General features: G+C 72.4%; 50 protein-coding genes (2 of these 50 running past the window's edge). 15 read left to right on the top strand and 35 right to left on the bottom strand.

What is annotated here, in order from left to right; all coding sequences use genetic code 11:
* Positions 1-130 carry the final stretch of a carbohydrate ABC transporter permease gene (locus E1269_RS00775; RefSeq protein ID WP_131889987.1) on the top strand. It extends 710 nt beyond the left edge of the window, so the window shows 130 of its 840 coding nt (coding positions 711-840); the start codon falls outside the window, past its left edge; its stop codon occupies positions 128-130.
* A gap of 19 nt (positions 131-149) precedes the next feature.
* Here E1269_RS00775 and E1269_RS00770 read toward each other — a convergent pair whose 3' ends face one another.
* The 17 genes from E1269_RS00770 to E1269_RS00690 form a co-directional block, all read right to left on the bottom strand.
* Complete coding sequence (locus tag E1269_RS00770; RefSeq protein WP_131889985.1) at positions 150-929, bottom strand: sulfite exporter TauE/SafE family protein; 780 nt, start codon at positions 927-929, stop codon at positions 150-152.
* Positions 930-1006: 77 nt separating this feature from the next.
* Positions 1007-1714, bottom strand: a complete 708-nt coding sequence (locus E1269_RS00765) for a GntR family transcriptional regulator (RefSeq protein ID WP_131889983.1) — start codon at positions 1712-1714, stop codon at positions 1007-1009.
* Positions 1701-2195 (bottom strand): PTS sugar transporter subunit IIB, encoded by a 495-nt coding sequence (locus E1269_RS00760; protein WP_131889981.1) that lies wholly within the window; start codon positions 2193-2195, stop codon positions 1701-1703. Before E1269_RS00760 ends, E1269_RS00765 begins: the two co-directional genes overlap by 14 nt.
* A 12-nt stretch (positions 2196-2207) precedes the next feature.
* Positions 2208-3374 carry an N-acetylglucosamine-6-phosphate deacetylase gene (gene nagA, locus E1269_RS00755; protein ID WP_131889979.1) on the bottom strand — a complete coding sequence of 389 codons (1167 nt, stop codon included), beginning with the start codon at positions 3372-3374 and terminating at the stop codon, positions 2208-2210.
* Between the two features lie 8 nt (positions 3375-3382).
* Positions 3383-4225, bottom strand: a complete 843-nt coding sequence (locus E1269_RS00750) for a PTS system mannose/fructose/sorbose family transporter subunit IID (RefSeq protein WP_131889977.1) — start codon at positions 4223-4225, stop codon at positions 3383-3385.
* Between the two features lie 19 nt (positions 4226-4244).
* Positions 4245-5009: a PTS mannose/fructose/sorbose/N-acetylgalactosamine transporter subunit IIC gene (locus E1269_RS00745; RefSeq protein ID WP_131889975.1), complete on the bottom strand. Its 765-nt coding sequence runs from the start codon at positions 5007-5009 to the stop codon at positions 4245-4247.
* On the bottom strand, positions 5006-5428 hold the full coding sequence (locus E1269_RS00740; protein WP_131889973.1) for a PTS sugar transporter subunit IIA: 423 nt from the start codon (positions 5426-5428) through the stop codon (positions 5006-5008). The genes E1269_RS00745 and E1269_RS00740 overlap by 4 nt, the downstream gene beginning before the upstream one ends.
* A 165-nt stretch (positions 5429-5593) precedes the next feature.
* Positions 5594-7234: an amidohydrolase gene (locus E1269_RS00735; protein WP_131889971.1), complete on the bottom strand. Its 1641-nt coding sequence runs from the start codon at positions 7232-7234 to the stop codon at positions 5594-5596.
* 87 nt (positions 7235-7321) lie between these two features.
* Positions 7322-8797: an aldehyde dehydrogenase family protein gene (locus tag E1269_RS00730; RefSeq protein WP_131889969.1), complete on the bottom strand. Its 1476-nt coding sequence runs from the start codon at positions 8795-8797 to the stop codon at positions 7322-7324.
* An 11-nt stretch (positions 8798-8808) separates the two neighbouring features.
* Positions 8809-9627 carry an ABC transporter permease gene (locus E1269_RS00725; RefSeq protein ID WP_131889967.1) on the bottom strand — a complete coding sequence of 273 codons (819 nt, stop codon included), beginning with the start codon at positions 9625-9627 and terminating at the stop codon, positions 8809-8811.
* A complete protein-coding gene (locus E1269_RS00720; RefSeq protein ID WP_131889965.1) occupies positions 9624-10481 on the bottom strand; it encodes an ABC transporter permease in 858 nt (285 codons plus the stop codon). Before E1269_RS00720 ends, E1269_RS00725 begins: the two co-directional genes overlap by 4 nt.
* Positions 10482-10489: 8 nt before the next feature.
* Entirely contained in the window at positions 10490-11557 is a 1068-nt protein-coding gene (locus tag E1269_RS00715) for an ABC transporter ATP-binding protein (protein WP_131889963.1), read from the bottom strand.
* 42 nt (positions 11558-11599) lie between these two features.
* Positions 11600-12766: an extracellular solute-binding protein gene (locus E1269_RS00710; RefSeq protein ID WP_131889961.1), complete on the bottom strand. Its 1167-nt coding sequence runs from the start codon at positions 12764-12766 to the stop codon at positions 11600-11602.
* Positions 12767-12858: 92 nt separating this feature from the next.
* Positions 12859-13242: a cupin domain-containing protein gene (locus E1269_RS00705; RefSeq protein WP_131889959.1), complete on the bottom strand. Its 384-nt coding sequence runs from the start codon at positions 13240-13242 to the stop codon at positions 12859-12861.
* Positions 13243-13283: 41 nt separating this feature from the next.
* Positions 13284-14927, bottom strand: coding sequence for a phytoene desaturase family protein (locus tag E1269_RS00700; RefSeq protein WP_131889957.1), 1644 nt, complete (start codon positions 14925-14927; stop codon positions 13284-13286).
* A gap of 46 nt (positions 14928-14973) precedes the next feature.
* Positions 14974-15345, bottom strand: coding sequence for a nuclear transport factor 2 family protein (locus tag E1269_RS00695; protein WP_131889955.1), 372 nt, complete (start codon positions 15343-15345; stop codon positions 14974-14976).
* A 50-nt stretch (positions 15346-15395) separates the two neighbouring features.
* A complete protein-coding gene (locus E1269_RS00690; RefSeq protein WP_162606157.1) occupies positions 15396-16169 on the bottom strand; it encodes an IclR family transcriptional regulator in 774 nt (257 codons plus the stop codon).
* Between the two features lie 110 nt (positions 16170-16279).
* Here E1269_RS00690 and E1269_RS00685 point away from each other — a divergent pair, with 110 nt between their 5' ends.
* On the top strand, positions 16280-17374 hold the full coding sequence (locus E1269_RS00685; RefSeq protein WP_131889951.1) for a PLP-dependent cysteine synthase family protein: 1095 nt from the start codon (positions 16280-16282) through the stop codon (positions 17372-17374).
* Here E1269_RS00685 and E1269_RS00680 read toward each other — a convergent pair whose 3' ends face one another.
* Positions 17375-18721 (bottom strand): NAD(P)/FAD-dependent oxidoreductase, encoded by a 1347-nt coding sequence (locus E1269_RS00680; RefSeq protein WP_131889949.1) that lies wholly within the window; start codon positions 18719-18721, stop codon positions 17375-17377.
* A gap of 199 nt (positions 18722-18920) precedes the next feature.
* On the opposite strand from E1269_RS00680, the gene E1269_RS00675 reads away from it, so the two are divergent.
* From E1269_RS00675 to E1269_RS00665, 3 genes are read left to right on the top strand one after another with little or no spacing between them, the layout of a single operon-like run.
* Positions 18921-19178, top strand: a complete 258-nt coding sequence (locus tag E1269_RS00675; RefSeq protein WP_131889947.1) for a GlsB/YeaQ/YmgE family stress response membrane protein — start codon at positions 18921-18923, stop codon at positions 19176-19178.
* A 58-nt stretch (positions 19179-19236) separates the two neighbouring features.
* Complete coding sequence (locus tag E1269_RS00670; protein WP_203432660.1) at positions 19237-20100, top strand: hydroxypyruvate isomerase family protein; 864 nt, start codon at positions 19237-19239, stop codon at positions 20098-20100.
* Positions 20097-20987 (top strand): 2-hydroxy-3-oxopropionate reductase, encoded by an 891-nt coding sequence (locus tag E1269_RS00665; RefSeq protein ID WP_203432748.1) that lies wholly within the window; start codon positions 20097-20099, stop codon positions 20985-20987. The genes E1269_RS00670 and E1269_RS00665 overlap by 4 nt, the downstream gene beginning before the upstream one ends.
* A 44-nt stretch (positions 20988-21031) precedes the next feature.
* Here E1269_RS00665 and E1269_RS00660 read toward each other — a convergent pair whose 3' ends face one another.
* Positions 21032-21592 (bottom strand): TetR/AcrR family transcriptional regulator, encoded by a 561-nt coding sequence (locus tag E1269_RS00660; protein ID WP_131889943.1) that lies wholly within the window; start codon positions 21590-21592, stop codon positions 21032-21034.
* Positions 21593-21677: 85 nt separating this feature from the next.
* Between E1269_RS00660 and E1269_RS00655 the strand changes: the two genes are divergently transcribed.
* Positions 21678-22646, top strand: a complete 969-nt coding sequence (locus tag E1269_RS00655; protein ID WP_131889941.1) for an aldo/keto reductase — start codon at positions 21678-21680, stop codon at positions 22644-22646.
* On the opposite strand, the gene E1269_RS00650 is transcribed toward E1269_RS00655, so the two are convergent.
* The 6 genes from E1269_RS00650 to E1269_RS00625 all read right to left on the bottom strand — a co-directional run bounded on the left by E1269_RS00650 (position 22639) and on the right by E1269_RS00625 (position 32119).
* Positions 22639-23556, bottom strand: a complete 918-nt coding sequence (locus E1269_RS00650) for a UbiA family prenyltransferase (protein ID WP_203432658.1) — start codon at positions 23554-23556, stop codon at positions 22639-22641. The genes E1269_RS00655 and E1269_RS00650 overlap by 8 nt on opposite strands.
* A gap of 91 nt (positions 23557-23647) precedes the next feature.
* Entirely contained in the window at positions 23648-25378 is a 1731-nt protein-coding gene (locus E1269_RS00645) for a glycoside hydrolase family 127 protein (RefSeq protein WP_131889939.1), read from the bottom strand.
* Complete coding sequence (locus tag E1269_RS00640) at positions 25375-26145, bottom strand: carbohydrate ABC transporter permease (RefSeq protein ID WP_131889937.1); 771 nt, start codon at positions 26143-26145, stop codon at positions 25375-25377. The genes E1269_RS00645 and E1269_RS00640 overlap by 4 nt, the downstream gene beginning before the upstream one ends.
* The gene (locus E1269_RS00635; RefSeq protein ID WP_131889935.1) at positions 26142-27053 is read right to left on the bottom strand and encodes a carbohydrate ABC transporter permease; all 912 of its coding nucleotides are present in this window, start codon (positions 27051-27053) and stop codon (positions 26142-26144) included. Before E1269_RS00635 ends, E1269_RS00640 begins: the two co-directional genes overlap by 4 nt.
* The gene (locus E1269_RS00630; protein ID WP_131889933.1) at positions 27034-28335 is read right to left on the bottom strand and encodes an ABC transporter substrate-binding protein; all 1302 of its coding nucleotides are present in this window, start codon (positions 28333-28335) and stop codon (positions 27034-27036) included. Before E1269_RS00630 ends, E1269_RS00635 begins: the two co-directional genes overlap by 20 nt.
* A gap of 25 nt (positions 28336-28360) precedes the next feature.
* Positions 28361-32119, bottom strand: a complete 3759-nt coding sequence (locus tag E1269_RS00625) for a DUF4082 domain-containing protein (protein ID WP_131889932.1) — start codon at positions 32117-32119, stop codon at positions 28361-28363.
* Between the two features lie 221 nt (positions 32120-32340).
* Here E1269_RS00625 and E1269_RS00620 point away from each other — a divergent pair, with 221 nt between their 5' ends.
* The gene (locus E1269_RS00620; protein WP_131889930.1) at positions 32341-33363 is read left to right on the top strand and encodes a LacI family DNA-binding transcriptional regulator; all 1023 of its coding nucleotides are present in this window, start codon (positions 32341-32343) and stop codon (positions 33361-33363) included.
* Here the strand turns inward: E1269_RS00620 and E1269_RS00615 are convergent.
* From E1269_RS00615 to E1269_RS00595, 5 genes are all read right to left on the bottom strand, one after another.
* A complete protein-coding gene (locus tag E1269_RS00615) occupies positions 33352-34863 on the bottom strand; it encodes a glycoside hydrolase family 3 protein (protein WP_131889928.1) in 1512 nt (503 codons plus the stop codon). The genes E1269_RS00620 and E1269_RS00615 overlap by 12 nt on opposite strands.
* A 1-nt stretch (position 34864) precedes the next feature.
* A complete protein-coding gene (locus E1269_RS00610) occupies positions 34865-35779 on the bottom strand; it encodes a carbohydrate ABC transporter permease (RefSeq protein WP_203432656.1) in 915 nt (304 codons plus the stop codon).
* Positions 35776-36768: a carbohydrate ABC transporter permease gene (locus E1269_RS00605; RefSeq protein WP_131889926.1), complete on the bottom strand. Its 993-nt coding sequence runs from the start codon at positions 36766-36768 to the stop codon at positions 35776-35778. Before E1269_RS00605 ends, E1269_RS00610 begins: the two co-directional genes overlap by 4 nt.
* A complete protein-coding gene (locus E1269_RS00600) occupies positions 36740-38023 on the bottom strand; it encodes an extracellular solute-binding protein (RefSeq protein ID WP_131889924.1) in 1284 nt (427 codons plus the stop codon). Before E1269_RS00600 ends, E1269_RS00605 begins: the two co-directional genes overlap by 29 nt.
* 437 nt (positions 38024-38460) lie before the next feature.
* Positions 38461-39627, bottom strand: coding sequence for an ROK family transcriptional regulator (locus E1269_RS00595; protein ID WP_131889922.1), 1167 nt, complete (start codon positions 39625-39627; stop codon positions 38461-38463).
* 216 nt (positions 39628-39843) lie between these two features.
* On the opposite strand from E1269_RS00595, the gene E1269_RS00590 reads away from it, so the two are divergent.
* From E1269_RS00590 to E1269_RS34075, 6 genes are all read left to right on the top strand, one after another.
* Entirely contained in the window at positions 39844-40746 is a 903-nt protein-coding gene (locus E1269_RS00590; RefSeq protein WP_131889920.1) for an SMP-30/gluconolactonase/LRE family protein, read from the top strand.
* Between the two features lie 23 nt (positions 40747-40769).
* Positions 40770-41486, top strand: a complete 717-nt coding sequence (locus E1269_RS00585; protein WP_131889918.1) for an SDR family oxidoreductase — start codon at positions 40770-40772, stop codon at positions 41484-41486.
* Between the two features lie 53 nt (positions 41487-41539).
* Complete coding sequence (locus E1269_RS00580) at positions 41540-42763, top strand: hypothetical protein (protein ID WP_131889916.1); 1224 nt, start codon at positions 41540-41542, stop codon at positions 42761-42763.
* 1 nt (position 42764) lies between these two features.
* The gene (locus tag E1269_RS00575) at positions 42765-43364 is read left to right on the top strand and encodes a hypothetical protein (RefSeq protein ID WP_203432654.1); all 600 of its coding nucleotides are present in this window, start codon (positions 42765-42767) and stop codon (positions 43362-43364) included.
* Positions 43361-44035: a hypothetical protein gene (locus tag E1269_RS00570; RefSeq protein WP_131889914.1), complete on the top strand. Its 675-nt coding sequence runs from the start codon at positions 43361-43363 to the stop codon at positions 44033-44035. Before E1269_RS00575 ends, E1269_RS00570 begins: the two co-directional genes overlap by 4 nt.
* A 3135-nt stretch (positions 44036-47170) precedes the next feature.
* On the top strand, positions 47171-47602 hold the full coding sequence (locus tag E1269_RS34075) for a CoA-binding protein (RefSeq protein ID WP_131890425.1): 432 nt from the start codon (positions 47171-47173) through the stop codon (positions 47600-47602).
* Between the two features lie 28 nt (positions 47603-47630).
* On the opposite strand, the gene E1269_RS00555 is transcribed toward E1269_RS34075, so the two are convergent.
* Positions 47631-48428, bottom strand: a complete 798-nt coding sequence (locus tag E1269_RS00555) for a TrmB family transcriptional regulator (protein ID WP_239000735.1) — start codon at positions 48426-48428, stop codon at positions 47631-47633.
* 250 nt (positions 48429-48678) lie between these two features.
* On the opposite strand from E1269_RS00555, the gene E1269_RS00550 reads away from it, so the two are divergent.
* Positions 48679-53121, top strand: a complete 4443-nt coding sequence (locus tag E1269_RS00550) for a S8 family serine peptidase (RefSeq protein ID WP_131889910.1) — start codon at positions 48679-48681, stop codon at positions 53119-53121.
* 64 nt (positions 53122-53185) lie between these two features.
* On the opposite strand, the gene E1269_RS00545 is transcribed toward E1269_RS00550, so the two are convergent.
* From E1269_RS00545 to E1269_RS00530, 4 genes are all read right to left on the bottom strand, one after another.
* Positions 53186-54157, bottom strand: coding sequence for a serine protein kinase RIO (locus E1269_RS00545; RefSeq protein WP_203432652.1), 972 nt, complete (start codon positions 54155-54157; stop codon positions 53186-53188).
* Positions 54158-54410: 253 nt separating this feature from the next.
* On the bottom strand, positions 54411-55403 hold the full coding sequence (locus tag E1269_RS00540; protein WP_162606155.1) for a type IV toxin-antitoxin system AbiEi family antitoxin domain-containing protein: 993 nt from the start codon (positions 55401-55403) through the stop codon (positions 54411-54413).
* Positions 55404-55558: 155 nt separating this feature from the next.
* Positions 55559-56092 (bottom strand): 5-(carboxyamino)imidazole ribonucleotide mutase, encoded by a 534-nt coding sequence (purE, locus tag E1269_RS00535; RefSeq protein WP_131889906.1) that lies wholly within the window; start codon positions 56090-56092, stop codon positions 55559-55561.
* A complete protein-coding gene (locus E1269_RS00530) occupies positions 56085-57278 on the bottom strand; it encodes a 5-(carboxyamino)imidazole ribonucleotide synthase (protein ID WP_131889904.1) in 1194 nt (397 codons plus the stop codon). The genes purE and E1269_RS00530 overlap by 8 nt, the downstream gene beginning before the upstream one ends.
* 73 nt (positions 57279-57351) lie before the next feature.
* Between E1269_RS00530 and E1269_RS00525 the strand changes: the two genes are divergently transcribed.
* Positions 57352-57671, top strand: the 5' portion of a protein-coding gene (locus E1269_RS00525) for a GtrA family protein (protein WP_203432650.1). 190 nt of this gene lie beyond the right edge of the window; the window shows 320 of its 510 coding nt (coding positions 1-320); it begins with the start codon at positions 57352-57354; its stop codon lies beyond the right edge, outside the window.

Raw genomic sequence — 57671 nt, 5'->3', positions numbered from 1 at the left:
CAACGAGTATTTCGTCGACTGGGGCGGTGTCATGGCGGCGTCGACGTTGTTCTCGATCCCCATCCTCGTCTTCTTCGGCCTGGTCCAGCGGCGGCTGGCACAGGGCTTCGGCGGCGCGGTGAAGGGCTGACCGCGTCCGGGCCAAGACCTCAGCCGATGAGTTCGTGGGCCAACGAGACGACGGCGATGACGATGATGAGGGCGCGCAGCGCCCAGTCCGGTACGGCCTTCGCGAGCCGGCCCCCGGTGTAGCCGCCGATCGTCGCGCCGACGGCCATGACGGCGACGGCGAGCCACTCGACGTCGGCGTGGCCGGTGAAGTAGGCGATCGTGAAGCCGGTTGCGGCGGTGACGTTCACGGTCAAAGTCAGGAGGTTCTTGATGCCGTTGGTCGTGCGCAGGGGCCGGCCGCTGAAGGCGCCCAGCGCGCCGAGCAGCAGGATGCCCTGGGCGGCGGCGAAGTAGCCGCCGTAGACGGAGCAGCCGAGGATCGAGAGGCGCAGGCCGTTGCTGCCGAACGGGTTGTCGCCCGCCCGCCGCCCGGCTCGTGACCGTGCCAGGTCCGCCAACCGCGGTTGGACGATCACCAGGACGAGGGCGAACCCGATGAGGATCGGCACGATCACGTCGAGTGCGTCGGCGCTGGTGGTGAGCAGGAGAACGGAGCCGATGACGCCGCCGGCGACGGAGATGTAACGCAAGCCGCGGATGTGCTCGCGGTCCTCCCGCAGCTCCTTGCGGTAGGCCAGGGTGCCGCCGAGCGCCGACGTGACCATGGCGATCGTGTTGGTGGTCACGGCCGCCGCCGGGTCCAGGCCGAAGGCCAGGAGGACCGGAAGGGTGACCAGCGAACCGGAGCCGACAGCCCCGTTGATAGATCCGGCCGCCAGGGCGGCGAGCAACAACAGGCCGAGCTCAACTGCGGACATGACACTCTTTCTCAGCCGGCGACGAGGCCAGGCTGTCCAGCTCCGCCGGGGTGCTCAGCGACCCCGGGCGGGAGCGGCTACTGACCGGTGAACTCCAGCAGGTCCCTGGAGTGGTCGATGTGGTTCAGCATGAGATCGCGGGCGCGGTCGGCATCGCGAGCGACCACGGCGTCGAGGATCTCGCGATGTTCGGCCCAGGAGGACGGTGCCCGGTTGGTGATGATGGTCGCCAGGTACCAGCCCGCACGTCGTTCGAGGTCGGCGACGAGGGCGATCGATACGCGGTTGCCGCCGATCTCGGTCATCGTCCGGTGGAAGGTGCGGTTCAGCTCGATCAGCCGGCGGGGGTCGTCGTGGCGCTGGGACGCCTCGTGCCCTTCGGCGTAGATGACCTCCAGCCGCCGCGCGCCGTCGTCGTCGATGTTCTGGGCGGCCAGCCGGCAGCTGTCCGACTCCAGCAGCGCTCGGACGTGGAAGACCTCCCGCGCCTCGCGGGCCGTCGGCTCGTGGACGAACGCACCACGCCCGGCTCGCAGGTCGACGAAGCCGGCGGCGGACAGCGACTGGAGTGCCTCCCTGACCGGCTGCCGGCTCACCCCCAGCAACTCCGCCAGGGACTCCTCGGCGAGGTGCTCGCCGGGGGCGAGCCGGCCGAAGACGATGAACTCCTCGAGCGCCTGGCGGACCTGCTCACGCAGGCTCGCCCGCTGCAGGACCGGGACGTCACCTCGGGCGAGCTGCCTCGTGGCACCGGCCCGGGCGTCGAGGGAGTCAGGCGTGGTCATGGCTCAGTCCGGCGACGAGCTTGCCCAGGTCGGTCCGCGCCGTGCCGGGCAACCACTGGGCTTCCAAACGGACGCCTTGGTCGGACAGCTCCCGCCAGATGGCGATCTCGTCGTCGCTGGCGTGCACTTCCTTGGTCAGTCGCTTGCGCCCCGGCCCGGTGTGGACGTTGCCGACGTTGACCTCGGTCATCTTCATGCCGGCATCGTGCAGTGCCTTGAGCTCCCTCGGGCCTTTGACGATGACGATCGTCTTGACGTCGGAGCCGGACTGTTCGACGATCCGCGCGGAGTCCGCGATGGACAGGATGTCGGCCCGCACGCCGGCCGGCACCGCGAGGAGCATCAGGTTCTTCTGCGTCGGGTTCGCCGCGGTGGCGTCGTCGGCCACGAGGATCTGCTGGATACCCAGCGCCTGGGTCCATCCCATGACGACCTGGCCGTGGATCAGCCGGTCGTCGACGCGGATCAGGGCGATGTCCATCTCGTTCCCTCTCTATGGCCTTTCCCATTGTCCATGCATGATCGTGTGCGCGATCGTCGCGTCGTCGTCGACGACGATCAGGTCGGCGCGGTGGCCGACGGCGACGGCTCCCCGGTCGGCGAGACCGAGCGAGCGCGCCGGGTTGCGGGCCGCCGCGGTCAGCGCGATCTCCAGCGGCACGCCGGCCGTGAGCAGTACGCGGACACCGTCGATAAGCGTCGATGTGCTGCCCGCGATGCCGCCGGCCCGGGTGAAGGCGCGGCCACCGCTGACCTGGACCTCGGTGCCGTCCCAGCGACGGTGCTCGCCGTCGGGCAGGCCGGAGACGTCGGTGCCGTCGCTCACCAGCATCAGGCGGTCCCGCACGCCCGGCATGGCGGCGAGCGCGCCGATCAGCTCCGGCGCGACGTGCAGACCGTCGGCGACGATCTCGAGGTAGACCGCCTCGTCGGCGAGCAGCGCCGGCACCGGCCCCGGGTTGCGGTGGTGGATGGACGGCATCGCGTTGAACAGGTGCGTGGCCCGCCGGGCTCCCCAGCCGACGGCCGCCCTGGCCTGCTCGAACGTCGCCGCCGTGTGGCCGACGGAGACCCGCACGCCGGCCTCGGTGAGGGTGCGGACGGCGGACTCCGCGTGCGGCAGCTCGGGCGCGACAGTGCAGATGCGCAACGCCCCACCGGCCGCGGCGAGCAGTTCGGCGATCCGCGCCGGCTCCGGCTCGATCAGGTTCTCCCGCCGGTGCACACCGCGGAAGTCCGGGCTCAGGAACGGTCCCTCCAGATGAATCCCCAGCAGGTCCGCCCCGTCCGCCTCCGTCGGACCGGTCAGCGCGGCCAGGCCACGCACCGACCGGAGGATCTGCTCGAACGGGACCGATGCGGTGGTGGCGACGAACGACGTCACGCCGGCCGCACGCAGCCGCCGCCCGATCGCCCGCACTACGTCCCCGTCGGCGCTCATGACGTTGAACCCGAGGCCACCGTGCACGTGCGTGTCGATCAGGCCGGGCGCCACGATGCGCCCGTCCAGGTCGATCCGCTGCACGTCGCGTCCGGCGCCGTGCGCCGCAAGCACCCCGGCGATGACACCGGCCCGCACGTGGACGGAACCCGGTTCGAGCCGGCCGTCGGGGAGCAGCACCCGCGCGCGGGTCAGCACGTACTCGTCGGTCTCGGACATGGCGCGGATCAGGCCAGGATGCCGAAGTAGCCGAGCACCAGACCGACCACCAGCGTGCCGAGCAGCACCCAGACCGGCGACACCCGGCGCCGGATCAGTACGTAGACGCCCAGCGTCGCGATCAGCGGCAGCAACGCCGGCAGCACGAGGTCGAGCTGGTCCTGCAGGGCGATGGTCTGCTCACCGCTGGTGTAGGACCACGGCGTGGTGACGTCGAGCAGGGTCGCCACGAGCGCACCGGTGACCGCGAGTCCGACGATGGTCGCGCCCTGCTTGATCTGGTCGATCTGCGCGGGCGAGAGCTTCTCGAAGAACTGCATGCCGGTCCTGTAGCCGCTCGCCGTGCCGCCGATCCGCATGAGCACCTGGACGGCCAGCAGCACGAGGAAGAAGATGATCGGCCCGGCGATGTTGCCGTCGATGGCCATCCCGGCGCAGACCGCCGCCAGGATGGGCCGGATGGTCCCGAAGATCAGGGAGTCACCGATACCGGCCAGCGGCGCCATCAGCCCGACCTTGACGGAGTTGATCGCCTCGTCGTTGAGCTCCGTGGCGCCCTTGGCGCGCTGCTCCTCCATGGAGGCGGTGACACCGGCGATCGGGCCGACCACCCACGGGTTGGTGTTGAAGTAGACCAGGTGCCGCTGGTACGCGGCCGCCCGGTCGACCGGGTCGGGGTAGAGCCGGTCCAGCGTGGGGCGCATCACCCACCAGAATCCGAGGTTCTGGAACCGCTCGTAGTTGAATCCGCCCTGCAGGAGCAGGCCGCGCACCGTCAGCCGCCGGATCTCCCGGCTCTGCTCGTCCGGCCGCTCCAGTACCTCGGTGGCCGTGCTGGCGTTCTCTGTCATGGTGTCTTCTCTCTCCCGCTCAGAGCAGCGCCGACGACTGGGGCGTGGACGGTGCCTGCGGGGTGCGGTTGCGCATGATCACGATCACGATCGCGGTGGCGATGACGGCGACGCCGATCACCGTGAAGTCGGTGAAGGCGGCCAGGGCGAACCCGGCGAAGAACAGTGGGAAGAGCGCCTTGTTGTACAGCACCGACAGCAGGATTCCGAAGCCCACCGCCGGTAGCAGCGCCGCGGAGGTGTTCAGGGCGTTCTGGACGTCGTCGCTCAGCGCGGAGAGCACCCCTTCCAGCGCGTTGGCGCCGAACTGCAGCACCAGGAAGGTCGGCACGAAGTAGGCGAGGAAGTGGATCGCGTTGCCGATCCAGATGATGCCGGTGATGGTCCGTCCTCGTGCTTGCGCGGCGGCCGCGTCGGCGCGGTGCACCAGGAAGGAGCAGACGGTCTTGGCGAACAGCTCGCAGAAGGTGCCGAGCACGGCCGCCGGCACCGCCGCCACCAGCGCCGTCTCGACGCCCTGACCCGCGGAGATGGACAGCGCCGTGCCGACGGCCGCGCCGATGGCCACGTTCGGCGGGGCGGTGCCGCCGAACGTCGCGGCGCCGATGAAGATCAGCTCCAGGGAGCCGCCCACGATCAGGCCGGTCTCGAGGTCGCCCATGATGAGGCCGACGACGGGGCCGAGGATGATCGGGCGCTCGATCTGTGGATCGCCGAGGATGCGTCGCGCCAGGTAGGCCAGGGCGACCACCAGCGCGATGAGGAACGCTTGCCAGAGCGTCACGACACTCCTCCTTCCGGGCGGACGAGCGACCCGGCGGCACGGATCCCGTCCTGTCCCGCGGTGACGGCCCGGGCGGCGAGCTCGGACGCGGTCGAGGTTCCGGCGCTCAGCGCCAGGTCGATGAGCATGGGGAGATTGACGCCGGTGACGACGTTCGCGCGTCCGGCTGCGGCCTGGGTGAGCGCGACGCGGGCGGGCGATCCGCCGAGGACGTCGGCCAGGATCAGGACCCGGCCCGGCTCACCGTCGGGGTTCAGCCGGTCGATCAGCGAACCCACGCGGTCGGTCAGCTCGTCGACACCGGCACCGACCGGGAAGTCGACGGCGTGCACGTTCTCCGTCGAGCCGACGATCATCTGCGCCGTCTCGAGCAACGAGGCGGCGAACGAACCGTGGCCCGTCACGACGATACTTGTCATCCATACTGCATACAGTATGGAGAAAGATCCCTGCAACCCGGGACGCGAGGAGCGAGATGCCGGCCGACCGGTCCATCACCCTGACCGGAGGAGGAGCAGGCCGCCGCGACCAGGCGCTCGGCGACATCACCAGGAGACGCGGACAGCGCTTCGAACAGACGCCCGTCAATGACGGAGGCGGTAGACCTCGCGGCCGTCCACCCAGGTGGAGCGGACGGTGACCTCGCCCAGCGCGTCCGGCGACACCGCCAGCGGGTCGGCGTCGAGCAGCACGAAGTCTGCCCGCTTGCCGACCTCGAGGGAGCCGATCAGGTCCTCCCATCCCAGCGAGTACGCCGCCCACCGGGTGTACATGGCCAGCGCCTCCGCGACCGTGACCGCCTCGTGGCCGTCGATGACCTCGCCGCTGGCGGTGCGCCGGGTGACCGCGGCCTGCATCGCGGGAAAGGGGTGGTGCTGGTCGGCGGTGATGCCGATGGCGTCGGAGTTGCCGGGGATCGCCAGGCCAGCGTCGATGAGGGTGCGGAACGGCATCAGCGTGCCGATCCGGTCGTGCCCGAGGTGGCCGGCATAGCCCGGCGCCGTCGTCAGCAGGAACGCCGGCTGCGGCACCGGCACGATCCCGAGGTCGAGCATCCGCTTGATCCGCTCATCGGTCATGAACATGTTCCCGGCATGCTCGATGCGGTGCCGGATGACCGCGCGCCGGTCCGGCGGCAGGGCGGCGACGGCGTCGATGGCCTGATCCAGCGCGCGGTCGCCGATGGCGTGGATCGCGATCTGCAGCCCCGCGTCGTCGGCCAGCCGCACCAGCTCGGCGACCTGGTCGTCGGTGTATGCCAGCTCGCCGCGGTAGCCCGGCTGCCCCGGATAGTCGTCGTGCAGGGCGGCGGCGCCGGCGGTCAGCCCGCCGTCGAGGAACACCTTGATGCCACCGAGGGCGAGCCTCTCACCGTCGACGACGGAGAACCTGCCGGCCAGCGCCGCGGAGCGGACGTCGGCGGCGGCGACGACGCTGGGCAGCTTCGGGTAGGCCACGGTGCGCAGCACCAGCTCCTCACGTGTGGCCAGGTCCACCAGGGCGTCGAGGGCGTGCGAGTGCAGCAGGATGTCGCCGAGCGCGGTGATGCCGACGCTGAGGTAGCGCTGCTGCACCGCCTTCATGGCGTCGGCGAGCACGGCGACGGGCGCCTGCGGTCCGCCGAGCGGCGCGAACATGTCGAACGTACGGCCGGTGGCGATGCCGGTGGCGGGGTCCCGTTCGATCCGGCCGCCGGGCGCGTCGGGGGTGTCGTCGTCGACTCCGAGCAGGTCCAGGGCCAGCGAGTTGAAGACGTTGAGGTGGTAGCTGGCGCGATAGATCACCGGGTGGGTGGTGCTGACGCGGTCCAGGTCGTGCCGGTCGGGGTAGCGGCCCTCGGCCAGCTTGGTGTGCTGGTAGTGCTCGCCCTGGCCGAGGATCCACTCGCCGGCACGTACGGCGGCGGCACGCTCGGCCAGGGCGGCGACGATGTCCTCGATCGAGGAGGCCCGGGTGGAGCGGCAGTCGACGGCCACCTCCCAGGCGTAGGCGAGCATCTCCAGGTGGGAGTGGGCGTCGATGAGGCCGGGCAGCACGGTCGCTCCTGCGGCGTCGACGACGCGCGGCCCGCCCTCAGCGCCGGAGGCCGCTCCGGCCAGCACCGACGACCGGCTGCCGACGGCGACGATGCGGCCGTCGCGGAAGCGGAACGCCTCGGCCACCGAGCCGGCGGTGTCCATGGTCCTCACGGTGGCGTTGACGATGCACACGTCGTTGCCGGTCATATACGTAGCTCCCTCATGCTCTGTCCGGGGCGCCGGCCGGAGTCCGGCGCCGCGGGTCGTCGTCGTGCGAACGCGTTGCGGCGCGGGTCATCGGCCCAGCTGCACCGTCTTGGTCTCCAGGAACTCCTCCACGCCGGCCCGGCCCCTCTCGCGCCCGAGACCGCTGGCGCGGACCCCGCCGAACGGCAGCTGCGGTTCGCTGACCAGCGCGCAGTTGACGCCGACGGAGCCGACGCGAAGCCGGCGGGCGATCTCCATCCCGCGGGCCGCGGAGCCGGCGAAGACGTAGCCGGCCAGGCCGTAGTCGGTGGCGTTGGCCAGCTGGACCGCCTCGTCGGCGTCGCGGCAGCGGACCACGGCCAGCAGCGGGCCGAACAGCTCCTCGGCGAAGACGCCCGGCTGCCGGTCACCGTCGGCGGACACGATGGCCGGCGAGACGTACGCGCTGACGTCGTTGGACCGCAGCCGGTCGCCGCCGGTCACCAGCGAGCCGCCGTCGCCGACGGCGGCGGCGAGCTGCGCCTCGATGCGTTCGACGGCGGCGAGGTCGATCATGGGCCCGAGGTCGGAGGTGCTCTCCAGCGGGTCGCCGACGCGCAGCCCACGCACCGCCTCGGTCAGCGCCGCCACGAAGTCCGCCGCCACCGACTCCACCACGTACACCCGGTTGGCCGCCACGCACGCCTGGCCGGCGTTGAGGTAGCGCGCCCGCACCAGCTGCGCGACGGCGAGGTCGAGGTCGGCGTCGTCGAGCACGACCACCGGCGCGTTCCCGCCCAGCTCGAGCAGCACCCGCTTGACGGTCGCGGCGGCCTCGCGCATCAGCAGCTCACCGACCCGGCGGGACCCGGTGAAGCTGACGCAGGCCACGTCGGGATGGGCGAGCAGGACCTCGCCGACCCGCGCCGGGTGTGACGTCGGCAGGACGTTGAGCACGCCCGGCGGCAGGCCCGCGGTCTGGAACGCCTTCGCGATGGCCAGCGCTGTCAGCGGCGTCTGCTCGGCGGGCTTGAGCACGACGGGGCAGCCGGCGGCGAGCGCGGCGCCGACCTTGCACGCGACCATGAACCCGGGGAAGTTCCACGGCGTGATCGCGGCGACGACGCCCACCGGTTCCTGGAGGACGACGGCGTCCCGCCCGGCCGCGACGTCGGACCAGGCCTGTCCGGGCAGCCGCATCGTCTCGTGCCCGAACCACTCGAAGAACCGGACGGTGTTGCGCGCCTCGGCCCGCGCCTCCGCCAGCGGCTTGCCGGTCTCGGCGCAGATGAGGACGGCGAGGTCGTCCTGGTTCTTGCGCATCGCCTCGACGGCGCCGCGCAGCACCTCGTAGCGCTCCCACCCGGGTGTGGCCGCCCAGCCCGGCAGCGCCGCCGCGGCGGCGGTGACCGCGGCGGCGGCGTCGTCGGCGCCGGCATCGGCGACGGTGGCCAGCACCCGCCCGCTCGCCGGGTCGAACACCTCGAACGTCTCCCCCGTGGCGCCGGGAGTCCAGGCGCCGTCGACGAACAGCCCAGGCTCGGTGCCGGCGAGGAACTCGACGGCGGTGTGGCTGGTGGTCATCTTGGGACTCCTCACCTGCTCAGGACGGTACGCAGACCGACGACGCGTTGGACGACGAGTGCCAGCGCCATGGCGACGACGGCACCCAGGCTCGACGCCGCGTACAGGCTGGGGGTGTTCGACACCTGGGCGCTGCCGAACAGGTACACCGGGAACGTCGTGGTGTCGGCGCCGACCAGGAACAGCGTCACGGCCACGTCCTCGAAGGACATGACGAACGCCATGAACATGCCGGCCAGGATGCTGGGCCGCAGCAGCGGCAGCACGACGCGAACCTGCGTCATCAGCGTTCCCGCGCCGAGCCCCGCCGCCGCCTCCTCCAGCCGCGGGTCGAGCGTCGACAGCCGGGCGATCACCGCGACCAGGACGTACGGCGACACGATCAGGACGTGGGCGACCAGCAGTCCCCAGAACGTGCCGAGCGCCTTGATCTCGGTCAGGTTCTGCCAGTACAGGAAGTACTGCAGGAACGCGATGCCCAGCACGATCGGCGGCAGTTGTAGCGGGCTGCGGAACACCGTCTCGATGGCGCTGCGGCCCGGCAGCCGCCCACGCACCAGCGCCATCGCCGCCGGCACGCACAGCACCACCGAGACGACGGCGCTGGCCAGGCCGAGCAGCAGGCTGGTGCTGAAGGTGCGGAACGCCTGGTCGGGGATCGTGGTGTACGCCGCCAGCGACCAGTCCGACGGCGGGAAGGCCACGGCCCGGGCGTTGAACGACGTCGCGAACACGACGACCAGCGGCGCCAGCAGGAACAGCGCGACCAGGACGGCCAGCGCGCGCGACAGCCCGCCGAGGATCGCGTCGGTGACGATGAGCCGCCTCATGCGTGCCCCCTCTCCCGGATGGTGCGCCGCCACCGGGTGAACACCAGGACGACGCAGGCGATCGCGACGATGACGATGCTGAGGATCGCTGCCAGCGTCGCCGCGGTCGCGTAGTCGAACAGCACCTGCGCCGCCTGCTGGATGAGGATCGGCAGCACCAGCACCCGGCCGCCGCCGAGCAGCGCCGGGGTGGTGAAGTACGCCGCGGTCGCCATAACCGCGATGAGGCCGATCGGCACCGCGTTCATCCAGGTCAGCGGGAGGTGCACGCGCAGGAACGTGCGCCAGCGCGACTCGCCCAGCCCGTACGCGGCGCGCTCCATCTCCCGTGGCACCGCCTCGATGACGGGGATCAGCGCGAGCATGATGATCGGCACCTGGACGTGCACCATGCCGACGGTGACCGCGATGGTGTTGTTGATCAGGCGCACCGGTTCGTCGACGACGCCCAGCGCCAGCAGCAGGTCGTTGAGCGGCCCGGAGTCGGCCAGCAGCACCCGCCAGCCCAGCGCGCGGGCGATCGCGCTGGCGAACAGCGAGCTCAGCGCGGCCACCATGATCAGCCGCGACAGCCAGGCCGGCCCGCGGACCACGTGGTACGCGATGAGGTACGCAAGCAGCAGCGACACGACCGCGGTCACCAGGGCGATGCCGAGCGTCGTCGCGAGCGAGTCCAGCACCGACTCGCTGCCCAGGGCGCGGCGGTAGTTGGTCAGCGAGGCGCCGTCGTCGGTGGACTCCGACGAGTCGTACAGGCTGGACCGAAGGAACTGCAGCGCCGGCAGCAGGAAGAAGAAGACGTAGAACAGCGCGAGCGGCAGGACGCCGATGCGCAGCACGCGCCGGCTCGTCATGGCGCCTCTCATGGCGCGTCACCGGCCACGAGTCGGGCCCGGGCGGCGTCCCAGGAGACGAACACCTCCGCTCCCTCGCTCAGGGACTGGCCGCGGTGCTGCAGCGCGAGCACGGTTTGGTCACCAACGCGCACCTGGACGAACGTGTTCACGCCGCGGAACGTGCGGGCCATGACCTTGCCGGTGAGCGCGCCGTCGACCGGCTGTGTCGTGCAGTGGATGTCCTCCGGCCGCAACGACACGAACGTGGGCTCGCCGCCGGCGGGGTCCGCCGACCCGGTGGCGTCGAACTCGTGCGCGGTGCCGGCCAGCCGCACCCGGGCGCCGTCCCCCGCCGGCCGCACGACGTCGACCGGCAGCAGTGACGTCAGGCCCATGAACTCCGCGGTGAAGCGATCTCGCGGCTCGCGGTACAGGCCCTCCGGGCCGCCCTGGTCGGCGATGCGACCGTCGCGCATGACCACGACCCGGTCAGACATCGCCATGGCTTCCTGCTGGTCATGCGTGACGAAGATCGTCGTGACGCCCGTGGCGTGCTGCAGTGCCCGGATCTCCACCTGCATCTGCAGCCGCAGCCGGGCGTCCAGCGCGCCCAGCGGCTCGTCCATGAGCAGCAGTGACGGCCGGACGACCAGCGCCCGGGCCAGTGCGACCCGCTGCTGCTGACCACCGCTGAGCTGGAACGGCAGCCGCTCGCTCAGGTGGGCGATCTGCATCATCTCCAGCGTCTCCATGGCCCGGCGCCGCCGCTCCGGCTGGCGGACCTTGCGGGTGCGCAGCCCGAACTCGACGTTGCGCAGCACGCTCATGTGCGGGAACAGGACCAGGCTTTGGAAGACCATCCCGACGTCGCGGCCCTGCGGCGGGACGTCCGTGACGTCCCGGCCGGCGATCGCGATGCTGCCCTCACTCGGCGCCTGGTAGCCGCCGATGGCGCGCAGCACCGACGTCTTGCCCGAGCCGGACGGGCCGAGCAAGCTGACGAACTCGCCGGACTCGACCCGCAGGTCCAGGCCGTGGACGACGACGTTGCGCCCGTACTCGATCTCCAGTCCCTCGATGACGAGCTCGCTCATGGGAACGACGCTCCTTCCCTCACCGGCGCGCGGCCGGTCCGGTCACGACAGCAGCCCGTTCCAGGCGGTGTTCCAGTCCGCGAGGCTGGGCAGGAACGCCTGGTAGTCCGGGGTGAACAGCGCCGACGGGTCGGCGATCAGCCAGTCGGCGGCGGCCGGGTCGGCGCTGAGTTCATCCAGCGCCGCCTCGGTGGGCGGGGTGCCGGCGATGAACTGCCACAGCGGCACGGTTGCCGCGGCGGCCTCGGCCGACAGGTACTCGTTCATGAACAGCGCGGCGACCTCGGCCTTCTCGGTGCCGTTGACCAGGACGATGTTGTCGGGGTTGAGCAGGTCGGTGTACTGCTGCCCGTCGACGTCCATCTCCCAGCCGGCGTACTCGACCGGCACGCCCTGCTGCTTCAGCGCCAGGCAGCGGCCCTGGACGTTGCCGAGGGTGAGCCACACGTCGCCGGCGGTCATCGCGGAGTCGACGTCACCGGAGGCGTTGAAGAACCCGTACGGGTCCAGCTCGGCCAGCCTGTCGGCGGTGCCCTCGGCGTCGTCCACGGCGAAGCCGAGCGACTGGGCGAACGCCGGCGCGGTGATGAGCCACTGTGACGCGGTGCTGCCGGGCAGCATGACGTGCCCGGCCAGCCGCGGGTCGAACCACGAGTCCGGGGTGGTCGGCGCGGCCAGCCCGAGGTCGGTGAACGTGTCTGCGCGGTAGCAGCTGCCGTAGCGGTACAGCATCGTGGGGATGCCCTGGTCGATGCGCAGGGCATCCGGCACGTCGTCGAGGTTCGGGACGAGGCCGGTGTCGACCTCGGCGACGGCGTCCGCCTGGACCGCCTGCGCCAGGTTGGCGGTGTCCAGCAGCATCATGTCGATGTCCGGCGAGCCGCCGGCGGCCCGGATGCGTGAGATGGCCTGCTGCGGACTCGACTCCAGCCACTCGACCGTGACGCCGGTGCGCTCCTCGAAGTAGGCGCCGAAGCTCTCCGCCCACACGTCGTTGAACGTGCTGGAGTAGCCGGCGACGGTCAGGGTCTCGCCGTCGAAGCGACGGACGTCGGTCGGGTCGCCGCCCGACGACGCGGTGTCGTCACCGGAGTCGCCGGAGCAGGCGGTCGTGAGCAGGGCGATCAGAGCCGCGAACCCGGCGGCGGCACGCCCGGCGGCGCGCCTGGCCGGCGGGCGGCCGAGGTGGTGTGTCGAAGCTGCGTTCATGGGCCGGTACGGGCATCGGGTGCCCGGCCTCCTTCCAAGCGGGTCGGTGATCGGGGTCCGGCGGCGGGCGTCGGATCGGCGGAGCCGCCGACTCACTCCGTCGTCGGGTAGTCCTCCTCGGTGACCTCGTCGCCCCAGTCGACATCCCCGAAGTGGACGGCGAGCTGCGTGACCAGGCCGGTGTCGGTGGCGCCGTGCCAGTGCTCGACGCCGGGCTCGGTCCAGACGACGTCGCCGGGGCCGACGGTGACGAGCTCGCCGCCGCGCTCCTGGATCCATCCCTCGCCCGCGACGGTGTAGATCAGTTGGCCGCCGGGGTGGCTGTGCCAGCGAGTGCGCGACCCGGGCGCGAAGAAGATGGTGATGGCGCGGGTGCCCTCGGCGTCGAGGACGATGTCGGACCACACCTGGCCGGTGGTGGTCGACGAGCGCAGGCCCGACGGCTGGCCGTCGCGCCGTCCTCGTCCGACGTGCATGAAGATCTCCTCTGGTCAGCGGGTGGGATGGACGGCGGCGGTCACGTGATCGAGTCCTCCACCGCTGCCATCGGGTCGGTGTCCGGCCGCGGCAGTCGGGCGTCGGACAGCATGCGGTGGCTGGCGTTGTAGCCGGTGACACCACTCATGAAGTTGCCCGGCCAGGTGCCCACGCCGCACAGGTAGAGGCCCTCCACCGGGGTCCGGTGGTCGGCGCAGCCGGGCATCGGCCGGGAGTCGAAGATCTGGCCGGGGACGATGTCGCCGTGCGCGCCGTTGCCCTCGAGCAGCGCGAACTCGCGCTCCAGGTCCAGTGGTGTGTAGATGTGGTAGTCGTCCAGCACGTCGAGCAGGTTCGGGACGTGCTCCTCCAGGGTGGTGACGACTGCCTTGGCCAGCGCGTCGCCGTGCTCGTCCCAGGTGCCCTCGGCCAGGTGGTACGGGACGCCGCGCACGCTGAGGCTGACGAAGTGGGCGCCCGGCGGCGTCAGCGACGGGTCGATGGCCGAGGAGATGATGCCCGAGATCGTCGGGCGTTCGCTCCAGCGGCCCATGATGGCCTCGTTGTAGGCCTCCTGCAGCACGTCGATGCTCGGCGCGATCCGGAAGTTCGTGGCGAGGAAGAGCTCGTTCTCCTTGTCCGAGCGGGCACAGGCGAACCGCGGCGTGCCGTTCAGCGCCAGGTGCACCTTGGCCGACGACCCCTTCATCGGGATGTCCTCGGCCAGGGCGTACCAGTCGCGGCCGAGCTCGTCGGCGGTGAGCAGCCTGGTCAGGGTCAGCTTCGGGTTCGCATTCGACAGCACCCGCGGTGCCCGGAACTCCCGCCCGTCGGCCAGCGCCACCCCGGTGACCCGGCCGTCGGTGCAGAGGATGCGGACGACCTCCGCGTTCGTCTCGATGCGCACGCCGGCGGCACGGCCGGCCGCGGCCATCGCCTCCGTGATGGCGCCTATCCCGCCCATCGGGGCGGCGTTGCGCATCATGAGGTCGTTCTCGTCGTGGGTGCCGACGCTCTTCATCGACTCCTCCCACAGCGGCCGCTGCAGCAGCAGGTAGCCGCTGCCCGGCGTGCGCGGGCCGACGAAGTTGGTGGCGACGGCGGTGCCGGCGAAGAACGCCTGCAGCTCCGGCGACTCCAGGTGCTCCTCGATGATGTCCGCGACGCTGCCGAACATCACCTTCTGGAACGCCCGCTGCTGTGCCGGGGTCTGGAACCGCTCGGCGACGGCGGCCAGGCTCGGCGCCGGGTCGTAGAACGACACCTGCATCCGCATGGCTACCGACCGGTAGAAGTCCAGCAGCGCGTGGTAGCCGTCCAGGTCGGACTGGCCGTGCGCGAACCGGGCCAGCTCGGCGCGCCGCTTCTCCCGGTCCGGCCACGGCACCAGGGCGCGGCCGTCGGTGAACAGCGTCAGCGACCCGAGCTCGGGGTGGGCGAAGCGCAGCCCGAACCTGTCCAGTCGCATGTCGCCGACGATGCGCGGGTCGAGGCTGTGACTGGAGTTGGCCACGCTGCTGCCGCGGTAGCCGGGGAAGATCTCCTCCGTCACACAGGTGCCGCCGACGATGTCGCGGCGCTCCAGCATGAGCACCGACCAGCCGGCCTGGGCCAGGTACCACGCACCGACGAGACCGCTGTGGCCGGTGCCGATGACGATGGCGTCGTAGCTGTGGTCGTCCATGCTCTCCTGCTTATGGCTCGTCGGTGGGTGGGGCGCGTGCGGTGGCTCAGCCCAGCGGACGGATGTGGCGGGACGCGATGCGCCAGCCGGTGGCCTCCTTGCGAACGGTGTCGGTGTACTCCGCGGCGGTGAGCACGCCGCCGGAGCGCAGCGCCAGGGCCTTCATCCGGCAGGTCGCGGTGGTGGCGTCGACCGGGGTGACGACGACGTTTGTGACGTGGTGGCTGATCGCGGGGTCGGCGATGCCCTTGAACGCCTCGATCAGCGCCGGCAGCCCGTCGGCGACCAGCCGGCCTGGGTTCTCGAAGTGGACGTCGGCGGCGAACACCTCGCCGAGCCGGTCGTACTCGTGCGAGTCCAGCACGTACGCGACGGCCGACATCAGGTCGCGGACGTCGGCGTGGTCGTCGGTCGTCATGGCTTCTCGGGTCACGGTGGTCCTCGCGGTGGTGGGGATGAAGGACGGGGTCAGCGAACGGCCGCGGCGGCGTCGACGGTGGCCGCCACCACCCGGGCGACGTAGTCGTCGCCGTCGCGGGTGGCCGGGACGACGGCGGTGAGCACGCCGATCACCGTGCCGCCGGAACGGACCGGCGCGGCGACGGCCCACGACTCGAGCGTCGACTCGTGGCTGCTGAACGACCACCCGCGGGCGGCGATCTCGGTCAGCTCGCTGCGCAGCTCCGCGACGGTGCGGACGGCCCCGGTGGCGGTGGTGAACGTCTCGTCGGACTCGCGCAGCCCGAACCCGGCCGGCGGTGTCGCCGAGAACGTCAGCAGTGCCTTGCCGGCCGCGCCGAGGTAGACCGGACGCCGCTCTCCGGGCGGGCAGACCCGCCGGACCAGCCGGGTGGACTCCGAGGACTCGATGCACAGGCAGTCGTTCCCGGTGAGCACGAAGAACGCCGCGGTCTCGTCCAGCTGGTCGCGCAGTGTGCGGGTGGCTCTGGCGGCGACGGAGCGGATGCCGGCCCACGGGTCGGTGGCGTAGAGCAGCGACGTCAGCTCCCGGCCCGGCACGTAGGCGCCGTCCTCGCGCTGGGCGACGAAGTCCGCCATCCGCAGCGTGCCCAGCAGGCGGGAGGCGGTGCTGAGGCTGATGCCGGCCGCGGAGGCGAGCTCGGTGAGCGTGCGGCCGTCGCTGCCGAGCGCCGACAGCAGGGACAGGGCGCGGCGCACCGAGCGCACTCCGCCATCCTGCGTCGCCTCTTCGGCTTCCACCTGATGGGAGTCGACTTCCATGTCTTGGGACTGTGCCAGAATGCCGGCGGCGGGGTCAAGGCCCCGGGCAGCACGAAATCGGAACGTCATGTTCATGGAGCGGCTGACGCCGACCGGTTGGAAGGAGGCTCGTGCCGAAGACCACGAGTGAAGATCGCGCCTGGATCGCCGAGGCCGTCCGGCGGGTGGAGGCCGACGCCAACCGCAGCGCCGACACGCACCTGCACACCATCGGCCTGCCCGGCGACCCCGGCGTGGACCTCTACCTCAAGGACGAGTCGGTGCATCCGACCGGCAGCCTCAAGCACCGGCTGGCGCGCTCGCTGTTCCTGTACGCGCTGTGCAACGGCTGGGTGAACCGGACCACCACGATCGTCGAGGCGTCCAGCGGTTCGACCGCGGTGAGCGAGGCGTACTTCGCCGGGCTGATCGGCCTGCCGTTCGTGGCCGTCATGCCGGCGTCGACGAGCCCGGAGAAGATCGCGCTGATCGAATGGTACGGCGGGCGGTGCCACTTCGTGGAGCGTCCGCCGGACATGTACGACGAGGCGGCGCGGCTGGCCGCCGAGTGCGGCGGTCACTACATGGACCAGTTCACCTACGCCGAGCGGGCGACCGACTGGCGCGGCAACAACAACATCGCCGAGTCGATCTTCCAGCAGCTCACCGCCGAGCGGCACCCCATACCCACCTGGATCGTCGTCGGCGCGGGCACCGGCGGCACGTCGGCCACGATCGGCCGCTACGTGCGCTACCGCCGGCACCCGACCAAGGTCTTCGTCGCCGACCCGGAGAACTCGGCGTTCCTCGACGGCTGGCAGCTGGACACCTCGGAATACACCACCGGCATGCCGTCGCGGATCGAGGGCATCGGCCGCCCGCGCATCGAGCCGTCGTTCGTCGGCGGCGTCATCGACGACATGGAGCGGGTACCCGACGCCGCCTCGATCGCGACCATGCGATGGCTGTCCGACCGCATGGGCCGTGCCGTCGGGCCGTCCACCGGCACCAGCGTCTGGAGCGCGTTGCGGCTGGTGGAGCGGATGCGCCGCGACGGCGAGCGAGGCAGCATCGTCAGCCTCCTGTGCGACTCCGGCGACCGGTACGTCAGCACGTGCTTCGACGACGGCTGGCTGGCTGACAAGGGCCTCGACATCGCGCCGTACGCCACCGTCCTGACCGCCTACGACACCACCGGCGCGCTGGACCTCGACGCCGCCCCATGATCATCGCAGCGGGGCGAGGCGCGGCACCTCCGGCGACGAGCTGTCCAGCGGGACGGCGCCCGGGTGGAGCAGGCCCAGCTGCACCGACTGCCGCCCGGTCACCGAGTCCAGCAGCCAGTCGATCGCGGTCCGCACCCGGTTCGCCGGCATCGACAGCAGGTGGTAGCCGCGCGTCACCGCCTTCGCCGGCAGCCCGGACAGCGGGACACGCAGCGGGTTCGCCGCCGCCTGCGTGCCGCCCAGGTCGACGACGAAGCCGAGGTCGTAATGGCGGTACGCGCGCGTCGAGCCGAACCCGAGTGATGCCGCGACGTTGCGACCGGCGAGCGTGCCCTGCCGGCTCGCGTGCTGCGCCGTCATCGCCGTCACCTCGCCGGGGCGGGTGAGGTCGGGGACGGCCGCGGCATCGCCGCACGCGTACACGTCCCGGCAGTCCGGCACAGCCAGGGTCGGACTCACCACGAGCCGGCCCTCGTGCGTAGGTAGGCCCGACCGCTCGACCAGCGGGTCCGGCCGCACCCCGACGCACCACACCAGCGTCCGCGTCGGCACGAACTCCCCGGTGGTGAGCCGGACACCGTCACCGGTCGCCTCCTCGACCGACGTCCCCATCAGCACCTCGACGCCGCGCGACCGCAGCACCCGGTCCGCGGTGCGTGACAGCCGCGGGTCCAGCTCCGGCAGCACCTTCGGCGCGACGTCCAGCAGCTGCCAGCGGATCGGCTGACCGCGCAGCTCGGCGTGGCGCCCGGCCACCACCCGCGTGAACAGCGGACCCTGGGCGGCGACCTCGGTGCCGGTGTAGCCGGCGCCGACGACGACGAACGTGCAGCGCGCGGCCCGTTCGGCGGGGTCGGGGCTGGCCGCGGCGAGTTCGATCTGGCGGATGACGTGGTCGCGCAGGTACAGCGCCTCCGGGATGCCACGGAAGCCGTGCGCGTGCTCGGCCACCCCCGGCACCGGCAGCAGCTTGTTCACGCTGCCGACGGAGAGGATCAGCCGGTCGTAGTCGAGGACGTGTTCTCCGCCTTCCGGGTCGACGTAGTCGACGCGGTGATCGTCCGGGTGCACGTCGGTCACCTCGCCCAGCGCCAGCCGAACACCCGGGAGCGCGGCCGGCAGCGAGGTGGTGATGCGTCTCGGGTCGAGGATCGCGGCCGACACCTCGGGCAGCAGCGGAAGGTAGAGGAAGTAGTCCGTCGGGTTCACCAGGACGATCTCGATGTCGCGCCCCGGCGGTAGCGAGCCGGGCAACGAGCGACGCAGCGAGCGAGCGGCGTTGAACCCGGCGAACCCGCCTCCGACGATCACCACGCGAGCCCTTGGTCGATCCTGCACGGCACTCATCTCCTCCGGTGACGAGGGCGCGGGAGCACCGCGCCTGCTGGTCGCTCAGCCGCGAGGCTTGTACCCATTCGCACCGAAGGTGCTCGCCGTCGCCGCCGTTACCCGGCGTGTATCCGCGCCGAGAACCGCCAGAACGGCCCCACCTGCGAGATGCTGGGTGCAGACCTGGGTACGGACGTGCCCGAGAAGGAGGATCCCCATGATCGGCTTCATCATCGCTGGGCTCATCATCGGCGCGCTCGCGCGACTGATCAAGCCGGGCAAGCAGAACCTGGGCTGGATCGCCACCCTGCTGCTCGGGCTGGCCGGGTCGGTGATCGGCGGGCTGGTGGCCAACCTGATCGGCACCGGCGACATCTTCGAGCTCAACGTCATCGGTTTCATCGTCGCGGTCGTCGCGGCCGTCCTGCTGGTGGGCACCGCCGAGGGCCTGGCAGCGCGGACCAAGAAGGAGTGAGCTCGTTCGACCTGATGATCATCAACGGTTGGCGACGCGGTCACGTCGCCGACCGTTGATGATCACGGGCGGGCCGTCGTCCATAATCGGACGGGTGCCCCCACGTTTCGCCGTGAACTGTTCCATCCTGCTCGCCGACCGCCCGTGGCCGGCGCGGCTCGAAGCCGTAAGCGAGGCCGGCTTCGAGGCGGTCGAGTTCTGGTGGCCGTTCGACACGTCGACCCCGGCGGACGCCGAGGTCGAGGCGTTCGTCGCCGCCGTCCGCGACGCGGGACTGCGGCTGGTCGGACTGAACCTCTATGGCGGTGACCTGCCCGGCGGCGACCGCGGCGTCGTCTCGTGGCCCGGCCGCACCGGCGAGCTGCTGGCCAGCGCGCGCGTCGCGGCGACGATCGGCCAGGAGCTGGGCTGCCGATCCTTCAACGCGCTCTACGGCAACCGGCTGCCCGGCCACGACCCGGCCGAGCAGGACGACGTGGGCGTCCGCGCCCTCGGGCAGGTTGCCGCGGAGCTTGCCGAGATCGGCGCGACGGTGCTGATCGAGCCGGTCAGCGGTGTGGACGCCTACCCGCTGCGTACCGCGGACGACGCCGTCGCCGTCATCGACCGGGTCGCGGCCGAGACCGGCCAGGGCGGCCTCGGCCTGCTGCTCGACGTCTACCATCTGACCGTCAACGGCGACGACGTTTCCGCGGCCATCCGCCGGCACCGCGACCGGATCGCGCACGTGCAGCTCGCCGACGCACCCGGCCGCGGCGCGCCCGGCACCGGCGAGCTGCCGCTGAGGGCATGGGTCGACGAGCTCACGGCCGGCGGCTACGGCGGCTGGTTCGCACTGGAGTACGTGAGCACGGACGCCGACCCGTTCGCTCGGCGAGAGTCCTGGTTCGCATCCGACGACGGAAGAGGCAGCGCCGCATGACGACCATCGCATTCATCGGCCTCGGCGTGATGGGCGGCCCGATGGCCGCCAACCTGGTCACCGCAGGGTTCACCGTCACCGGCTACAACCGCAGCCCCGAGAAAGTGGAACGGCTGGTGGCCGCGGGCGGCCGGGGCGCGGGATCGGTGACCGAGGCCGTGGCCGGCGCGGACGTCGTCATCACCATGCTCCCCGACTCACCCGACGTGCGGGCGGTCATCCTCGGCGACGACGGCGTCGACGGCGTCCTGGCCGCCGCCGCGGCGGGCACGGTCGTCGTCGACATGAGCACCATCCGGCCCGACGTCGCCCGCGAGCTGGCCGCGGCCGGCGCCGAGCGAGGCGTGCCGGTCCTGGACGCACCGGTCAGCGGCGGCGAACAGGGCGCCGTCGACGCCACACTGTCCATCATGGCCGGCGGCGACGAGTCGGCGTTCAATCAGGTGCTGCCGGTGCTCGAGGCGCTCGGCTCGACGGTCGTGCACATGGGGCCGGCGGGGGCGGGCCAGACGGTGAAGGCGGCCAACCAGCTCATCGTCGCCGGCACGCTGGAGCTGGTAGCCGAGGCGCTGGTGTTCCTCGACGCGCACGGAGTCGACCGGGAACGGGCGGTCACCGTCCTGGGCGGCGGCCTGGCCGGCAGCGCCGTCCTGGACCGCAAGGGGCCGGCGATGCTGGCTCGCGACTTCGCGCCGGGGTTCCGGGTGGACCTGCACCACAAGGACCTCGGGATCGTCACCGCCGCCGCGCGTGAGGCAGGAGTGGTCGTCCCCGCCGGCGCGCTGGTGGCGCAGCTGATGGCGTCGCTGCGCGCCCAGGGCCACGGCTCGCTGGACCACAGCGCGCTGCTCCTGCTGGTCGAGCAGCTTTCCCGCCCGCGCCCATGATCATCAACGATCTCAGGTGTCATAGCGCCCGAAATCGTTGATGATCACCGGGAGGCGCCGTCCAGGAACACCGTCGTGATGGCGGCGCCGGCTTGCTCGGCCCCCAGCTGGCCCCGCTCGACCAGCCGCAGCCCCCGCTCGAGCAGGCCGGTGAACATCTCGAACAGGACCTCGGCGGGCAGATCGGTGCGCAGCTCGCCGTCGGCGACGCCGCGGCGCAGCAGGGCACGCACCGGCTCGGCCACGGCGCGATCGAACTCGGCGGGGTCGTCGACGTAGGTTTTCCCGACGTGGACGACGGCGGCGTACCTGGCCCCGGCGGCGATGAACGCGCGGGATGCCCGGGCCACGCCCTCACGCAGCGGCACCGTGTCGAGGGACGCGTCGGCGATACGTACGCTGAGCTCCTCGAACGCGGCTCGGGTCAGGCCGAGTAGCAGAGCCTCGCGGGTCGGGAAGTAGCGGTACAGCGTGGCCCGGCCGACGCCGGCGGCCCGGGCGATCTCGGCCATGCTGGCCGCGTCGCCGCGCTCGGCGAGCACCGACGCCGCGGTGTCGAGGATGCCCGCCGCGATGCGATCGCGCAGGGCCGGGTGCCGGACCATGCGCCCATCCTACGCACGTCTCATTGTCAGATGACCGTGTCTTGTGTTGAGATAGCTATGTCTCATCATTGGACGGAGGGTCATCATGGTCACGACGCGACGGCTGGGCCGCACGGACTTCGAGATCACCCCGATCGGGCTGGGCTGCCTGCCGTTCGGCGGCCCGGGGGTCACCGACCGGTTCTACGCCACCATCACGCAGCCGGTTGCCACCGAGATCGTCCGCGCCGCCCTCGCCGGTGGCATCACCTGGTTCGACACCGCCGAGATGTACGGCAAGGGCCACTGCGAGCGCACCTTGACCACGGCCCTGCGCGAGCACGGCATCGAGCCGGGCCGGGTCACCATCGCCACCAAGTGGACGCCGCTGCTGCGCCGGGCGTCCAGCATCGGCCGCACCATCGGCGCCCGGCACGCCGCGCTGCAGGGCTACCCCGTCGACCTCCATCAGATCCACATGCCGCACGGCGGTTTTTCGTCCATCGCCAGCCAGGTGCGCACGATGGCCGAGCTGCGCGCGGCGGGGAAGATCGGCGCGATCGGGGTGAGCAACTTCTCCGCGGCGCAGATGGAGCGGGCCCACCAGGTGCTGCGCGAGTACGGTCTGCCGCTCGCCTCGAACCAGGTCCAGATCAACTTCGTCGAGCGCGGCATCGAGCGTGAGGGCGTCCTGGAAGCCGCGCGCCGGTTGGGCGTGACGCTGATCGCGATGTCACCGTTGCGCACCGGCCTGTTCACCGGCGCGTTCCACGACGACCCCAGCCGCCTGACCTCGATGCGCCGCATCCGCCGCCGGCTGGCCGGGTTCAACGCCAGGACCCTCGCACGCACCGCCCCGCTGATCGACGAGTTGCGCGCCATCGGCACCGCGTACGGCGCCACCGTCGGCCAGGTCGCGCTGAGCTGGCTGACCACGTTCTACGGCGACACCGTCGTGGCGATCCCGGGCGCGTCCAAGCCCCGGCACGCCGCGGAGAGCGCGGCCGCGATGGACCTGCGGCTGACGGAGAAGGAGCTGGACCGCCTCGACGAGCTGTCCCGCGGGCTCAGCTGACGACGCCGGTGTAGGTCAGCACGAACGTCACGCTGGGCACCAGGAACAGCACCGCCACGGCGACGATGCCGCGGAAGGTCTGCTCGGCACGGACCAGCCGGTGATACGCGACGATCAGCAGCGGCACCAGGACCATCACCATCGGCAGCATGGTGCGCGGGAGGACGGTGCCGGTGGCGGCCATGACCAGCGACAGCAGCGCGGCCGCGGTCCACAGCGCCAGCCCCAGCAGGTACGTCCGCCGCGGGCCCAGCCGGACCGCGACCGTCGTGTACCCGCTGATGCGGTCAGCGCGCAGGTCGGCCAGCGTCGTGGGCAGGTAGAGCGCGGCGCCGACCAGCGTCCCGAGCACGGCCATCGCCCACGGGAAGGCGTCGAGCGGCCGCACCATCGCCCACCCGGCCAGCTGCCCCACCGTCCCGAGTGCCAGCGCGTTGACCGCGACGTCGGCGCCCGGCCGCGTCTTCAGCCGCAGCGGCGGGGCGCTGTAGGCCCACCCCACGACGACGACGGCGAGCGTCCCGGCCGCGAACAGCGGTCCGACCGCGAACGCCACGGCGACCGCGAGCGCCCCGGACCCGGCCGCGATCCGCCTCGCCGCCCTGGCCGAGATGCGGCCGCTGGTCAGCGGCGACCCGGCCTTGCGCGGGTTGAGGAGGTCGCCGCGCAGGTCGTTGGCGTCGTTCACGGCCAGCACGGACACCCACACCAGCGGCCCGATCACGACGGCGCCGACCGCCAGCGTCGGCAGCTGCTCCACGGTCGGCAGCATCCGCCGGGTGGCCAGCACGAAGCCCAGGTAATACGGCACGAGCGAGACGAACCAGAACCACGGCCGGCCGATCGCGAGAACGTCGCCGACGACCTGACGGGGCGCGGACCACAGCCGGACATTCGTATCGCGTGCCATGCCACCGATGCTTCCGGCCGGCGCCACCGCGCCGCCTCCCTCGCACGGGGGATCGGCGACCGGGACGTACCCCGTGCGAGGGGTCGGTGCGTCAGTGGCCGTGCAGCCCCGGCCGCTCGTACCGCAGCCCGCCGAACCACGCCCGCACCGCCCGGTCGTTGCGGGCCCGGTCGGCACCGGCCAGCGGCGCCAGCCGGAGCGAGGCGTGGAAGCTGTCGTGGCCGCTCACCGTCGCCAGCTCGCGGCCGTCGTCGTCGCGTGCCAGCGCCGGCTGTTCGCGCGGGTGCACCAGGAACCGGCCGCGCAGCACGTCCTCGGTGTCGTTGTCGGCGGCGCCGGCGGCCAGCAGGAGCGGTCCGCGGAACACCGCGACCGGCCGGTCGGAGAGGTCCGGTGCCGGCAGCGTCGTGTTGGCGAACGGCGGGACCATCGGCGTGCCAGCGACCGAGAACCACTCGTGCTGACGCAGGCGGAGCGTCACCCGGCTCCCCGGCGGCGGAGCCGGCAGCCGCACCCACCCGCCGGCGGCGTCGGCACGCACCGGCTCGCCGTCCACCCGCAGCTCGGCGACGGACGCCGTCGGGGGCACCCGCAGCCACAGGCCGCCAGCGCGCAGCGCCCGGCCGGCCGTCACCGTGACGACGTCGTCGTACGGGTAGTCCCCGGTCACCTCCACGACCGTGGCGCCGTCGTCGTCGTGCCTGGTCGTGGCGATGGGAACGTGCAGGCGCACGGCGTCGTCGTCGACGGTGACGGCGCGCTCGGCCAGGTGGTGCAGCGCGCGCAGCCCGTGGAACGTGCAGCACCACCACGCTTCCGGCGCGTAGTCGCTCACCAGCACGCCGCTCTCACCGGACAGCGTCTCGCAGCCGAAGTGGCCGGACGCGCGCTGGGTGTGCAGCAGCGCGTTGACCGCCGCCACAACCGCCCGGTCCAGCAGCGCCTCCTCGCCGGTCAGCTCGTGGAGCCGCAGGTTCAGCATCACCCAGTCCGCGATGCCGCAGCCCTCGGTGTTGACGTCCCACGGCAGCGAGACGCTCTCGGGCACGCCGCCGTGCGGCAGCTGGTACCGGTCGGCGACCACCTCGACCCGGGCGAGCGCGTCCTGCACCAGATGATCCGCACCGGTCAGCCGCCCGACCTCGACCTGCCCGCGCAGGGCCAGCAGGTAGCCGTGCATGTGGGCCCGCTCGACGTCCTCCGGCAGCGCCTCGGCCAGGGCCAGTGCCGCGTCCAGGGCGGCGTCCGCGGCCGGCTCGGAGCCGGCGGCCGCTGCGTACCTGGCCAGGGGCAGCACGACGGAGAACGGATCCAGCCGGAACTTCTGCCGGCCGGCGGCGCCCACCCATCGGCCCCACGCGGTCGTCCGGGCGGCGATCGCCACGGCCAGCTGCGCGGTGGCGTGCTCCAGCGTGCCGGTCAGCCGGTCCGGCGCCCACGACCGCGCGGACAGCAGCCCGTCGAGCAGCCGGCCGTGGCCCCACGCGCTGCCCTGATCGACCTGGGTCGACAGCGCCGGCGGGCCGAACAGGCCGTCCGGCTGCTGCGCGCCGAGCACCGCGGCGAGCACGGCCGCCGCCTTGTCCCGGTCGACCGCCAGGCCCATGGCCAGGGCGGCGTCGACGGCGTCGAGGTAGCGGCCGGACAGGTCGCCGCGGTAGTCCTGGAACAGCCGCGACGACCCGGCCGCCCACACGACGTCCTGCGTGACCAGCTCGACGGAGTACGGCGTCGACCGGGCGAGCTGGGCCGCGGCCGCCGCGACGTGCTCGCTCAGCGGCCCACCGAGATGGGTCGAGACCGGTCCTGGTGCCAGTGTCACTTGATCGCTCCTGCCGTCAGTCCGCGTTCGAAGGTGCGTTGCATGAGTCCGTAGAGCACGACGACCGGCAGCTGGATCAGCACCAGGGCCGCGAAGATCTTGGGCACGTCCACGAAGAACTCCAGCTGGAAGCTGGCCGGGACCACCGTGACCGTCCGCATGTCCGGCGACACCATGAACATCAGCGCCAGCAGGAACTCGTTCCAGGAGTTCAGGAACGTCCAGATGCCGACCATCACCAGCGCCGGCGCCGTCAGCGGGAGGTACACCCGGACGAACGCCCGCCAGGTGCCGGCACCGTCGACGACGGCGGCCTCGAGCAGCTCGTCGGGCAGGCTGTCGTAAGTGTTGCGCAGGATCACCAGCGCGAACGGCAGCGACAGGGCGGCGTACGGCATGAACAGACCCTGGTAGGTGCTCTGCCAGCCCAGCGCCGTCTCGAGCTCGGTCAGCGGCACGAGGATCGCCGCCACCGGGATCATCAGGCCGGTGAGCACGAGCACGTACAGTGCGGTGCGCCCGGGGAAGCGGAGCTTGCTGAACGCGAAGGCCGCCACGGACCCCAGCGCGAGCACCAGCACCACCGTCACGGCGGTGACGACGGCGCTGTTGAGCAGGTAGCGCCCGAGGCCCTGCTGCCGGAGCACCGCCGCGTAGTTGTCCAGGCCGCCGTCGCGCAGCGACACCGTCACCAGTTGGGCCAGCGGGAGCATCCACAGCACCGTGACGGCCGCCGCGAGCAGCAGGGCGAGCCGGCCGGATCTCACCGTCGGTCCTCCTTCAGGTAGCGCCGCAGCTGCAGCACGGTCACGATCAACGCCAGCACGAACACCGCGGTGCCCAGCGCCGCGGCCCGTCCGTCGCGCCCGTTGAGCAGCGTGGAGAACAGCAGCGTCGTCGGGGTCTCGCTGGCGTGGTCGGGCCCGCCCCCGGTCAGCACGTAGACCAGGTCGAAGGCCTTGAGCGTGCCGATCACGCCGAGGATCAGCAGGGCGTAGTGCGCCGGGCGCAGCAGGGGTGCCACCACGTACCGGACCACCTGCCACCGCGAGGCACCGTCGAGCGCGGCGGCCTCCAGCACCTCGTCGTCCAGGCCGGTGATCGCGGCCTGGTAGATCGCCATCGAGAAGCCGGTCCACATCCACACGTTGACGGCGGCGACCACCGGCAGCGCGGTGGCCGGGTCGGCGAGCCAGGGGTGGGCCAGTGCGTCCAGGCCGATGGCGCGCAGCGTGGAGTTGACCGAGCCGTTCGTGGTCTCCAGCAGGTCGGCGAAGAGATAGCCGACGACGACCGGCGTCAGCACGACGGGGAGGAACAGCAGGGTCCGCAGCAGCGCCCGGCCGGCACCGCGCCCGCGCAGCGCCACGGCCAGCAGCAGCCCGAGCGCCATCTGGACCGGGACGGTGAGGACGCCGAACAGCACCACGTTGCGGAAGGCGAGCCGGCTGGCCCGCGTCTCGAGCAGCCACCGGAAGTTGTCCAGGCCGACGAAGCTCAGCGTCGGGTCGAGCTCGCTGTTGCCGAGGAAGCTGGTCTGCAGGTTCTTCGCGACCGGCCAGGCGACGAACACGCCGAAGAGCAGGACGGCGGGCGCGACGTACAGCAGTCCTTTCGCGCCGCGCCGCCACCCCGCCTCGACGACGGCCGCGCGCTCAGGCGGACTCGGCCGCATCCTGGACCCGTCCGGCCGCCTCGTCCGGGCTGGCCGAACCGGCCGCGACCGCCACCAGCGCCTGCCCCAACGCCTCGGCCACCGTCGGCGACGGCACCTGGCGGTAGCCGGCCAGCCGCTCGTCGATCATGGTGACGATCGAGGCGCGCGGCTGGGCCGCCGGCTCGGGCAATGCACTGGGCTCGCGGGCCTGCGCGGTCACGGGGAAGTCGAGGAACGTGTCCATGAGGATCTGGCTGCCGTCGCCGCGGCTCAGGTACTCGGCCAGCCGGTAGGCCGCGCCCTTGTTCTCGCTGGCCTTGTTGACCACGACGATGCCGCTGACGTCGCCGGTGATGGGAGCGCCGTCGTCGCCGAACGGGAACGGGACGGCGTCGATGTCGTACCCGCCGACCCGGTCCAGCGAGTTGGCGTACATGTCCAGGTTCCAGCTGCCGTTGGCGAAGAACGCGGCCTGGCCCTGCGTGAACAGGTCGTACGCGTCGTTGTAGGTGGCCGCGCCGACCGCGCCCTCCTGGAACACGCCGTCGGCGAACAGCTGGCTCCAGGCCTCGAACGCCTCCACCAGACCCGGCGCCGTCCACTCCCCGGAGCCCTCCATGGCCGCGTAGAGCGCGTCGGCGTCGATGTCGGCGGCCAGTGCCAGGTAGTAGTCGGTGACCTGCCAGGCGTCCTTGCCGCCCAGGGCGATCGGGGCGATGCCCTGTGCCGCGAGGGCGTCGGCCGCCGCGACGAGGTCGTCGTAGGTCTGCGGCACCTCGACGCCGGCCTGCGCGAGCACGGTCCGGTTCACCCAGAGGAAGCCGGCCACGCCGTACCCGACCGGCAGGCCCAGCGTGGCGTCGTCGACCTGCCCGCGCGAGAGGGCCTCCGGCGCATACTCCTCGGCCCAGCCGTCGCCGCCGGCGGCTTCGGCGTAGTCGTCCAGCGGCTCCATGTACTGCCGGAACTGGTTGAACATCGCACCCGGCGACACCACGAACACGTCCGGCCCCCCGCCGGCGCGCAGCTGGGTCTGCAGCGACGTCTGGTAGTCCGCGATCGGCGCGAGCGCGCTGGTCACCTCGACGTCGGGGTTCTCCTCGGCGAACCCGGCGACGACGGCGTCGAACGTCTCCTGGGTGGGTGTCCAGGACTCGTACCGGATGGTGCCGGTGGCCGGCGCGGTCACCTCCGCCACCGCGGCGGTGTCGCTGCCACCGTCGTCGCCGCCACCTCCGCCGCCGCAGGCGGCCAGCAGCCCGGCGGTGCCGAGCGTCGCGATCGTCAGTCTGAGTCTCACTGTTGCTCCTCGCGTTCGGTGCCGGTCACGTGTCGTAACCGACTGAGTCCAGGTCGAAGTAGAGGCGGTAGTTCTCGCCGTCGACGTTCACGACGTAGGTGACGTCGATGCGGGTCACCTCGTCGCGGTGCTCCCAGCCCGAGACGTCGACCGTGGCCCGGTTCCAGACGTTGGCCTCGTACTCCGTGGTCGCGGAGATGCTCTCGGTGCCGCTGTGCAGGGTGACGGTGACCTCGTAGCTGTCCGGGGTCAGCGGCCACGCTCCCCAGCTGTTGACGTGGGCATACACCGTCGACGCGGCGGACAGGTCGAGTGGTTCGGCCGGCTCCACCGAGATGGTGCGCGGGTCCGCGCCGATCATCGGGCCGCCGTCGAACTCCAGCAGGTGGCTGCCGGCGTACGGCACGCCGGGGCCGTTGGCCGTGCTCGGCACGGCGCGGACGCTCACGACGCCCGGTCCGCCCTGCCAGCCCTGGGTGGTGCCGTCGTCGAAGTCGTAGAGGAGGTTCGCGACCGAGACCGTGACGGTCCGGCTGGACGTCAGCCCGTCCGGGCCGGTGGCCGTGAAGGCCAGCGGCACGTCCGCCGTCGGCGCGTCGGGCGCCACCCGCACGGTGACAGGGACGGTGACGCTGGCCGGTTCGCCCTCGGTGGGCACCGTGAACGGCACCGGCTCGGCCGACCAGCCGGCCGGCAGCCGTGCGGCCACCGTTCCGTCGACCCCGTCGGCCGCCTGACCCCACACGGTGACGTCGAACGTGATCTCCTCGCCCGAGCGGGCCCGGACGGAGCGCGGCTCGGCCAGCGCCTGGATCCAGGGTTCCTCGTCGCCGACCTGCCGGTAGCCGAAGGTCACCGGCCCGAACGCGGTGGCGCCCTCGGCCGCGACCGCGAAGTCGCGCCCGGACACCGCCCCGAGCACCGTGACACCGTCGCCGGCCGTCACCGTACCGCCGGCGTCATGCCAGGCGTCGCCGCCTCGGGTCTCGGAGCTGACGACGTAGTACAGCCCGGGCCGGAGGGTGACCGGCTCGGACAGCGCGGCGGACACGAAGCCGTCGGCGTCGGGCCGGCCGCTCAGGTCGACGGCCGCCGACGCGACGATCCGGCCCTCGACGTCGACGATCTTCACGCGGTGGACGTCCTCGTTGCCCTCGGCCTTGAACCGGCCGAGGCTGGTGACCTCCACCGGGTGCGGGCCGACGGCCACTCGCATGCCGACCTGGTCGTAGCCGTCCGAGCGCAGCGGCGCTCCGTCGGCGTCGTAGTCCTCCACCGCCGGGCCGGATCCGCTCGGGTCGGCGGTTTCGGGCGCGGTGCAGGTCAGGCAGCGCGCCCACAGCGGGCCGCGGGAACCGGCCGGCAGCTCGGCCTCGACGGTGCCGGCGGCGTCGGCGGTGACCGTTCGCGCACGACCCGGGCCGAGCAGCACCCGGTACTCCTCGCCCGGCGTCTGGTTCTGCCAGCGCACGGTGACCGGCGTGGGCAGCTCGCCGCGCACGGAGATCTGGTACGACAGCGGGTCGGCGTAGGTGACCGTCAGCGGGACCTGCCGCCAGGTGTAGTGCACCGACGACCCGCTCATCGCGTCGGTGAGGTACGGCGCCAGCACCAGCCGGTCGTGCTCGGGCTGCAGGCCGTAGCCGTAGTGGTAGAGCCCCCACGCCGGCATCACCGTCGTGGGGAACCAGACCCCCGACGCGGTGCTGCTCAGCGGGTTGTCACGGTCCCACGCCGTCGCACCGTGGAACCCGTCGGCCTGGTAGCGCAACAGGAAGCTCGCAACCGCGGTCTGCAGCACCTGCGGATCGTCCAGCAGCGGCAGCCCGGCGTAGTAGTCGCCGTCCGGAGCGCCGTACCACCCCCCGTTCTCCCCGCCCTTGCCGGCCGTCCGCGCGATCGCGTCCTCGACGTAGAGGTCACGGACGTTCATGGGGTGCAGGTCGTGGTTGTGCTCGGCGTTATGTGCCTCGATGGCCCGGACGATCGCCAGCATGCGGTCGCGGTCGGTGATGTCGGTCTTCAGTACGGCCGCGTTGACCGGCAGGTAGAGGGCGTCCTGGTTGCCCGTGCCGTACAGGAACGTGTTCGTCTCGGGCGACCAGAAGCCGCCGTCGGCGACGTCGCGGTTGAAGTGGGTTCGGATCGTGTCGGCCAGCGCGGTCAGCTCGCCGGCGCGGGCCTCGTCGCCGAGCACCTCGCGCTCCAGCTCCGCCCACCGCGTCAGCGCGTCGTAGAGCAGGACCGTTGTGTAGCCGTTGAATTCCCCCGTCGAGCTCTCCCAGTAATCGTTGTCGTAGTCGGCCTCGCTCAGGTCCGGCTTGACGTTTCGGACGAACCGGGTGGCCGGCTCGGTCCATCGGGTGACGAGGTGGTCCAGGGCGCGGTCGACGCTTTGCTCCATCGACGCCAGCCAGTCCCCGTCGCCGGAGAGCTCGTACGCCTTGGCCACGCCCAGCGCGTAGCCGGACACCTGGTCGCCGTAGTCGTGGCCCCAGGTGGAGCCGAAGCCCGGGTAGCAGCAGATGACCCGCCCCGACGGCTCGATCAGGTGGTCGCGGATGTCTTCGAGCCCGGCCTGGAACGCGCCGATGGAGCCGGCCTCCGGGAACAGCTCCAGCAGCTGCCCGATCCAGTGCATCTCCAGCGGCGGGACCTCCGACTGCAGCTGCGGCTGCTCGGTCGAGGCGCCCTTGTCGACGTCCTGCATCATCCAGCGCGCGTAGTCGTTGACCGCCGCGCTGAGAGCGTCCTCGTCGACCCCCTCCAGCTCGCCCAGGTCGTAGTAGTCCTCGTGGTCGGCAACCCCGAGCTCGAGAGTGACCTCGTCCACCTGGCCGGCCGTCACCGGCACCGGCTGGAAGACCGGCGAGCCGTCCTTGGTGGTCTGGTAGCCGTAACCCAGCGGGTTCGGCCCCGCGTAGCGCAGGCCGCCGGCGGCCGTCGCCACCGCGGCGTTCAGCACCGCCCCGGCGTCCTCCCCCGAGCGCCAGAGCTCCGTGGCACGGCCGGAGTCGACGCCGTCGCGGGCGGTCCGGCCGGTGACGGTCAGTGCGGTCTCGGTCGTGGCGCTGAGCAGATCGAACGACACCTGCTCCTTCGACGTGCGGATGTTGGTGTCGAGGTTGTCGCCGCCGGCCAGCCAGCTCTCCTGGTAGCTGTCGACCAGGTGCCCGCCGACGGGGAAGTTGCCGCCGTCGCCCGGCCAGCGGATCTGCTCGACGGCGCCGTCGGCGAACGTGAGCGCCGGCGTGCCCTGCTCGATCAGGCTGGTGTCGGCGGCGTAGGTCCGCCGCAACGTGAAGTCGAGGGCGTCGGCGCTGACGGCGAACGTCCAGGACTCGGCGGCCAGCTCGGTGGTGAACCGCACCTCGACCGTGGCGCCGTCGACCGCGACCTCCGGGTCGGCCGCGAGCTCAAGCGAGGTGACCTCGCCACCGTCCGCCGTCAGGCTGGAGTGCAGGCCCCGCGCGTGGTCGAGCTGCTCGTGACCGTCGACGGTGAGGCTGCGGACGACGGCGCCACCGTCGACGTCGAGGACGGCGCAGTACCGCTCGCCGCACATGGTGACCGTCCCGGCGCCCTCGTCCTGCTCGACCGACCAGCCCGCGGTGGACGCGGCGGCGGTGGCGGTGGCCGGGCCCGACGTCGTCGCGGCGCCCACCGGCGTCGTGCCGGCCAGCGTGGCGAGCACGGCGCCGGCAGCGACGAGTGCGGAAAGCAGGCGACGCGACGACGTGGTGTGGCCGGGCCTGCGGTGCGGGCGATGCGTACCGGGCGTCATGGCACCTCTCCTGTCGGTGGGATCAGGTTGCGAGCCGCGCTGCGAAGTATTGAACCGTTTTTACTGCCGCGAAGCTAACGCCTCGCCGCAGGCCCGTCAACACCGGTTCTCGCCGCGCTCCTCGGCACCGCGCCGCAACGTTCGCGCTGACCAGGGCAGTCACCGGCCACGGAAACATGGCACAATGCGTCTATCAGAGCATTGGAGGTTGATCCGGTTCAATGACGAAACAGAGTCGCCTGCCAACAGGCATCCGCGAGGTCGCCCAGCTCGCGGGCGTCTCCATCGGCACGGTCTCGAACGTGCTGAACCGGCCCGAGGTGGTGGCCGAGCGGACGCGCCGGCGGGTCCAGGACGCCATCGACCGGCTGAACTTCGTCCCGAACCGGGGTGCCGCGGACCTGCGCTCCGGGCGCAGCCGGATGATCGGCCTGGTGGTGCCCGACATCACCAACCCGTTCTTCGCCGAGGTCGCCCGCGGCGCCGTCGACGCCGCGGGCGAGAGCAACGTGGCCGTCGTGCTGTGCAACAGCGACCAGGACCCGGCGAAGGAGGACCGCTACCTCGACGTGCTCGAGGAGCACCGGGTCGCCGGTGTCGTCATCAACCCGCTGGCCGCGATCCCCGACCGGCTCGCCGCGCTGCGCGACCGCGGCTCACGCGTGGTGTGCGTGCACCGGTCCGTGCGTACCAGCGAGTTCTGCTCGGTCGCGGTCGACGACGTCGAGGGCGGCCGGATCGCCACGGAGCACCTGCTGAGCCTCGGCGCGCGCAGCGTCGCGCTCGTCAACGGCCCCGTCTCGCTGCGGCCGTGTGCCGACCGGCGCCGCGGCGCCCGCCAGGCGATCAAGGCCGCCGGGCTGCCGGCCGACGCGCTCACCGAGGTCACCGCCGCCTCCATGACCATCAACGACGGGGTGGAGGCGGCCGGCCAGCTGCTCAAGGGGCCGGCGCTGCCCGACGCCGTCTTCTGCACGAACGACCTGCTCGCCATCGGTGTCACCCGCCGGCTCACGCGGGCCGGCATCGCGGTGCCCGGCGACGTCCCCGTCGCCGGCTACGACGACATCGACCTCGCCGCGGAGGCCACCATCCCGCTCACCTCCGTCGGCCAGCCGAAGTACGGCCTGGGCTACCGGGCCGCGCAGCTGGTGCTGGCCGAGATCGCCGAGGACGAGGGCCACCGACACGAGCGGGTCGTGTTCCACCCGCAGCTGACCGTGCGCGACTCCTCACGTCGCTGAGCCGGGCTCAGACACCCCTGAGTGGCTTGCCAAAATGTCGGCAGCGGCCTCGGCGGTCACCCGGGCGGCACCGTAGGTGAGCACGTGGTGCTCGCCGAGCACGTCGGCCACCGGGTTCACGTCGTGGTCGACGACGACGAGGTCCGGCCGCAGCTCCCGGGCCGCCGCCACCAGACCGACCTGCCAGGGCCGGCGCCGCACCCCTCGGACACCGACGACGACCCGCCGGTCCGGGTGTTCGGCCAGCACCCCGGCGAGGTCCGGCCCCGCCTCGGTCAGCCGGACGACGACGGTGCCCGGCACCCGCGCCGCCAGGTGCTCGGCCACCCCCCACGGGATCGGCCCGGCGGCCATGGACGGCTCGTCCTCGAGCTGCAGCACCAGCGGCGGCGCCTCCAGTCGCAGGTCACCGGCCGTGGTCACCGCGCGCCGCGCGGCGCCGGTGGCGGCGCCCGCGGCGACCGGGACCGGCGTGACCCCGGCCAGCCAGCGGCGCAGCGACGCCACCCGCCCGGCCGCCTCGGCCAGCCGCTGCTCCGGTAGGCGGCCGGACTCCACCGCCTCGACCAGCGCGGACGCCATCGCCTCCAGCGTCTCCGGGCCGACGGTGTCGCCGCCCACACAGAGCGCGTCGACACCGGCCAGCAACGCCAGCACGGCTCCCTCGGGATGCCCGACGGTGCGGCTGATGGCGTGCATGTCCATGCCGTCGGTCATGACGAGGCCGTCGTAGCCGAGCTCCTCGCGCAGCAGCCCGGTGATGACCGGGCCGGACAGCGTCGCCGGCCGCTCGCCGTCGATGGCGGGGAACCGGATGTGCGCCGTCATCACGATCTTCACGTCTGCCTTGACCGCGGCCCGGAACGGCGGCAGGTCGCGCTGGTGGATGACCTCCAGCGAGTCGTGGATGGACGGGACGGTGAGGTGGCTGTCCTCGCTGGTGCCGCCGTGGCCCGGGAAGTGCTTGGCGGTGGCGGCGACGCCCTGCGCCTGCTGGCCGGCGACGAACGCCGCGACGTGCCGCGACACCAGGTCCGGGTCGAAGCCGAACGACCGAGCCCCGATGACCGGGTTCTGCGGGTTGGAGTCGACGTCGGCCACCGGCGCGAAGTTGAGGTGGACGCCGCAGGCCCGGAGCCTGGCCGCGATCTCGGCCGCCACCCGCTCCGACGCCTCCGGGTCGTCCAGCGCACCGAGCGCGGCGTTGCCGGGCAGCGTCGAGCCAGCCGCGACGTCGAGCCGGGTGACGTCGCCGCCCTCCTCGTCGATGCCGACCAGGAGGTCCGGGTTGGCCTCGCGCAGCGCGGCCGTCAGCTCCGCCACGCCGGCGTCACCCCGCGAGGGGTCGACGTTGCGGCCGAACAGGACGACGCCGCCCAGCCCTTCGGCCGCCAGCCGCCTCAGCCAGGCCGGCGGCGTGGCGGCACCGAGGAAGCCCGGAAACATCGTGGCGAGGGCGAGCCGGCGCAGCTCCGCGCGGCCCGCGTGCAGATCGGTCATGTCAGCCCTTCACCGCCCCTGACACCAGACCCGAGGTCATCCGGTGCTGGACGAACAGGAAGAAGATCATCACAGGGATCGCGATCACCACGCTGCCGGCCATGATACCGGCCCAGTCGCTGGCCCGATTGGCCTCGGTGAACGTCTTGAGCCACAGCGGAAGCGTCATGTTGTCCGGTCTCGTCATGACCACGAGCGCCAGCGTGAACTCGTTCCAGGCCTGCAGGAACGCGTACACCCCGCTGGCGACCAGGCCTGGCGCCAGCAACGGGAGCGTGATGCGGAAGAACGCCTGCACCCGGCTGCAGCCGTCGACGAGCGCCGCCTCCTCCAGCTCACGCGGAACGCCGTTGACGAACCCGCGGAGCATCCAGATGGTGAACGGCACCACCGCGGCCACATACAGCAGCGACAGCCCGACCACGCTGTTCAGCAACTGCCACCCCTCCAGCAGCTTGAACTGCGAGATGAACAGTCCCTCGGCGGGGATCATCTGGATGATCAGCACCGCCAACAAGAAGCTGCGGCGGCCGCGGAACCGGAAGCGCGACAGCGCCAGCGCCGCCAGGAACGCGAACAGCAGCGCCGCGGCCACGGTGATCAGCGTGACGGTCGCGCTGACCCGCAGCGCGCTGAGGAAGTTGCTCTCGAAGACGCGCTCGTAGGCCGCCACCGTCCCGCCCACCGGGAAGAACGTCGGCTCCGGACTGCGGATGCGGTTGAACGGCAGGAACGAGCTGTTCAGCATCCAGTAGACCGGGAACGCCCAGACGACCGCGATCGCCACGGCCAGGGCGCCGAACCACCTGCGACGGCGCCGCGGCGACGAGCGCCGCAGCTTCGGACGCGGCGGCGCTGAGCGCGGCCCGCGCGGCCGGTCACCTGTCGCCGTCGTCGACGGTGTCAGCGTGCTCACAGCTCCTCCTCGCGGACCAGGACGCGGACGTAGTAGAGGCTCAACGTGACGGTGAGCAGCAACATGAACCACGACGCCGCGGCCGCCATCCCGAACTCCCCCTCGCCAAGACCCAGCCGGTAGATGTAGGTGCCGATGAGGTTCGTCTCCGCGGTGACGCCGCCGGCGTCCTGCAGCACGAAGATCTGCGTGAAGACCTTCAGGTCCCAGATGATCTGCAGCAGGCCGACGATCAGCAGCACCGGCCTGACCAGCGGCATCGTGATGGCGCGGAACCGCTGCCAGGCCGAGGCGCCGTCGATGGCGGCCGCCTCGTGCAGCTCGCCCGGCACCTGCGTCAGCCCGGCGTAGACCGCGAACGCCACGAACGGCACGCTCATCCACACGACGATGACCGTCGCCACGACGAAGAACGAGAGCTGGTCGATCAGCCACGAGTGCCCGGCGAACTGCTCGAACCCGGCCCTGACCAGCACCCAGTTGATGACGCCGTACTGAGCCTCGAACAGCCACTGCCACACCGTCAGCGACGCCAGGTGCGGCATCGCCCAAGCCAGCAGCAGCCCGATCTGCAGCGTGAGCCGCGGACCGGTGCCGGTCAGCGTCATGAGCACGGCGAGCGCCACGCCCAGCACCATCGTGATGGCCGCGTTCGCCAGGCAGAACACCACCGATCGGACGATGACCGTCCACAGGTAGGAGTCGGTGACCAGCTCGACGTAGTTGTCCAGCCCCACCCACTGCGGCGGCTGGCCGAACTGCTGTGCCAGCCCGTACTCCTGGAACGACATCACCGCCTGGCGCACCAGCGGGTAGCCCAGCGCGGCGGCCAGCACCAGCACCGCCGGCACCAGCAGCACATACGGCAGCAGGCCCTCGCGGCGCCGGCGGGGCTTGCCCCCACCCGCCGGCGCGCCGGCGCCCGCGGACGGCGCGCCCGCGGGGACGGGCCCGGCCGGACTAGCCGAGCTGGTCGGCGATGGCGGCATCGGCATCCTCGGCGAGCTGCTGGACGTCGCCACCGTTCGCGATCGCGACGAACAGGTCCTCCAAGATCCGCGACCCCTCGACCGACGCCCAGCCGGCCGCTGCCGGGGTCAGCTTGGCGTTCGTGACGGCCTCGACGGTGGCCGCGGCGAACTCGTCGGTGCCCAGGCCCGCGGCGAGCGACGTCTTGGCCGGGGTGAGGCCGTTCTCGGCGTACTGGCTCTGGAACTCGTCGCTGAGCATCAGCTCCACCAGGTTGCGGGCCAGCTCCTGGTTCTGCGAGGTGGCGGAGACGGCGATGTTGGAGCCGCCGAGCAGGACCGGCGCGGGCTCCCCGTCACTGCCGGGCAGCGCGAAGACGCCGACGTTGGCCATCATGTCCGGGCAGCCGATCGCCGGGTCCTCGATGCTGCCACGCAGCCAGCCGGGGCGCAGCGCCATGCCGACCTCACCGGCGCAGAACGGGACGTGCCCGTCGGCCTCGTTGGCGTCCTTCGGAGCGCCCGACGCCTCGGCGAACAGCCGCTGCACCAGCTCCAGGCCGGCCTGCGACTCCGGCGACGACAGCGAGCCGACCCACTCGCCGTCCTCCTCGACGGCGAACTCGCCGCCGGCGTCCCAGAGGAACGCGGCGCCGTCACGCCAGTCCTGGCCGGGCAGCCAGAATCCGGAGAAGTTCGGGACGTCGGCGTTGTCCTGCTTCAGCTTGACCGCCGCGTCGACGAACTCCTGCATCGTCGTCGGGATCTCGATGCCGGACGCCGCGAACAGGTCCTTGCGGTAGAAGACGTAGGCCGACCCGGCGTACAGCGGGACGGCGTAGGTTTTGCCGTCGGCGCTGCCGGCCTCGACGAAGCCCTGCAGCAGGTCGTCGCCGCCCAGGTCCGGCAGCAGGTCGGTGATGTCGCTGAACGCGCCGACCGTGGTGAACGTCGGCGCCTGCGTGTTGCCGACCTCCACGACGTCCGGGGTCTCCGACTCGCTGCCCAGCGACGTCGTCAGGCGGTCGACCAGACCCTCCCACTGCTGCTCCTCGATGGTCAGCGTCGAGCCGGGGTTCTGCTCCTCGAACTCCGCGACCAGCCAGTCGCGCATCGACTGCGGGGTGTCGGGTCCGTTGATCCACAGCCGGATGTCGGCGGGTTCCGGGGTGCCGCCGGCGGCGGGTTCGGTGCTGTCGTCGCCGTCACCGCCGCACGCGGAGAGGGCGAGCGCCGCGGCGGCGAGGCCGGCGGTGAGTAGTCGTGCTCTGTTCACGGCGGTTCCTCCTGTGCACGCGCAAACTGGAAGGCGACCTTTCTATATGTGCCCCTACTGTAAGGTTTCCTGCCAATTCCGCCAGTCACAGTTCCGTAACACCCTGTTGGGAATGATCACGTTCAGCACGAGATCTCGTGTCGCACCATGCTTGTAGGCCTGGTGATGCGCGAGATCTCCTCGTGATGGCTGGAGCGCGAGCAACCGGCGCCCATCCGCACGCTCCCCGATCCATGCGCCGAGCAACGGCTCGCGACGAGCACGTCACCGCCGCCGACGGACGGAGTGCACCCACCCATCCGGGGCCATCACCAGGATCATCTGTGCTTCACCATGCGTGCAGGCATGGTGCGACACGAGATCTCGTGCTGAACGTGATCATTCCGGCCGGAGCCGGGGTGCACCCACCCGCCGCGGGGACGGCGAGGGCGCGGGGATCAGTCGGTGGTGGTGAAGAGGTACTCGCGGGCGTGGGTGACGGCGGTGAGGACGGCGCCGCGCAGGACGGGGGCGGACGAGACCGCCGTCGGGACCACCCGCGGGTTCACCGGGGCGATCCGGCGCACGTCGTCGCCGACCAGCTCGCACAGCCGCTGACCGCCGGCCGCACCGATCTCGCCCGCCATGACGACCAGCGCGGGGTCGACGACGGCGCAGACGGACGCCACGCCGAGGGCAAGCCGGTGGGAGAAGTCCCGCAGGAACCCCTCCGCGGCCGACCCGCCGGCCAGGGCGGCCCGCACCGCCGCGGCCGCACCGTCGGCGAGGATGCCGTGCTCGTCGGCGAGCTCGTCGACGGCGCCGGCGCCGACCAGCGCCTGGAACGCGCCTTTCGCCGGCCGCTCGACGCTGGCCGGGGACGGGACGCCGGGCATCGGCAGGTATCCGATCTCGCCGGCCGCCCCGGTCGCGCCGCGGTGCAGGTGACCACTCAGCACGACCGCGAGGCCGACGCCGCGCCCGACCCACAGCAGCACCATGTCGTCGACGTCGCGGGCGGCGCCCTCGGCCCGTTCGGCGACGGCGGCGAGGTTGACGTCGTTCTCGAACGCGACGTCGCACCCGAGGTCGGCGGCGAGCAGGTCGCGCAGGCCGCGGTGCCATCCGGGCAGGTCGAAGGAGAGCTCGATGTCGCCGCTGGTGGGGTCGACGACACCGGGCATACCGATGACGACGTCGTCGACGTCGGCGACGCGGATGCCGGCCTCGGCCGCGGCGGCCAGCGCCATGTCGTGGATGAGCCGCTTGGGCTCGGGCCCGCCGTCCAGCGGCTGCGACACCTGGCCGACCACGGCGCCGGTGACGTCGGCGACGCCGGCGACCGCGAGGTCGGGGTTGAGCTCCACCCCGATCGAGTACGAGCAGCCGGGACGGACGGCGTACACCTCGGCGCTGGGCCCGCGGCCGGCCGAGCGGGTGCCGACCACCTCGACGAGGCCGCGTTCCTGCAGCCGGGCCAACAGCTGCGACGCGGTGACCTTGGACAGGCCGGTCAGGCGGCCCAGGTCGACCCGGGTCAGCGGCCCGGCCGTGAGCAGCAGCTCCAGCGCGCTGCGGTCGTTGATGGCCCGCAGCAGGCTCGGCGTGCCAGGTCGTTGCGACACGGCGTCTCCGATTCGGCATCTGGAAACAGTCTTGTGAAAAGAATTCTTGGCGACACCGTACCTCCCCGCCTACGTGACGGGCGAGTACCGACGGCCGTGACCCCTGGACTCTACGTGCTCCGCGGACTAGACCTGAGGTTGATCGCACTCACCGCCACGGAAGGGACGACGCCCATGTCCCGAAGCCTGCCTCGACTCGTGTCCTTGCTACTCATCGTGCCCGTCGTCACTGTGACCATGGCCGGCGGCACGCCCGAGCCGAAGTCGCTGCCGCTGCCGGTCGACTTCGCGCCGGAAGGCATCGCCGTCGGCGGCGGGTCCACGTTCTACGTCGGTTCCCTGGCCGACGGCGATATCTACCGCGGCAGCCTCCGCACCGGCGACGGCGACGTGCTGGTCGACGCGCCGCCCGGCCGGATCGCGGTGGGCCTCAAGGTCGACCAGCGCCGCAGCGACATCGTCGTCGCCGGCGGCCCGAGCGGCGAGCTCTACGTCTACGACAGCCGCGACGGCGCCCCCGTCGACGACGTCCAGCTCGCCCCGGCCGGCACCGCGTTCCTCAACGACGTCACCCTGACGCGGCGGGCCGCGTACGTCACCGACTCGTTCAACCCGGTGCTGTACGAGGTCCCGCTCGGGCGGGACGGCCTGGGGACGCCGCGGACCATCCAGCTCAGCGGCCCGGCGGCCGCCATCGCCGGCGACTTCAACCTCAACGGCATCACCGCGACGCCGAACGGCCGCACGCTGATCGTGGCGCACTCCGCCCTCGGCGCCGTCATGACGGTCGACCCGGTCACCGGCGCCAGCCGCCAGATCGCCGTCACCGGCGGCACGCTGACGCCGGGCGCGCAGGACGGCGTCCTGCTCGACGGCCGGACGCTGTGGGTGGTGGAGAACTTCGCCAACAGGGTGGTCGGCATCCGGCTCGGCCACGACCTCGCCACCGGCCGCATCACCGACATCGTCACCGACGACGACGTCGGCGGCCTGTTCCGCATCCCCACCACGGTGGTTGAGCGCGGAGACCGGCTGGCGGTGGTCAACGCCCGGTTCGACCTCGGCATGCCGCCACCGCCCGGCAGCGACTTCGACGTCGTGGTGTTCGACAAGCCCTGACACCACCGCCCTAGAGTTCGACCATGACCGAGCAGTCCGTGTTCATGGTCACCGGGGCGTCCCGCGGCATCGGCGCGGCCACCGCGCGCCTCGCCGCGGCGGCCGAGGCCGGCTACCGCCTGGTGCTCACCGGCCGGACGATCGCGCCGCTGCGGGCTCTGGCAGGCGAGCTCGGCGGCCCGGACCGCGCGATCGCCATCGCGTGCGACAGCACCGACTGGACCGCGCTGTCCGGCGCCGTCGACCAGGTCCTCGACCGCTGGGGCCGGCTCGACGTCGTCGTCGCCAACGCCGGCATCAGCGTCACCACGTCGTTCCTCGGCGAGGGCGGCGAGCCACCTGAGCGGTGGCGCGACCTGGTGCTCACGAATGTCTACGGCCCTGCTTTGACCGCGCGCGCCGTCCTCCCCGAGCTGCGGCGCACCCGCGGCCACCTGGTGCTGACGGGGTCCGCGGCCGGCCGCGGGGTGCGGCCGGGCAACCTCTACGCGGCCACGAAATGGGCGGTCACCGGCCTGACACAGTCGATCCGGGCCGAGTGCGTGGGCACCGGCATCCGGGTGACGCTGATCCAGCCGGGTCTCGTCGACACCGGTGCGATCCCGCCGAGCCGGGTCGCCGACCCCAAGCTCCGTCCCGACGACGTCGCCAGGGCGGTGCTCTACGCGGTCGGCCAGCCGCCGCACGTCGACGTCAACGAGATCCTCGTGCGCCCGGTGGGCCAGCGCGCCGACCGCTGACCCGTCCCCGTCGGTTGGACAGGGTCCCCATCGGTGATGGCATGCTGTCCGGCATGACCGCCGGAGCCGAGCTGACCCTGGATCAGCTCGCCGGCGACGCCGCGGTGGAGCGGCTCTACCGGCAGGTCTTCGCGGTGCTGGCACGCGAGTCCGGCGCCATGATCTCCGACGTCGAGCTGCTCGACGTCGACGAGGCCATCCTCGACGCGTTCGCCGACGCCGGCCGCGACGGACTCACCGTCGACCAGGCGGTCGCCGCATGCCGGCCCATCGACCCCGGCCTGGTGCACCGCCGCTTCGAAGTCCTGCGCGACTACGCCGCCATCAGCAAGGTGGTCGATCGCCCCAACGAGCGGTACCACCGCGCCGCGTTCGCGCCGTACGTCATGCTGCTGTTCCTACGCCGGATGGCCGAGCAGGGCGGCCAGGCCGAGCTGCACCAGCTGCTCACGCTGGAGCACGTCGGGGTGACGGCGTCCGACGCGGTCCCAGAGACCGGCCGCACCTCGATCAACCGGCTGACCAGGATCTTCCGCCATCTCGGCAACGAGCTGGCCATCCTCGCCGCCGGCAGCACCGCCGAGCAGCTCGGCGACCACGCGCAGTTGCTCTGGGGCAACCAGACCCTCATCGGACAGGCCGAGGACGTGCACGCGGTCGCCCTGGACCGCTGGCCTCAGCTCGACGGCGAGTGCGCCGCGCTGCGGGTCGCGCTGGCCGCCTACGGTGACGCGGTCGAGAAGGCGGCCGGCCGGCTGATCGAGCGGGCCGGCACCACCCGCGCCCTCGGGCTGCTGTCGGTGGAGTCGTGGCTGAGCTTCGCCCGGACGGCGTCGGAAGACGACCTCGCCGGGGTGCTCGACAGCTTCGTCTTCGACGCGCCCGCGCCGTGGTTCTCGCCGACGCTGGTCACCGAGGCGGTCGAGAGCGGCCGTAGTTCCTCCACCGTCCGCCAGCCCCCGCCGCGCCCGGAGTCGGCCACCGCGCCGCCGCCACCCGACATCACGCCGGTCGACGACGCTGCTCGGCTGCGCCAGACCGCGGAGCTGCTGCTGCGCGGGGCCGACGCCGTGTGCGTCGCCGCCGTACTCGACGACGCCGACGACTGGCTGGCCGCCCGGCGCGCGCTCGCCGACCTGACTGCCATCCACCACCATCCCGACCTCGAGTACGAGCTGACCTGGTCCGACGGCCTGCGCATCGACATCGGCGGCAGCGCGTCGTGGGTCTCGGACGGATCGTTCCGCCGCACCCCGCCGGAGACGAGCGCCGCCTGACATGACCGACGACGACACCGCCCTCTGGTGGGCGCGCTACCGCGCGGGCGGACCGCAGCGGGTCGCGCCCGCGAGCGCCTACCCGGCCGGCATGACGCGCCTGATCGAGCCCGATGCCGGCGCGGTCTGGCTGCTCCCCGAGCTGCCGCCGGGCGCGCGGCCGGACGTGCTGGACGAGCTGGGCCTGCCGGGCGTCGCCGTCGACCAGCGGGGCGACACCGCACGCGTGCTCGCGGCCTGCCTGCGCTGCTGCTGGACCGAGCCCAGCGGCCCGATCTGGCCGGCGGCGCCGGCACCGTTCGACCAGGTGCTCGCCGTGTTCCGAGCGGTCACCGGCAGCCGCGACGAACGCGCGCTGCACGCGGCGGTGATGGGCGCGCTGCGGCGGCTCGCCGGCGCCGGCTGGGTGCTGTTCGACGAGGACACCAGGACCGTCCGGCTCGGGCCGCGGGTGGCGGCCTGGTCCGCCGCCGAACTCAGCACGCTGCGCGAGCTGTGGCGCTCGCTGCCGCTGCCCCCGCCGACGACGGGGTCAGGGTCACCCTCGGCGCCGCGTGCGGCCGAGGAGCCGGCCGCGACGGACCGGGAGACCTACGAGTGAACGGCTCCGTGTTCGACGCCGCCCTGGCCGAGCTGGGCGAACGACACCGCGACGAGGTCCTCGCGGCCTTCGCCGCCCTCGAGCACGGTCGCGAGCCGGTCGCGGAGGCGCAGCTGCTGGCGCTGCGCGACGCCACCGTCCGGCGCGACCTGCAGCGCCTGCTGAACCGGGTGGGTCGCACGCTGGTCCGGGTCGGCGGCACGCACTGGACGTCCGGGTTCCGCGACGACGTCACCGCCGCCCTGTCCGCCGAGGGGACCGGCGCGCAGACGTCGATGGACCGGGCCGTGCTGGTGCTCGTCCTCGTGCACTCCGTCGCGATCCCGCGCAGCCAGGGGCTCATCGGCGGCGACTCCTGGACGTCGGGGCACCCCACGTCGGTGGACGAGCTGATCCGCTACACCCAGCTCCCGCGCGGTGAGATCCGGCCGGCGCTGCAGCGGCTGCGCGCGGCCGGGCTGGTGCAGATCGCGCCGGCGCGCGGACGGACCACCGTCACCGACGGGCCCGCCTACCTGCCGGGCCCGGCGTTGCACCGGCTCACGAAGGCCGCCCGGCAACGCCTGGAGCACGAGCTGATCCTCGCCGCCGCGCCGGACAGCCCGCTGGCCGCGGCCATCCGAGCGCGCCGCCCCGGCCGGCCCACCGACGAAGGGAGTGACGACACGTGAGCCCAGCCTCGGGCGCTTTCGACATCGTCGGCGAGCGGGTGCTCGTCGGCGTCCAGGTGGTCGACATCTCCCGGCTGTCCACGCACCCGGTGCCGATGATCGGCCAGGGCCTGGTCACCGTCGCCGGGCAGGGGCCGAAGGACTCCAACGGTGCCGGGAAGTCGTCGTTCATCGCCGCGCTGAGCCTGCTGCACGCGGACGAGCAGTGGAAGCTCGCCAGCGGTGCCGCCGGAGCGGCCGAGCTGCTGTTCACCGCCGAGCTGGCCGCGCAGGAGGGCAGCTGGTCCAACGTCGACCGCGGCTACGTCATCGGGGTCTTCGCACCGCCCGGCACCACCGGCCGCACCGACCCGACCGCCGAGACCCTCACGGTCTGGCTGCGCATCAACCGCAAGGCGCCCTACCTCGACGTGCGGTGGACCGACGGGTTGCACGTCCCGTACGGCGCCACCGAGGCCGAGCGCGCCGCGCGGGTCGACGAGCTGTGGCAGGCGCTGCCGCGCAGCAACGGGCGCACCGACGTCCACGCCGGCCAGCTGTCCCGGGTGCTGTTCGGCCAGCACGCGCGGTGCGTGTCGTTCCTGTCGACGTCGGTGCGGTCCAGCCAGACGGCGAACCTGCTGGCGCAGCCGCTCAATGACCTCCCGCCGCACCGCATCTTCGACGCCATCGCGACGCTGACCGGCCTGGACCGCGAGCTGGAGCACGAACAGGTGCTGCGCACCGCCGAGCACCGCCACCGCGGCGACGTCATCGACGCCGAGCGCGACCTCGCCGCGTGGGAGAGCGAGATGGCCGTCGTGGAGGCCGGCATCGCCCGCCGGCTCGCGGCCCGGGAGCTGCTCGACGACGCGCGGACGGCCTGGCGGGCGCGCTGCGCCCGGCACCTGCTGGACGGCGTCGAGGAGGCCGAGCACACCCGGCGCGCGCTGGCCGATCTCGACGAGCGCGAGGCCGAGCTACGCGCTGAGATCGAGGCGGTCGAGGAGCGGCTGTCAGCGCTGACCGACGACGACGAGTCCGCGCGCCGGTTCCAGGCCGCACAGCGCCGCCGCAACGAGCTGATCGCCCGCGACCGCGAGCTGGAGGCGACCCACCTCGCGGCCGCCCAGCAGGTCGAGAGGCTCAGCGAGGCTCTCCGGCACCTGACCGAGCAGGCGCAGGCCGCCGACGGCCGCACCCCGCCTGTGGCCGCAGCCGAGCTCGAGCAGGCCCGGACCGCGCTGGAGGAGGCGCTGGGCGCGCAGGCGCTGGCCCGGGCCGCCGCCGACGACGCCCGCCGCCGGCTCACCGCGACGGAGTCCGGCGACGATGTGGCGGCCGAGCAGATCGGGCTGCTGCGGGCGGCAGGCGTGGAGGCGACGGCGCTGGTCGACGTCGTGGAGGCTGACCCGGCCGAGCGTGACGTGTGGGAGCCGAGGCTGGCGCCGTACCGCGAGGCGGTGGTGGTGCCGCGCGCCGACGGTGCCCGCGCGGCCGCCGCGCTGGCCCGGTTGCCGGGCTCGCTGCTGGTGCTGGCCGACGGCGACCGCGACCTGTCCGCGTTCCGCGCCGCCCTGGCCGACCGCGCGGGCGGCAGGTTCGGCGGCGGGGAGGGTGACCCGTCCGCCGTCGCCGTCGTCGACGAGGCCGCCGGGATCATCGCCGTCGGCGGGTTCGCCGAGCCGATCACCGGGCAGCCGGCCCGCGTCGCCGCCGCGACCGCCGACCACGACGCCGCCGCGGCCGCCCTGGAGGACGCCGGCACCGTCGTCGAGCAGGCGCGCGCCGCGCTGGCTCGGGCGGAGGCGCGCGTGCGGGCCGCTGACGCCGCCGAGCGCGCCGACGCCGTCCAGAAGGAGATCGGCGAGCTGCGCGAGTCCGGTGTCGAGCGCCAGGACCGCCGCGACGCACTGGTCCCGGAGCTGGTCGACGCCGAGGATGCGTACGCCCGTGAGCTGGGCGTGCACAACTCCCGCGAGGAGCGGGTCACCAGCCTGCGCGACACCCGCAAGCGGTTGACTCATACGCTCGCCGAGCACGAGGCGCGGCGGCTGGACCTGACCTCCCAGCGCGACGCCATCGGCCTGCTCGACCGCGAGAAGGCCTGGGGCGACTCCCCCGACGCGGCCCGCCGGCACCTCCTGGATCTCGACGACGACGTCCAGGGCCGCACCACCGCCGACTGGGACGAAGCGGCCACCCGGCTCACCAACGAGGTGGCCGTCCGCTGCTTCCCGCCCGGCACCGCGCCGGACGAGCTGACCGCAGAGCTGCGCGAGCTGCTGGTCACCCAGAACTGGGTCGGCGGCAGCCTGGAGGCGCGGGTCGCGCTGGTCGCGCCGCTGCAGCGGGCGCTCGACACCCACCTCGACGACACCGAGGAGCACGACCAGCACCAGCTCACCCAGATCACTGACCAGCGGGCCCGGCGCACCTCCGACCTCGCCGCCGCCCGGCTCGGGCACAGCGAGGCCGAACAGACCGCCCGCGCGCACCGCACGTCGCTCGCCTCGGGCATCAAGGCGATGCTGAAGAAGGTCGCCGCCGAGTTCAACCGGCTCGACCAGGAGTACGGCGGCTACGGCGCCGGGTTGGACTTCCCCGAGCCCGAGCCGCCGTCGGAGCCGGACAAGCCATGGCGGTGGACCGTCAGCCCCACATGGCGGCGGGCGGAGGGCCAGCGGATGTCGGCGTACACCCTGCGCAGCAACACCGCGCAGATGGACGAGAAGGCGGTCAAGCTGGTCTGCGCGGCGGCGCTGGCCCGCGGCGCCGACCGTCCGCTGCTGCTCATCCTCGACGAGCTCGGCCGCAACCTCGGCAAGCAGCACCGCCGCGAGGCCGTCGCGCTGTTCGAACGCATCGGCAACGACCACAACATCACCGTGGTCGGCGCCCTCCAGGACGACATGGAGCGCTACGCCATCGAGGCGTCCGGCCTGTACATCAAGCTGCGCCGGCGCTCGGACACCATGGCCTACAACGAGGAGCCCGTCGTCGTCGGCAACGAGGCCAACGCCGCACGAGTCGAGCTGATGCGGACGTGGATGTCGTCGTACCGGCCGGGCACCCTGGACGTCGACGCAGAGGGCGCCGCTCCACTCACCCGGTCGCTTTGCAGGTCACCCTTGGCGCCGACATACGGTGGACCGGGTGAGCACGCACACGAACGATCCCGCCACCGTCCGACGGCTCCTCACCACGCCCGCCACCTGGGCCGTCGTCGGGCTGTCCACCAACCGTGCCCGGCCGGCCTACGGCGTCTCGCAGTACGTCCGCGACGGCCTCGGCATGACGATCGTGCCGGTCAACCTGCGCGGCGAGGACACTCTGGGCATGACCGGCTACAAGCGGCTGGCCGACGTGCCGGCGCCGGTCGCCGTCGTCGACTGCTTCGTGAACAGCCAGCGGGTCGGCGAGGTGGTCGACGACGCCATCGCCGAGCGGGAGCGGCTGGGCATCGAGGCGGTGTGGCTACAGCTCGGCGTCATCGACGAGGCCGCCGCGGAACGTGCCAAGGCCGTCGGCCTCGAGGTGGTCATGGACGCCTGCCCCGCGATCGAAAGCCCTCGCCTCGGCATCTGACTCCGTTCCGCTCGCCGCGGTCGATCGATCAGTAGGACCGCGCGGCCAGCACGTCGGCTAGCGGGCGGGCGCCGGCCCACAGGCTCTCGAACGCGATCTTCAGCGTCGCGGCCAGCGCCTCGTGCTGGACGACGAGGGTGGTGACGGAGCCGTCGGCCTCGGACGGGTCGGGCATGTTGAACGCCACCGATCTGCCGTCGACGATCGTGAGCTTGAGCGGCAGCACCGTCGTGAGCCGGATCTGCTCGCCGAGCGCCGCATAGCCGCTGATCTGCGCGGCCATCCGCGGGTCGTCGAGGGTGGCCAGCTCGTAGATGGCCCGTTGCACGATGCCCGGCGGTACGACGGTGTCCTGCGGGCTGGATGCGCCGAGGTAGGGCGGGTGGACGAGTGTCAGCACCTCGCGACTGGCTTCGGCCCACAGCTTCTGCACCCGCTCGACTGCGTGCTCGCGATCGCGCAACACCTCGACGTAGTCCAGCGGCTTCCCGAGGTCCTGGCCGCGCTGGTACAGCGCGCTCAGATCGGCGGCCATGTCGGTGGCGCCACGTGCCAGCCGGTCGAGCTCGCGCCGGCGCACGGCGATGAGCAGTTCGGTCACGTGGTCCGGCGGTTGCGCCCGGTAGCGGACCCCGTGCCCGGGCACCGGCAGCACGAGGCCTCGCTCGGACAGCGAGGCGAGCACGTCGTAGGCCCGCTGCCGGGGAATGGACGCCATCCGCGCGATCTCGGCTGGGGTGCCGTCGCGGCGGCCGATGAGCGCCAGGTAGGCGCGGGCTTCGTACCGGGTCAACCCGAGATCGACCAGTCCGGCCATGTTCGACATGGTGTCCACGGATGCCAGCCTAATGTCACCATTGACAGTGGTGACAGGTTCGTCTAGGTTCGCCCGCATACTCGTGACAGCGCCGCCACCCCGAGCGGGCGGCAGCTCGACCCGCACGGAGGGGGCCCGTGATGGATGCGCTGTCGCGAGGTCGACGACACGTCCTCGTCGCATCTCCCCCCTTGCGTCTCACCGGCCCGCCCGCACCACACCCCCGGTGCGCGGCGGGCTCGCCATGTAAGGAGCCCGCATGTTGCGTCGCAGCCTGACCCTGTCCGCTGCGGTGGCGCTGGCCCTGGGACTCACCCAGGGCGCCGGCGCCGCACCGGCCGACCCACCCGTCCCCGACCTCGACTCGCTCGCACCGGTCTCCGCCGCCAGCGAGCAGCGCCTCGAGAAGGGCCCGGCGCTGCGCCTGGGCACCGCCGACGCGCCCGAGCTCTACATCGTGCAGCTGGAGCAGCCGGCCCTGCCCGCCTACGACGGCGGCATCGACGGCCTGGAGGCCACCGGCCCGGCCGCGCGCGGCGCCGCACCGCTGGACGCCGACGCGCCCGCCGCCGACGAGTACCTCGACTTCCTCGAGCAGACGCAGGCCGAGCTGGTCGCCCGGATCGGCGACGAGGTCGGGCACGAGCCCGAGGTGGTGCACACCTACACCAACGCGCTCAACGGCATCGCCGTCCAGCTGACCAGCGACGAGGCCTTGGCGGTCGCGGAGCTCCCCGGCGTCGTCGCGGTGACGGTCGACCAGCAGCACGAGCTGCAGACCGACGTCGGCCCGGAGTGGATCGGCGCGCCCAGCCTCTGGGACGGCTCGGGCACCCCCGACCCCGACGACACCGGCACCAAGGGCGAGGGCATCGTCGTCGGCGTCCTCGACACCGGCATCAACCCGGCCAACCCCTCGTTCGCCGACGTCGTCCCGGCCGAGGAGGGCGGCGACGGGTACGACCACACGAACCCGCGCGGAGCCGGCACCTACTACGGCGTCTGCGACCCCGCCAACACCGAGATCCACCTGCCCGACTGGGGTTGCAACGACAAGCTGATCGGCGCCTGGGACTTCACCGCCGTCGACGGCACCAACCCCTACGACAACGACGGCCACGGCAGCCACACCGCCAGCACCTCCGCCGGCAACCAGGTCGACGCCACCACGTTCAGCGCCGAGGGCACCGAGCACGAGTTCGGCGTCACCCGCAACGTCAAGGGCGTGGCGCCGCACGCGAACGTCATCGCCTACGACGTCTGCCACGACACCTGCCCGTCGTCGGCCATCCTGGCCGGCATCGACCAGGCCATCGCCGACGGCGTCGACGCCATCAACTACTCCATCGGCAGCCCGTCCGCCTCGGCCGACCCGTGGTCGCAGCCGGACACCATCGGCTTCCTCAACGCCCGTGCCGCCGGCATCTACGTCGCGACCTCGGCCGGCAACGAAGGCCCCGGAGCGGCCACCACCGGCTCGCCCGGCGACGTGCCGTGGATCACCGCGGTCGGCGCGGCGCAGCACAACCGCCAGTGGCAGGCCGAGGTGCAGAACCTCACCGCAGACGGCGGTGCCACCCACGCCCCGGTCCGCGGCCTCGGCTTCAGCGCGGCAACGCCCGGCACGTTCGCGCTGGTCTACGCCGGCGACCTCGGCAACCCGCTGTGTGAGGCCGATGAGTTCCCCGCCGGCACCGACTTCACCGGCCAGATCGTGGTCTGCGACCGCGGCGTGACCGGCCGGGTCGAGAAGGGCGGCGTGGTCGCCGCGCTCGGCGCCGAGGGCATGATCCTGGCCAACGACGCGCCCAGCGGCGACTCGCTCAACGCCGACGCGCACGTGCTGCCGGCCGTACACATCAGCTTCGACGACGGCGTCGAGCTCAAGGCCTGGATGGCGTCGGTCGAGGGTGAGCAGGCCTCGCTCTCCGGTGGCCTGGAGGTCATCTCCGACGACCTCGGCGACGTCATGGCCTCGTTCTCCAGCCGCGGCCCGAACCGCGCCATGGAGCTGATCTCACCGGTCGTGACCGCGCCGGGCGTCGACGTCCTCGCCGCCAACGGCGTCGGCAACGAGGTCTCGTGGGGCTTCATCTCCGGCACCTCGATGGCCAGCCCGCACGTCGCCGGCTCGTACGCGCTGCTCAAGGCGCTGCGCGGGGACGAGTGGACGCCCGCGGAGGCGCAGTCGGCGCTGATGACGACCGCGACCACCGATGTCACCGACACCGACGGCTCGCCGGCCGACTGGTTCGACATGGGTTCGGGCCGGGTGGACCTCAACGTCGCCGCACAGGCCGGCCTGGTCCTGGACGTGACCGTCGCGGAGTACCTGGCGGCGGACCCGGCCACCGGCGGCGACGTCAAGGACCTCAACACCGCCAGTCTGGCGAATGCGCAGTGCATGCAGACCTGCGAGTGGACCCGCACGGTCTCCGGCACCGACACCGGCGCCGGCACGTGGACGGCCAGCGCCGAGTCCATCACCGACGCCATCTCGGTCACCGTGGAACCCTCGACGTTCACCATCGCCGAGGGCGAGGAGGTCGAGCTGACCGTCACCGCGGACGTCTCCAGCGCCAGCACCGAGGCCTATCAGTTCGCCGACGTGATCCTCACCCCGGCAGAGGGCTCGGCGGCTCCGGTGGCACACCTGCCGGTGGCCGCGCTGCCGTCCGCCGGAGTGCTGCCCGACGGCATCGACATCGACACCCGCCGGGACGCGGGCTCGCAGGAGTCCGCGCCGATCGAGGCGATCGAGATCACCGAGTTCACGCCGACGGTGTCCGGCCTGGTCCCGGCGCAAGAGCAGCAGCTGTCAATCGTCGAGGACTCCACCAACACCGATCCGTACGACGGCAACGGCACCGAGGTCGTCCTGGTCGAGGTGCCCGAGGACGCCGCCCGGCTGGTCGCGTCGCTCTCCGACGCGAGCGCACTGGACATGGACCTGTACGTCGGCACCGGCTCCGAACCCAGCGACGCCACCATGGTCTGCACCAGCGCCACCGCCTCGGCCGACGAGTTCTGCGACGTCGGTGACCCGGCGGCCGGCACCTGGTGGATCCTGGTCCAGAACTGGGACGCGTCCGCCCCGGGCGGCACCGACACCGTCACCCTCGGCACCGCCGTCGTCGCCGGCGACGCGGGCAACCTCACCGTCGAAGGACCCGCCTCGCAGCCGCAGGGCGAGCCGTTCACCGTCCGGGCCTTCTACGACGAGCCCGAGCTCGACCCGGGCGAGACGTGGTACGGCGCGATCGCGCTCGGGTCCAGCCCGGACTCCCCGGGCGACATCGGCCTCCTCCCGGTGACGGTCACCCGGCACGCCGACGACGTCGTGAAGACGGCCTCGGTAACCACCGCCGCGCAGGGCGACACCGTCACGTACACCGTCACGGTCCAGCCGAACGTCACACCGGAGGACCTGACGTACAGCCTCACCGACACGATCCCCGACGGCATGACCTACGTGGAGGGCTCCGCGACCGGTGGCGCGACCGTCGAGAACGGCGTGCTGACGTGGGAGGGCGTGCTGCCGACCGCGGTCGGCGTCGAGGGCAACTACGAGATCACCACCAGTGCCAACGACCCGGCCTGCGTCAACCCGCTCACCGGAACCGCCGCGTACTTCGACCTGGCCGGCGCCGGGCTGGCGGCCGACCCGGACATCAGCGGCGACGGCGTCGCGTACACCGTCGACTTCGGCTCGACCTTCGGGTTCTACGACCGGCCGTACACCGCCCTGGGCTTCACCGACGACGGGTTCCTGATCTACGACCCAGCGGCGAACTACGGCGGCGATCCCGGGACACCGCAGCAGCTGCCCGACTCGGCGCGACCGAACAACCTGGCCGCCATGCTCTGGCAGGACATGCAGATCCGGTACGACGGCCCGTCCAACACCGGCGTCACGCTGGCCTCGGCCGGACAGGGCGCCCTGGGGATCATCGAGTACGACGACCTCCGGCTCGCCGGTGACGACCCCGGGGCGCAGGGCACGTACGACGTGCAGGCGTTCGCGTTCCGGGGCAGCAACGACCTGGTGTTCGCCTACGACAACCTCACCGGACCGCTGGCCGGGCCGATCACCATCGGGACGGAGAACGCGTCCGGCACGACGGCGGCGTCGCTGGTCAGCGCCGGCAGTGCCGCGGGCGTGATCGCCGACGACACCGTCGTCTGCGCCACGTACGCCGGGCCCGACCTCGACCCCGTCGAGATCAGCTACCAGGTCACCGTCGACGGCGACGTCACCGACGGCCAGGTGCTGACCAACGAGGTCGTGCACGTCACGGACAACCCCGGCGCGCAGGAGGTCACCACGTCGGTCGACGTGACGGCGTCGGTGGCCGCCGCCGTGGTCACGGTCGAGGCGACGGCGGACGCGGTCGAGCCGGCCACCGACGGCGTGCTCACCTTCACCCGTCCGGCGGACGCGGCGACCGGCGAGCTGACCGTGAGCTACTCCGTCGAGGACAACCGCTACACCCAGCCCGGCCGCGACTATGAGCCGCTCGACGGCACGGTGACGTTCGCACCCGGCGAGACCACGGCCACCGAGGTGGTCGGGATCATCGACCGGCGCGGGCCGAGCCCGCGGGAACGCACCGTGACCGTCACGGTCGAGCCCGGCACCGGATACGAGGTGGGCGATCCGGCCTCCGCGACCGTCGAGATCGTCAGCGACGGCCGCCGCTGATCCGATGGCGACCACCAGGGCGCCGCTACCCGCCGGTGGGTAGCGGCGCCCTGCTGGTCGTGGCTCAGCCGCCGAGGCGGGCGTCGGCGGCGAGGGCCCGGCCGAGGTCGTCGACGCGGCCAGGATGCAGGCCGCGGGCGGTGAACCAGCCGCCGATGTTGCGCACGTCGCGATCCAGGAACGAGCGCCCGTGCGGGTTGCCGATGACGTCCACGATCTGCGGCACGTCGATGACCACCAGCCGGCCGTCCTCGACGAGCAGGTTGTACGCCGACAGGTCGCCGTGCGCGTAGCCGGCCAGCGCCATCAGCTCGAGGTTGTGCACGAGCTGCTCCCACAGATGCTCCAGCTCGTCGGGGCCCGGCCGGAGCTGAGCCAGCCGCGGCGCCGCCACGCCGTCGTCGTCGCCCACGAACTCCATGAGCAGCTCGGTGCCGAGGATCTGCACCGGATACGGCACCGCGACACCGGCCGACCAGAGCGCGGACAACGCGGCGAACTCCGCGTACGCCCACTGGCCGGCGATGGCCTCGCGGCCGAACGCGGTCCGCTTCGACATGGCGCGGTTGATGCGCGACTCCTTGTCGCGCCGCCCCTCCAGGTAGCCGGCGTCCCGGTGGAACATTCGATGCTGCAGGTCACGGTAGCGTTTGGCGGCCATCAGCGTGGCCCGGTCGGTGCCGGGGACGGCGCGCTCCAGCAGGAACACGTCGGCCTCCTTGCCGGTCTTCAGCACACCGAGCTCGGTGTCGACGGCGGCCAGCTCCGTGACCAGCCAGTCCGGGTACGGCCGCGGCCCGCGCTCGCCGGCGGCGGACTCGTCCCACGTGGACCAGCGGTCCCCAGACGGCGGCCCGTCGTGGTTCGGCCCGGCGCCGTCGTGGCCGTCGCCGTTGCTGCCGACGGTCAGGCCGTAGCGGGCGGTGTACTCGGCGAAGGCGTCGTCGAGGCTGCGCTCGGCGACCTCGGCGCGCTCTTCGCGGGTGGTGGCGCGCCCGCGCGGGCGCATCCGGGAGAAGATCTCGTTGTCGTGCACTGCGGTGGTCTCCTGACGAGGGAGGTTCCCACCTGGTGCGCAAGCCTCAGCGTCGGCGACCGCCGGCGGGAACGGCGATGTGAAGGGCGTCTGGCGCGCACGCGACGGCGCGCCGCCACTGGATGGCAGCCATCGGTCCGCCCTCCCTCCGTATCGCCAGCGTTCCCGCTGGACTCTGACAACGTGCTGGGCGCAGCCTAACCGCCCACCCCAGCGCCCGCGCAACCGAATTTCTCGGGCCGGCCGAGCTCCTTCATCCGCGCCGGATGTGCTCGTACTCGATTTTCTTGCTCATACCGCGCGCCGGTAGCCGGTATGAGCAAGAAATTCGAGTACGAGCTAACGGCGCGCGGCCCCGCCAGGCCAGGTCCCAGCCAAAGCGCACGATCTCCAGCCCGGCGCGGCGCAACCGCCACTCGCGCTTGCCCTGGCGTGCCACGATCCGCGAGGCATCCGGTCGGTTGTCATACTTCACCGCGCCGTCGGCCTCGAACACCACACCGTGATGCGGCCAGAGCCCGTCCACCCGGAACTCCGGGCCGTCCGCACCCACCCAGGCGTTGCTGACCGGCATGGGCAGCCCGAACTGGAGGCACGTGAACCGGCCCAGTGTCTCCATCGGCGACTCCGCGAGGGGGTCGGCGTGGTGGGACACCCACCGGGCACGGTGAACGCCCGGCCAGCCGGCCATCGCCCGGACGGTCTCGCCGAGGTCCGCCCCCTGCCGCGCCACCGCGTCGGCGGCGACCAACGCCGCCGGCAACGGGCCAGATCGGGCCGCGTCGGCAACCGCCCACTCCGGGCACATGATGCCGATGCCCGCGTGGCGGCGCGCCTGCCCGAGCGGAATCGGCGCGATCCTGATGTCGCCGCACTTGGTGTACCGAACGCTGGACCCGGTGGCACTGGAACGGACCGCGCGTACCCGCTCGGGCGGCCGGCCGGCGGTGGGCAACCCCCAGGTGGCGACCGCGGCCCAGCTGGTCAGGAACGTCGTCGGCCCGGCGGAGAGCGCGAACGCTCGAGCACGGAGCCGGAAGCGCTCCCAGGGCGGCTCGGCGTCGAAAGCGGCGGTGTCCGCGTAGCAGCCGGGAGCCAGCCGGACGAGCCGGCCCGAGCGCACCAGGCGGGTCAGCCGGCTGGGCACCACACCGGCCGGGCGCGCGTCGGTGACATGGACGATCCCGTGCCCACGAGCGAGCAGCTCCGCGATGTCGTCGGGGACGTGACGCAGCAGGTCGGGCATGTGCCCAGCCTGTGTTCTTCCGACTGCCCGCGCCAGGCCGACTCGGGCGAATGTGGACGACCTCCGACGCGACCCGTCGGCTGTGGACAACGCCCGTCGCCCAGCACTCGGTGCCGGCATCCGCCGTAGCGCCGCGGCGGGTGTGGACGGCGGGGTCAGGAGAGGCGGGCGCGCAGTGCCTCGCCTTTGGCCGTCGCCGCGGCCTCCAGCGACGCGCGGAAGGAGTCGAGCCGGGAACGCAACCCGTCGTCGGCAGCACCGAGGATGCGGGCGGCCAGCAGGCCGGCGTTGCGGGCGCCGCCGACGGACACCGTCGCCACCGGGACCCCGGCCGGCATCTGGACGATCGACAGCAGGGAGTCCATGCCGTCGAGGTGCTTCAGCGGCACGGGAACGCCCACCACCGGCAGCGACGTCACCGAGGCGAGCATGCCGGGCAGGTGCGCGGCACCGCCGGCGCCGGCGATCAGCACCCGCAGGCCGCGCGACGTCGCCGCGGCGCCGTAGGACAGCATGGCCTGCGGCATCCGGTGCGCGGAGACTACGCCGACCTCGTGCGGCACGCCGAGCTCCTCCAGGACAGTCGCCGCGTCGGACATCACCGGCCAGTCGGAGTCGGAGCCCATCACGATCCCGACCAGCGGCGCACCGTCGCCGCGCGCCGTCACCAGGCCAGCAATGTCACTCATCGATCACTCCACGGATGTAGTCGGCCGCGTGCCACGCGCGTTCGCGCAGGTCGGTCAGGTCGGAGCCGTAGGCGGTGACGTGGCCGACCTTGCGGCCGGGCCGCACGCCCTTGCCGTACCAGTGCACCTTGAGCCCGGGGTCGCGGGCCAGCACGTGCCGGTAGGTCGGATAGATGTCGGGCAGGTCGCCGCCGAGCACGTTGACCATGACGGTGTACGGCGCCCGGGCCGCGGGCGAGCCAAGCGGCAGGTCGAGCACGGCGCGCAGGTGGTTCTCGAACTGGCTGGTGACGGCGCCGTCGATGGTCCAGTGCCCGGAGTTGTGCGGCCGCATCGCCAGCTCGTTGACCAGCAGCCGGCCGTCGGTCGTCTCGAACAGCTCGACCGCCAGCACCCCGACGACGTCCAGCGACCCGGCGACGGAGATGGCCAGCCGCTGCGCTTCGACGGCGAGGTCGTCGTCCAAGCCCGGCGCCGGCGCGATCACCTCGACGCAGATGCCGTCACGCTGCACCGACTCGACGACGGGGTAGGCGACGGCCTGCCCGTGCGGCGACCTGGCGACGACGGCGGACAGCTCGCGCCGGTAGTCCACCCGCTCTTCGGCCAGCACCGGGACGCCGGCGCGGAACGGCTCCTCGACCACCTCGGCCGGGGTCGACGGCGTCACCAGCCAGACGCCCTTGCCGTCGTAGCCGCCGCGGGTGGTCTTCAGCACGACATCGGTGCCCAGCGTCGCCGCGTACGCCGCCACCTCGGCCGGGGAGGCCACGACCCGATGCCGCGGGCACGGAACCTCCAGTTCGGTCAGGCGCGAGCGCATGACGCCCTTGTCCTGGGCGTGCAGCAGCGCCGCCGAGCCCGGCCGCACCAGCACCCCGTCGGCCTCCAGCGCGCGCAAGTGATCGGGTGGGACGTGCTCGTGGTCGAAGGTCACCACGTCGCAGCCGGCGACGAACGCGCGCAGGTCGGCCAGCGCCTTCTCGTCGGCGACCACCGGGTCGTTGACCACCTGTGCGGCGGACTCCTCCGGCGACGCGACCAGCACCGACAGCCGCACTCCCAGCGCCACCGCCGCCGGCTGGGTCATCCGGGCCAGCTGCCCGCCGCCGACCATGCCCACCACGGGCCACGTCGCTTCATCACCCACGGGCCACGAGCGTACAGCGCGGCCCCGACGCCGCATCGTCGGGCCGCTCTGAACAGGGCGAACAGGTCAGGATGCGGCGTTTCGGGCGGTGTGCCGCTACCCTGGGCGCGTGCTCGATACCGCGCCGCCTCCGCGCCGCACCCCGCGCCTGCTGGGTGCGGCGACTCGTGTCTGGTATGGGCTGCACCACCTGATCCGCGAGGCCACCAAGTTCGCCACCGTCGGCGGCATCGGCTTCGTCGTGGACCTCCTGATCTTCAACGCGCTGCTGTTCGCCGGCGACGACGGCGTCGGGCCGCTGCACGACTCCCCGCTATGGGCGAAGACCATCGCGGTCGTGGCCGCCACCGGCGTCACGTACACCGGCAACCGTCTCTGGACGTTCCGGCACCGGGCCCGCACCGGCGTCGCCCGCGAGTACGCGCTGTT

It is taken from the genome of Jiangella asiatica (assembly GCF_004349065.1).
Taxonomy (GTDB): Bacteria; Actinomycetota; Actinomycetes; order Jiangellales; family Jiangellaceae; genus Jiangella; species Jiangella asiatica.
The sequence above is the reverse complement of the archived record's forward strand: the minus strand, read 5'-3'. Positions and strand labels throughout refer to the sequence as shown.

Coding starts and splice junctions, on each gene's coding strand:
- E1269_RS00770 (WP_131889985.1), bottom strand. CDS start 929: ATGTCCGCAGTTGAGCTCGGCCTGTTGTTGCTCGCCGCCCTGGCGGCC.
- E1269_RS00710 (WP_131889961.1), bottom strand. CDS start 12,766: ATGAACGCAGCTTCGACACACCACCTCGGCCGCCCGCCGGCCAGGCGC.
- E1269_RS00575 (WP_203432654.1), top strand. CDS start 42,765: ATGACCGACGACGACACCGCCCTCTGGTGGGCGCGCTACCGCGCGGGC.
- E1269_RS00540 (WP_162606155.1), bottom strand. CDS start 55,403: ATGCCCGACCTGCTGCGTCACGTCCCCGACGACATCGCGGAGCTGCTC.
- E1269_RS00765 (WP_131889983.1), bottom strand. CDS start 1,714: ATGACCACGCCTGACTCCCTCGACGCCCGGGCCGGTGCCACGAGGCAG.
- E1269_RS00720 (WP_131889965.1), bottom strand. CDS start 10,481: ATGACGAGCCGGCGCGTGCTGCGCATCGGCGTCCTGCCGCTCGCGCTG.
- E1269_RS00530 (WP_131889904.1), bottom strand. CDS start 57,278: ATGCGGCGTCGGGGCCGCGCTGTACGCTCGTGGCCCGTGGGTGATGAA.
- E1269_RS00660 (WP_131889943.1), bottom strand. CDS start 21,592: ATGGTCCGGCACCCGGCCCTGCGCGATCGCATCGCGGCGGGCATCCTC.
- E1269_RS00750 (WP_131889977.1), bottom strand. CDS start 4,225: ATGACAGAGAACGCCAGCACGGCCACCGAGGTACTGGAGCGGCCGGAC.
- E1269_RS00655 (WP_131889941.1), top strand. CDS start 21,678: ATGGTCACGACGCGACGGCTGGGCCGCACGGACTTCGAGATCACCCCG.
- E1269_RS00620 (WP_131889930.1), top strand. CDS start 32,341: ATGACGAAACAGAGTCGCCTGCCAACAGGCATCCGCGAGGTCGCCCAG.
- E1269_RS00700 (WP_131889957.1), bottom strand. CDS start 14,927: ATGGACGACCACAGCTACGACGCCATCGTCATCGGCACCGGCCACAGC.
- E1269_RS00680 (WP_131889949.1), bottom strand. CDS start 18,721: ATGAGTGCCGTGCAGGATCGACCAAGGGCTCGCGTGGTGATCGTCGGA.
- E1269_RS00705 (WP_131889959.1), bottom strand. CDS start 13,242: ATGCACGTCGGACGAGGACGGCGCGACGGCCAGCCGTCGGGCCTGCGC.
- E1269_RS00585 (WP_131889918.1), top strand. CDS start 40,770: ATGACCGAGCAGTCCGTGTTCATGGTCACCGGGGCGTCCCGCGGCATC.
- E1269_RS00615 (WP_131889928.1), bottom strand. CDS start 34,863: ATGACCGATCTGCACGCGGGCCGCGCGGAGCTGCGCCGGCTCGCCCTC.
- E1269_RS00740 (WP_131889973.1), bottom strand. CDS start 5,428: ATGACAAGTATCGTCGTGACGGGCCACGGTTCGTTCGCCGCCTCGTTG.
- E1269_RS00675 (WP_131889947.1), top strand. CDS start 18,921: ATGATCGGCTTCATCATCGCTGGGCTCATCATCGGCGCGCTCGCGCGA.
- E1269_RS00665 (WP_203432748.1), top strand. CDS start 20,097: ATGACGACCATCGCATTCATCGGCCTCGGCGTGATGGGCGGCCCGATG.
- E1269_RS00580 (WP_131889916.1), top strand. CDS start 41,540: ATGACCGCCGGAGCCGAGCTGACCCTGGATCAGCTCGCCGGCGACGCC.
- E1269_RS00725 (WP_131889967.1), bottom strand. CDS start 9,627: ATGAGGCGGCTCATCGTCACCGACGCGATCCTCGGCGGGCTGTCGCGC.
- E1269_RS00650 (WP_203432658.1), bottom strand. CDS start 23,556: ATGGCACGCGATACGAATGTCCGGCTGTGGTCCGCGCCCCGTCAGGTC.
- E1269_RS00605 (WP_131889926.1), bottom strand. CDS start 36,768: ATGCCGCCATCGCCGACCAGCTCGGCTAGTCCGGCCGGGCCCGTCCCC.
- E1269_RS00695 (WP_131889955.1), bottom strand. CDS start 15,345: ATGACGACCGACGACCACGCCGACGTCCGCGACCTGATGTCGGCCGTC.
- E1269_RS00550 (WP_131889910.1), top strand. CDS start 48,679: ATGTTGCGTCGCAGCCTGACCCTGTCCGCTGCGGTGGCGCTGGCCCTG.
- nagA (WP_131889979.1), bottom strand. CDS start 3,374: ATGTCCGAGACCGACGAGTACGTGCTGACCCGCGCGCGGGTGCTGCTC.
- E1269_RS00635 (WP_131889935.1), bottom strand. CDS start 27,053: ATGCGGCCGAGTCCGCCTGAGCGCGCGGCCGTCGTCGAGGCGGGGTGG.
- E1269_RS00735 (WP_131889971.1), bottom strand. CDS start 7,234: ATGACCGGCAACGACGTGTGCATCGTCAACGCCACCGTGAGGACCATG.
- E1269_RS00730 (WP_131889969.1), bottom strand. CDS start 8,797: ATGACCACCAGCCACACCGCCGTCGAGTTCCTCGCCGGCACCGAGCCT.
- E1269_RS00555 (WP_239000735.1), bottom strand. CDS start 48,428: ATGTCGAACATGGCCGGACTGGTCGATCTCGGGTTGACCCGGTACGAA.
- E1269_RS00670 (WP_203432660.1), top strand. CDS start 19,237: ATGATCACGGGCGGGCCGTCGTCCATAATCGGACGGGTGCCCCCACGT.
- E1269_RS00625 (WP_131889932.1), bottom strand. CDS start 32,119: ATGACGCCCGGTACGCATCGCCCGCACCGCAGGCCCGGCCACACCACG.
- E1269_RS00690 (WP_162606157.1), bottom strand. CDS start 16,169: ATGGAAGTCGACTCCCATCAGGTGGAAGCCGAAGAGGCGACGCAGGAT.
- E1269_RS00715 (WP_131889963.1), bottom strand. CDS start 11,557: ATGAGCGAGCTCGTCATCGAGGGACTGGAGATCGAGTACGGGCGCAAC.
- E1269_RS00760 (WP_131889981.1), bottom strand. CDS start 2,195: ATGGACATCGCCCTGATCCGCGTCGACGACCGGCTGATCCACGGCCAG.
- purE (WP_131889906.1), bottom strand. CDS start 56,092: ATGAGTGACATTGCTGGCCTGGTGACGGCGCGCGGCGACGGTGCGCCG.